We start from the raw sequence: 57,671 nt of genomic DNA, 5'->3' as shown, positions 1-57,671 counted from the left end.
ACGCGCAACAAGGACGAATTGTCCGCCTCGATACGCCCCTTGGCGAAGACTGGTTGGTCCCGCTTTATGTCCGGGGGCGCGCGTGCCTTGGGAGAGACTTCGAATTCACGATCGACGCAACGTCGACGCGGCTCGAAGCGATTCCGGCGAAGGCGTTAATCCGGCAATCCGTGACGCTGTGGATTCGGCAAACGGACGGCAGCGAAATGCCGATTCACGGTTATGTGACTGCGTTCAGTCGCTTGGGCGGGGACGGAGCCAATACGTACTACCAACTCCGCTTCAATTCGTTCCTCGCGCTGCTGCGCCTAGGCAGTGACCGGCGCGACTGGATCGAGACCCCTGCGCAACAAACCGTGTCCGATGTGCTCGGGAAGTATCCGCAGGCGGCCGGTAACTTTACTTGGCAACTGCGTCAATCGTTGCGCTCGTATTCTCAGCGGATGCAATGGGAATCCGACTGGAATTACGTCCACCGTACCTTTGAAGAACTCGGCCTTTTTCCGCGTTTCGATATAGCGCAGGACGGCAAGTCGCACAAGGTCGTCATCATGGACGATCTTTTCTCGGTTCCCGAGTTGAAGCACAAGACCATTTTGTTTAGCCGCTCGGTGCAGAACGAAGAATTCGATGGTCTTAGCGAGTGGATCGACTCGCAAGAAATTCAGTCGGCCGAACTCGACACGGGCACGTTCGACTACAAGCGTCCGGATCTTTCGAAGCACGTCACGATGCCCGCGTTCGATCTTGACGATGTACCGGGGGTGGGCGAGCAGTACGAATACACGGGATCGCATACGTGGTCCGATCGCGACATGGGCGAGACTCAAGCGAACTTTATTGCTGAAGAGTGGCGCTCGCGTGCGCAGCGTTTCTATGGGGTAGGGGCACTGCGTTGCGCATGGCCTGGTCGCTATGGCGTGCTGACCGGGCACCCTGTGCACGATACGCAGTCGGAACAGGATCGCGAGATGGCGATTCTTTCCGTGAACTGGCTCATCCAGAATAACGTGCTGGGTCTTGAAAACCTGATGCGTTTTCGCAAGAGCGTGCGCGCAGAGGTCGAGCAAGCGCGTGCGAACGGTGCAGGCTCGGCAGTGCGCCATGACGACGGCGGTGTCGGATTCTTCCACGTCGAAATCGAAGCGCAACGGCGTCGCGTCGCGTTTCGCAGCCCGTTCGAACACAAGAAGCCCGTCATGCAGCTTCAGACGGGCATCATCGGCGGGCCGGAGAACGAAGAAATCTATACGGATGCGATGCTGCGAGCGAAGGTTCGGCTGACGTCCAATCGACTCAATGACGGCGACCAGAACGTGTCGGCGTGGATACGTGCGGCGATGCCCGACGCCGGCCACAAGCGCGGCGGCATGTTTCCGCTGCGCAAGAACGACGAAGTTTTGATCGGCTTCATCAACGGTGATTGCGATCGCCCCGTGATCCTGTCCAGAATGCACGGCGGCGACAGTATGCCGGAATGGCACACGCACGGCCTGACTTCGGGCTTGCGGTCGCGCGAATACGGCGGCGAAGGCTACAACCAGCTGATGATGGACGACGCAAGCGGGCAGAACCGCGTGCACTTGTACTCGACGAGTTATAGCTCACATTTGCATCTGGGCTATCTGATCCAGCACTCGGGCAACACTCGCGGTGCGTTCATCGGGCAGGGTTTTGACCTCAAGTCATTGGGCTATGGTGCGGTGCGGGCCGAACAAGGGCTCTATGTTTCGACGCAACCCGCCGCGACCCAACCGCTGAGTGTGACGGCTGCGTCCGAACAGCTTACCCGTGCCGAAGCGATGTTGGCGACGACATCGAAGGCAAGCCAGACGAATCGGGCGCAGAGTCAGCAAGATGGCCACGATGCACTCAAAACTTTCACGGACGCAACGCAGCACCCGGTGGCTGGCACAACCAAGGGCGGCCGCACGGCAGGCGGCGGCACGGGCAATGCCAACGGCTTCGCGAAGCCAATCATGCTGCTGTCGAGTCCGGAAGGCATTGCCGCGTCGACGCAAGGGTCTGCACATATCACGGCAAACAAGCAAACCAACATGGTTGCCGGGGAAGACATCAACCTTGCAGCCGGTCGGGCGTTGCTCGCCAGTGTGTTGGAGCAAATCAGCCTGTTTGCGGAAAAACTCGGTGTCAAGATCTACGCGGCGAGCGGCCCGATAGACCTTCAGGCCCAGAACGATTCGATGAGTTTGGCCGCCTCGCAAGATGTGAAGATTACGGCGGGCAAGAAGATGTATCTGTCGGCCGAAGAAATCTGGATCGGCGCGAACGGTTCGTATATCAAATTGACGGCGAACATGATCGAGAACGCAACGTCGGGCCAGATTGTAGAAAAGTGCGCGAATTGGGAGAAAGCGGGAGCGGCAAGCGGCATGCTGAAGAACCCGCTGCATTCGTCGCCGGTATCGGCCGACGGCGGTCGTTTCACAGTGTTCTCCGGTTAAACCGCGCGGCGGGACCGTTCCAATACAAGAAATCCTGAAACCGAATCCGAGTCCGAGTCGGGAATCATGAGCAAGACAACGCCTAAAAAGAAGCACCATCCACCGGCCGCCCCAAAACCGGCCCCCAAACCTGCCGAACCGGCGGATACACCACTGAGCTGGGCCTACCCCTTTACGCCGGTAGGCAAGGACGACGCGGCCGACCCGATGACCTATTTCAGGGCGCTGGCCAAGTGCGAAAACGGCTTTTATCCACTCGGTGTCAGCGGCATGTGGCACGGTGGCGTGCATTTTGCCGACGGCAGCGCGGAAATGCTGAAGCAGGACAGCGGCGTGCGTGCGATTGCAGACGGCAAAATCGTGGCGTACCGGTTGAACACGAAATACGAGGAAACGACGTACCCGAACAACGTTGGTCTGGCGCACTACTCGACCGGCTTTGTACTGATCCGCCACGAACTGAAATTACCGCCGAAACCGGCCCCGAAAGAACCAGCGAAACCGGCTCCGGCATCGGCCCCTGCATCGGCTCCCGCGCCTGCATCGACTAACACCGCGCCCCCGACACCCGCACCAGCCGATAAGCCGTCATCCAACAGCAAAGACAAATCCCTCGTGTTCTTCAGCCTGTACATGCACACGATGGATTGGGCCAGCTATCAGAAGGCGATTGAACAGGCGAAATCGAACCCGAAGCCTGACCCGGCGCTTCCAGTGCCGATGTCGTATTGGGAAGGCGATCGCTACTATCGAGTGGGCAGCAAGGCGAAGGACAAGCAAACCGTTCCGAAGCCGAAAGCGCCTGCGCAGCCGCCTGCGACGGGAAGCGATGGGGCCGACGATCTGCCAATTAACAACACCAATCAGGACGCACCGCTGCCTGCGGATAGCGATCAAGATGCCGCCCCGCCGGCTCCCGAGACAGGATTGCACATTCGAGAATTGCCGAACGGCAAGAGCAAGATTATCGGGATATTACCGTCCGGGGCCGAAATCATTGCAGGCGAAGGCGATCCTGCGCATCCGGACTGGATCAAGATCAAGTCCATTAAATCGGGCACGGTTTTGTCTGCAGAAGTGGGTAAACCGGTTTCCCCTCAAGCACAGTGGAGCTACGTGTTCAAAGGGGAACTTGACGCCGTTGTCGATCCGAAACCGCTTGATGCGGTCGTGATCTTGAAGGAGCCGCAGCGCGTCAAAGCAGGCGAAGTCGTCGCGCATGTCGGCCAGTATCAATGGCCGATGAAAGCCAGTCCGATACCGCCGAAGCCGAACTATCCCCTGTTGCATCTCGAAGTGTTCGCGGGGCCAGACCTGAAGGACTTCATCGATCAAAGCCGTGCGCGTGCGAAAGAACTGAACGAGAAAAACAAACCGCTGCTGGAAATCGAGCCGGGGGCCAAGCTGGTGCGGGAAGTGCCCGCGCCGGATCAGAAACTGACCCAAGCCGGATTGAAGCTTGTGCCGATGGGTGATGCGAAGGGTTCGCGTTGGATCAAGGTGCAGCCCAAGAGCGTGACCAATGTGCCCGCGAAAGGCAAGCAGAAGGCCAAGCAAACGTTCGCGGACGTTGGCAAACCGATGTGGGTCGAAAGCAGTCTGGCGAACACGATCAGCACGGCGAATGTCGCGGGATGGCAGAACTTTCCGCTGGACGTTTCCAAGGCAAGCGGGCCGGGAGCGGATTTCCGGGACGTGTTGCGTCGTCCCGAACTTGACAAGCTCGGCGAGGGTAATGTTGCGGTCGATGACAAGGGCCATCATTGGTGGAACATCACGATTGGTTCGAAAGACGGCTCCGACCTGACTGGCTGGGTGTGCGATACCGATCACCCACGCGCACAGCTTCGTAGTCCTTGGGAGTGGCCGGGTTTCGAATTGGTCGACAACGGCAGCGTCAGTCCTGCCGACATGTTCAAACGCCATATCCATACGACCGAACAATATCTGGCGGACGAGGAAGGTACCGAGTTTATGGGGACGGCAGCGAAGGTCAACGCTGGTGAACTCATCTCGAAACTTGAAAAGGCGATCGACACGAACCAAGACGGGAAGGTAACGGCGCAGGAACTGAAGCACGCACTGGAAACGCGTTGGATGGCAGAAGCGGTTTCGCACCTTGTGGTGCGCAATGAAACCGAATGGGGTGGCGGTCTGGGCAAGTGGGAAGAGCTCAACCCGCTTATGCAGAAGCAGACCGAGATGTGGAAGACGGAGCTTGATCGGCTCGCGAAGCTTCAGTGGTGGGAGGAAATCAAGGATGTAGATGGTTTCCCCACGGACCTTTCACCTTGGCACCTCCATCCGATTGGGTTGATCGGGAATTTCACGGCGAAAGAGGCGACCATTGGTCAGTCACTTTCTGACGATGGGTTATGGTTTATATTTTCACACGAGGCGCAAGCTGGCACGACCAACCGATTGCATTGGCCCGGCGGAGCAAGCGGTGTCACGTTGGGGGCTGGATATGATATGAAGGGGCGTAGCGAGGCAGGGATTATTGCAGATATGAAAGCTATTGGCCTATCAGACGAGACCGCAGCAGGTATCGCGAAGGCCGCGGGAAAAGAGGATTCTGACGCCAATGATTTCGCGAAAAATAATCGAAATTTAGTCGATCTTACCCATGAGCAAGAGGTCGGGTTGCTGCGTCATACCGTCAAGCCATATGAGAAAATGGTCAGAAATTCAATAAAAATAAAACTCTCTCAGAATCAATTTGATGCGCTTGTTAGCTTTGCTTACAACCCCGCCGCACGCTGGGATAGCGTGACGAATTTAATTAACACTGGGAAAGTTGATGCTGCCATGAGCAAGATCAAAGAAGGTGTTAAATCAAAGGGAACGGTGCTTCCTGGTCTCGTGCACAGGCGAGATGATGAAGTGAATTTGTATCAAGAGGGACGGTATGAGATGAATGGTGTACCGATTAATCATGAATGATCGATTTTGTAAGTCCCTAGGGGGTGGAATGTCGATAAGATTGCAAGAAATTTTTAAATTGCTGGGGGTTGGATTATTTATTTTTCTCCAATCGTTACAGGCAACCGCTGTCGAATGGAATCCAGTCATTGAAGGCCAATGGGAAGTAGAGTCAGTACACTTGAACGCTGATGCGGAATGGACTCCAAGCTATGGATGGAATGATCCAAGGCTAGTGGGAAGGCTATTCGTTTTTAAAGAAAATAAGATCTGGACTGACGCCCCTGAAAGCCTACCTTGCACCGAGATCAATATCCAGACATCACAAACCAGATTGCGTGATCTGATTTCGTCGAGCATGTCTGGATTTGGAAATCCGGCAACGAATGCTACCGAAAAAAATTACAAAATTGATATCCTCGGATCAACGAAGGTTGATGTTATTAGGATATTTTGTGGAGCTCAACCTTGGCAAGGCAGTTTGGGGGCATCAGATAAAATAAGTGGTGCATGGATAATTTCACCTGGTCCCGGGCGGCTTCTGCTGCGATGGTATGGGGAAACAATTCTCACTCTAAAACGGGTTCGTGAAAACGCGAAGCCAAATCCATCTTTCAACTGCGACAAGGCAAAGAGAGAGGTGGAGATGGAGATATGTGGCTCATATGAGCTTTCATCGTTTGATAAAAGTATTGCCACATCGTTTTCTCAATTAATCAAGCAAAGAAAATCGGCCGGAGATGCGGTCGGCGACGCAATTCGCGAGCAAAGAGAATGGCTTTCGAAACGAGATTTATGCGGCAAAGATGCCGCATGCATTCTGGATGCAATGAAGGCGCAGCTTATAAAGCTTGACGACATGAGCCGAAATTAGCGGGAACTATCTGGATCAATTTATGATGAACTTGATTCGCGTCGGCGACGACACGGACCACGACGGCAAAGTCGAAACGGGCTCATTGACCATGAAATTCGATGGCCGCTACGCCGCGCGTAAAGGCGACCGTGTGTCGTGTTCGCAGCATCCCGACGTGTCACCGAACATCATCGAGGAAGGAGACGAATCGATGAAGGACAGCGGCATTCCGATTGCGCGACACGGTCATCGAGCGACATGCGGCTGTCACTTGATTTCGAGCCTCATGTAACGCTACAACAGCGGCGCGAGGCCCGGCGCATCGGGCACCGCACGATCGGAGAGCCGTCGTTCTTCGACAGAACGACGAGCTGCGTAAAGCTGTTGGCGGGCGCTTAGCGCGATAGATATAGGTCGAGCTGAAGGATCAGCGGGCCCATGATGCCTTCGCGCATCGCAATCTGACCGGCGTCGTGCATCAGAACCCGCACGCCTCAGTCGTCGTCAACGTCGCGAACGGCCCGCCAAGCGTCGCATTGTGATGCGCGACGATCCGCTCGGCCGGCAGTTCGGGCGTATCCATGCAGGTGTGCGCATCGGTCACGAGCACCGCGCGAAAACCGAGATCGCCGGCCGCGCGACACGTCGTATCGACGCAGTACTGCGTCTTCATTCCAGCAATCACGATCTCGCCGATGCCGGCCGCATGCAGCTATGCGGCGAGCGGCGTGCCGGTGAAGCAGCTCGACTGCGTCTTGGCGAACACGGTATCGCGTGCGGCATCGATTGCGAGTTCAGGCAGCAGTGCGGTCAGTGGCGAGTCGGGCGCGATCGGCGAGCCGGCGGGGCCGGTGTGCCGCACCGCGAATACCGGTGCACCGGCTTCATGCGCGCGGCCGATCAACCGGTTGATGTTCGCGAGCACACGTTCGCCGTCGTACGGCCGCTCGGGGCCGTGATACAGGCCGACCTGCATGTCGACGACGAGCAGGGAGCGTTTCGGGGAAGAGACTTCGGGCATGGCGTTTCTCCTGAGTGACCGATACGGACGGAGAAACGACAAGACCCCGTCCGGAACCGGCGGGGCCTGTGAGGAATCGTGGCGCTACGACCTTGCGCGCACTCGCCGCACGAGCCCGCCGAAGGCGGTCGTGCGTGTCGTGGTCGAGGAGGTGGTCGTGGTGTGGCGCATGGAGCGATCATGCCCGATACGCACGCACTGCGTCAATCGCGCATCCGGCATCGCCCACCGGTCAGTCGAGTGCCTTTCCGGCTTTTTCGTCCATGCAGCGGATGGCGAGCAGCGTGAACGCACCGCAACCAATCGCATACCACGCCGGCGCATTCGGATTCCCGGTTGCCGCGATCAGCCACGTGACGAAAAACTGCGCGAAGCCGCCGAAGATCGCGACGCCCACGCTGTACACGAGTGCGCCGCCCGTCGCACGTACCGCACGCGGGAACAGCTCGCCGAGCATCGCACCCGTCGCGCCGATGTTGATCGCGTGCACGATCGACAGCGCGGCGATGATCGACAGCAGCGATGCGGCGCCCGGCCAGCGGTTCAGCGCGATGAACGCCGGGTAGATCGCGGCCATCAGCGCGATGCGCGTCCACCAGACGATCCGGTTGCGCCCGTACACGTCGGACAGGTGGCCGCCGATCGGCGTCACGAGCATCAGGATCGCGCCCGCGACGCAGCCGGCCGTCATCGACAGCCAGGTCGGCAGATGCAACACCTGCACGCCGTAGATCGCCATGTAGAACACGATGATGTAGTGGATCGACGTGCCGCCGATCGTTACGCCGAGGCCCGCGAATACGGCCTTGCCGTGATGGCGCAGCACGTCGGCGAGCGGCAGCGATGCGACCGGCTCGTCGTGCGTGGCGGCGGGCGCGGCGGCCGGCACTTCCTCGACGGTGCGGCGCAGCCAGTAGCCGAGCGGCACGAACAGCGTGCCGATGATGAACGGGACGCGCCAGCCCCAGCTTTCGAGCTGCGCGGCATTGAGCGTCGACGTCAGCGCGACGCCGGTCAGCGCACCGGCGAGCGCGGCGAGTCCCTGGCTCGAGAACTGGAACGATGCGTAGAAGCCGCGGCGGTGCTGCGGCGCCTGTTCGAGCAGCAGCGTGGTCGACGCGCCGACTTCGCCGCCCGACGCGAACCCTTGCAGCAGGCGCGCGAGCACGAGCAGCAGCGGGGCGGCGAGGCCGATCTGCGCGAAGGTCGGCGCGACGGCGATTGTCGCGGTGCCGAGCGCCATCAGCAGCAGCGTGAGGATCATCGCCTTCTTGCGGCCGGCGCGGTCGGCATACATGCCGATCACGAGCCCGCCGAGCGGGCGCGTGACGAAGCCGACACCGAAGCTCGCGACCGCGAGCATCAATTGCCCGAACGACGAATGCACGGGAAAGAACAGCTTGCCGATCAGGATCGCGAAGAAGCTGTAGACCGTGAAGTCGTAGAACTCGAGCGCGTTGCCGACGGCGGCGGCCGCGATCAGCCGGCGTTTCTTCGCGGCGGCGCGAGCATCGACCGGCGTGCCGGCGAGCGAAAGGGCGGACGTTTCCATGTGGGGTTCCCCCGGTTGGCGCGAAACGATGGGATGAAGGGCCGTCAGGCCGCGAGCCAGGCTTCGGCGATGCGAACCCAGTAGCTCGCGCCGATCGCGAGAATGTCGTCGTTGAAGTCGTAGCCGGGGTTGTGCACCATGCAGCCGCCCTTGCTGCCGATCCCGTTGCCGATGAATGCGTAGCAGCCGGGGCGCGCTTCGAGCATGAACGCGAAATCCTCGCTGCCCATCAGCGGCGCGGCGTCGGTTTCGACACGCTCGGCGCCGAGCATCTGGCGCGCGATGTCGGCCGCGAATGCAGTCGGCTCCGCGTGATTGACGAGCACCGGGTAGCCGTAGTCGTAGTCGACTTCCGCCGTGACGCCGAAGCTCTCCGCCTGGCCTTTCGCGAGCCCTTCGATGCGGCGCGCGAGCAGTGCGCGCACGTCGGCGTTCAGTGCGCGCACCGACAGCTTCATCACGACGGTTTCGGGAATGATGTTGAAGGTCTCGCCGGCCTGCACGCTGCCGACCGTGATCACGGCCGCATGCTGCGCATCGACCTCGCGCGCGACGATCGTCTGCAGCGCGACCATGATGCTGCCCGCGGCCGACATCGGATCGCGCGCGAAATGCGGCATCGCGCCGTGGCCGCCGACACCGCGCAGCGTGATCGTCACACGGTCGGCTGACGCCATCGCGGCGCCGGTGCGGAAGGCCATGTCGCCGGCCGCGCGGCCCGGCATGTTGTGGATCGCGAAGATCGCGTCGCACGGGAAACGGTCGAACAGGCCGTCGTCCATCATCGCCTTCGCGCCGCCGAAGTTTTCCTCGGCCGGCTGGAAGATCAGGTTCAGCGTGCCGGAGAACTGGCGCGTTGCCGCGAGGTGGCGCGCCGCGCACAGCAGCATCGCGGTGTGGCCGTCGTGGCCGCACGCATGCATCTTGTTCGCATGGCGGCTCGCGTACGGCAGGCCGGTGGCTTCCGCGAGCGGCAGTGCATCCATGTCGGCACGCAGCCCGACCGTGCGTGTGCCTTGCCCTTCGCGCAGCACGCCGACCACGCCCGTCTTGCCGATGCCGCGATGCACGTCGTAACCCCAGCCGGCGAGCAGCTCGGCGACGAGGTCGCTCGTGAGCGTTTCCTCGAATGCGAGTTCGGGGTGAGCGTGGATGCGGCGGCGCACCTCGACCAGCTCGGGCGCGATCGCGGCGATACCGGGGATGACGGGGTTCACGGCTTGCAGCATGGTCTCTCCTGTGGGGCGGCTGGGGCGTTTGACGCACATATGACGAGCAAGCATATAAATTTCTTTTGCGTACCAGAAGCTGATAAATTGCTTTGGTGCTCACCACCGGTTGCCGCTCGGGAATACCCTGAGCCGGTGTGTGCCGTGCAGCACAGGGTTTCCACGGATCACGCGTCGCCGCCATGAAATACCATCAGCTGAAAGCGTTCGTCACCGTCGCGGAAGAGGGGAGCATTCGCGCGGCCGCGCGGCGCCTGAACGTGTCGCCGGCGGCACTGACGAAGGCGGTCAAGGAGCTGGAGATCGCGCTCGGCGTGTCGCTCGTCGTACGCACCGCGCGCGGTGTTCAGCTCACCGCGTTCGGCCAGCAGTTGCAGGTGCGCGCGCGGCTGATCGTCGCCGAAATGCAGCGCGCCCGCGACGACATCGAGCAGGCGCAAGGGGCGATGACGGGCTCCGTCGCGGCGGCGGTCACGCCGGCCGCCGCGGTGACGATCCTGCCCGATGCGTTTCGCGCGTTCCGGCGGCGTTTTCCGGTGGCGCGCGTCAGTATCGTCGAAGGGTTTCCGGGCGTCGCGCTGCCGCGGCTGCACGACGGCTCGCTCGATTTCGCGGTGGCCGTCGTCGTGCCCGAACTGTTGGCCGCCGAGTTCGATCACGCCGAACTGTATTCGAGCCGTTCGCTGATCGTCGCGCGCAAGGGGCATCCGCTCGCATCGGCCACGTCGCTCGCCGATCTCGTCGAAGCCGACTGGCTGATGAATCCGTCGCCCGAAAGTTCGACGCAGGTGCTGTTCAATTCATTCGTCGCCTACGGGTTGCCGGTGCCGGCGCGCGTCGTCGAATGCCCGAGCTTCGGGCTCGCGCGCAGCCTGATGATGGGCTGCGACCTGATTGCCTCGATGCCCGAGCAGCTGCTGCAGGGCGAGTGGGCGCGCGACCAGTTCGCGGTCCTGCCGATCCGCGAGCGGTTGCCGGCCGTCTCGGTGCAGGTCATCACGCGTCGCGACAGCCCGCTGACGCCGGCAGCGGCCATGCTGCTCGATTGCCTGCGCGATTCCGCGAGGCGCAAGGGGCTGCTGTGAACCTGCGCCCGCGGGCAGCGACCGTCGTTGCGTCGTTATCCTGACGATCGGGCGTGCGGCGTTGCCGTCGCCCGGCGGGCACGTGGCTTGCGCAGCGGCCACGTCATTGCGGCGTCTGCCGCGCGAGCCGGTATCATAGCGGCCGGCCCGCCGCTCCGGCCGGCCTCCAACCACATCGCCATCCGGCATCCAGCAATCAGAGGCATTTCATGACCAGTGCAACCCAATTCGACAACGTATCGGTCGTCAAGCGCGCGAACGTCTATTTCGACGGCAAGTGCGTGTCGCATACCGTGCTCTTCCCGGACGGCACGCGCAAGACGCTCGGCGTGATCCTGCCGTGCGCGCTCAACTTCGGCACCGATGCGCCCGAATTGATGGAAGTGCAGGCCGGCAAGTGCCGCGTGAAGCTCGACGGCGGCAGCGAATGGCAGACCTACGGCGCCGGCGAATCGTTCTCGGTGCCGGGCAAGAGCCGTTTCGACATCGAAGTGCTCGAGACGCTCGATTACGTCTGCAGCTACCTGTAAGACGCGCGCAGTAAAAGAAAAGCCCCGCCGAAGCGGGGCTTGTCACAAGCGGATGGCGCAAGGCCATCCGGAGCGCCTGTTCTCTTACAGGCAGGCGTTGATGTCGCCGGCCGACGATGCGTCGCCGCCGCGGAAACCGACCCACGTCTTTGCATTCGCGGCGTTGGCCGGGCGCACGACGGCCGCGGCGCCGTTCGGCGGCTGCTGGCCCGGCGCATACACGGCCATGGCGAGGCCGTTCGCGAGTTCATACTGCGACGTCACTTGTTGCTGCGACTTGTCGGCCCAGGTCTTGGCGATGCATTGCGCGACCTGATCGGCGGGTTTCTGGCTTTGTCCCACGTTTTGGAGGGCAGAATCGGCTGCATGAGCAGAAAATGCCACGGTCAATGCGATGAGCGGTAAGTATTTCGCGTTCACGTTATCTCCCTCGAGTCGTGATTGATTGAGTGGGATGCGCAGCAGGACTGCGTGCAAGTGAGATCGCATCGAACAAGCACGGTTCCGGCTATTCCGAAACAAGTTGTTAACGCGCTTGCCAAATGGCGACTCCGATGCTGTGCACTTTGCTGCGGCACGGCATGCATCGTGTGCGGTTCGACGTCATGCGCGACGTGGTCCGCGCGCTGCCCGGTCGTGTGGTGAAGTGATGGTCGCGGCGAGCGGCATGCATGTGCATGCCGTGCCGCAACTCTTTATTTGATCGCGCAGTGGAATGGCTGATTGATGGCCCCGTCGCATGAGCACCATGATGACAAACTTTCGGCCGTCGAATTGTTAACCAACTTTAAACAGGGAAAGCGACGGAATGCGAGGCGGCACGCGACGGGCGTGCCGCGTCGTGCGCAGAGGTGACGCGAGCGGGGCGTGCGCGGCGAGGGTGCCGCGCGGCACGGTGGGTCAGCCGGCCTTGCGCGTGCCGATGTCGCGCAGGTTGGCCGGGACGATCGGGCGGAAGCGCTCGCGTTTCTGTTCGTCGTCGAAGTGCTGCAACGCGGGCTTGATGAGGTCGCTGCGCGATACGATGCCCGTGATGCGCATCGATTGCTCGTCGGCGACGACGGGCAGGCGCTCGAGCCCGAGCATCGCGAGTCGCGATGCGACGACGCGGCACGATTCGTGCGCTTGGGCAACCGCCGGCGCACGATTGGCGAACGCGTGCGAGATCGGCGTGTCGGGTGCAGCCTGTGCGCGCTGCGCATCGAGCGTCGCGCGATCGACGAGACCGAGCAGGCGCCCGTTCTGCACGACCGGGTACGCACGGTGCGTCTGCTTCGCGCCGAAGTACCGCGATTCGACGGCATCGAGTGTCGACGCGCCGTCGATCGCGACGAGCAGGTCGGCGGACGTCATCACTTCGCCGATGTCGTGCCGCTCGAGCGGATCGACGCCGTATTCGCGATAGATGTGATAGCCGCGGCGTGCGATCTTTTCCGTCATGATCGAGCGTTTCATCACGATGGTTGCGAAGCCGTGCGCGACGAGCGTCGCCGCGAGCAGCGGCAGTAGCGCGTTCGCGTCATGCGTGAGGCCGAACGCGAACACGATCGCGGTGAGCGGGGCGCCGAGCGTTGCGCCGAGGGTCGCGGCCATGCACACGAGCGGCCACAGTGTCTGGTCGCCGCCCGGCAGCATCGGCGACAGCACCGTGCCGAGGCCGGCGCCGAGCATCAGCAGCGGAGCGAGCACGCCGCCCGACGTGCCCGAGCCGAGCGCGATCACCCACATCACGGCTTTCACGAGCAGCAGCGCGAGCGCGATCTTCAAGGCGATGTGCTGGTGCAGCAGGTCGCCGATCACGTCGTAGCCGACGCCGAGCGCGCGCGGCTCGAGCCAGCCGCCGATGCCGATCACGATCGCGCCGAGCGCGGGCCACCACATCCAGTGCACCGGCAGCTTCGCGAAGGTGTCCTCGACGCGGTACAGCGCGGCCGACAGCCCGCATGCGAGCAAGCCCGACAGCAGGCCCGCGACGATGCACGACAGCAGCGCGACGGGCGTCGGCGCGGCCGTCGTCAGCGGAAACAGCGGATCGACGCCGAAGAACACGGCGCGGGCGAAACCCGCCACCGCGCATGCCAGTGCGACCGGCAGGAAACTGCGCGGACGCCATTCGAACAGCAGCAGTTCGACCGCGAGCAGCACGGCGGCGACCGGCGTGCCGAACACGGCCGTCATGCCGGCGGCCGCACCGGCGACGAGCAGCGTCTTGCGCTCGGCGGCAGTGACGTGCACGCACTGCGCGATCAGCGAGCCGAGCGCGCCGCCCGTCATGATGATCGGGCCTTCGGCGCCGAACGGGCCGCCGCTGCCGATCACGACGCCGGACGACAGCGGCTTGAGGATCGCGACCTTCGGCGACATGCGGCTCTTGCCGAACAGGATCGCCTCGATCGCTTCCGGAATGCCGTGGCCGCGGATCTTTTCCGAACCGAAGCGCGCCATCAACCCCACGATCAGCCCGCCGATCACCGGCACCACGATCACCCACGCGCCCAGCGTGTTGTTCGCGGGCGAGCGGTCGACGAACGAGAACTGCTGGAAGAAGAACAGGTTCGTGAACAGATGGATCAGGCTCAACAGCACGAACGCGGCAAGCGTGCCGAGCAGGCCGATCCCGGCGGCAAGCAACGCGATCCCGGGCAGGCGTTCGTTGGTCGAGAAATCGCGTTTGTGTGGTGCGTTCATCGGCGTGGAAAAGGCATGGGTCAGTAATCGATCTGCGGAACCTGGAACGCGTCCTTGAGCGACTTCAGCTCGGCGCGATGCATGGCCGCGAGGCGGGCGAGCAGCGTCTCGCCGGCCGGCTCGAGGTGAACCTCGACCTGCCGGCGATCCGCTTCGCTCGTCTTGCGCTTCACGAGGCCGAGCGCTTCGCAGCGCGTGACCAGCGCGACGACTCCGTGATGCTGCGCCTGCAGGCGTTCCGCGAGTTCGCCGATGGTCGCCCATTCGCGATGCGGGTAGCCCTTGATGTGCAGCAACAGCAGGTATTGCAGCGGCGTCACGCCCTCGCTTTGCGCGGCGCGCTCGGAGAAGCGCTCGAAGCGGCGCATCTGGTAGCGGAACTCGGACAGTTGCTGGAAATCGCTTTTCGTCAGCGCGCGTCGGGTATCGTTCATCGGGGGCGGTCGATCAGTCGGTTACGGTAGCGTGAAATATATCACAACATGACATAAATGGCCGAATTCGTGCAGATAGGATGCACTCCGCGTTGCACCGGCCGCTACATGGCGTTACGAGCGCGGCATACGTCAGGCAGCCTCGAGCATTTGCGTCTGCCGATAAAGGCCCGTGACGAGATCCGTCTGGGTAATGATCCCGACGAGCCGGTGCGATTCATCGACGACCGGAATGTGGTGGTGGCCCGAATGCGTCAACAGCGGGACGAGTGCGGTGATCGGCATCGTTTCCGGCACGCACGCGACGTCGCGTGTCATCACCGAGGCGACGCTCGCCGGCTGGCCGCCGAACGATTGCGGCAGCCGCGCGGACAGGCGTTGCCACAGCGGGGTCGGGCGGCGCAGCGGGCGCGTGAGGTCGGCGCGCGTGACGATGCCGGTCAGGCGGCCTTCGCCGTCGACGACGGGCAGCGCCTTCACGCGATGGCGGTCGAGCAGCGTGAGCGCGGCCATTACCGATGTCGACGGCGCGACTTCGATCGCATCCTTCGTCATCAGGTCGGCGCACGAGAGCTGGCCGAACGTGCGTGTGTAGGCCTGCATCTCGGTTTCGCGCAGCAGCGCTTCCAGGTCGTCCGGATCGACGTCGAGCCATTCGCTGCGGCGCTTGAGCACCGCGTCGAGGTCGCCGCGTGTGAAGCGGCCGCGCGCCGGTGCGGCGCCGCCCGCCTGCGGTTTCGCTTCGGGGCGCACGCCGCCGTGCGGGTAGCGGTGCCCGGTCAGCGTGTGATAGGCGAGTGCGGCGGACAGCAGGATGGCCGATTGCAGCGCGATCGGCTCCAGCACGAAGCTGAACCCGAGCGAATGGATCGCGGGGCCGCCGACCACGGCCGTGAGCGCGACGGCGCCCGACGGCGGGTGCACGCAGCGCAGCGCGAACATGCCGCCGATCGCGCACGCGATCGCGACCGCGGCGGCCGTGATCGGATCGGCGATCCATTGTGCGCAGGCGACACCGACCGTCGCCGCGACCAGATTGCCGCCGATGATCGACCACGGCTGCGCGAGCGGACTCGCCGGCACCGCGAACAGCAGCACGGCCGACGCGCCCATCGGCGCGACGAGCAGCGGCACGAGGCCCGGTACGCCAGGCAGCACGCGCATGGTCACGCCGACTGTCGCGATGCCGACGAGCGCGCCCGTGCACGAACGCAGGCGCTCGCGCCAGCCCAGCGACATCGGCTGGGGAATGAAGCTGTGCAGCCATTGCCGCAACGTGCGGCGCGACGAAGGGGAGCCTGACGACATGGACGGTAAGCGGTAAAGATGACAGCGCGGGCGCGCGCAGCGACGAGCCGCGAATTATATCGCGTTGTGATATAAATTGTCGCGTCGCATCAAGGCGGTGCATGTGCGTGACACGCATGTCTTGCAAAAACCTTTCATCCGATGAAAGTTTGCGGGCCTGGCAATAGCGCAAATTTGTCTGTAGCGGCGTACAATTCGGGCGACTGAATCCCCCCCTTCATGCCAGAACCACGTACGCGATGCCCGCTCTCCCGCCTTTCTCCCGGCACGGTGATCGATTCGACGTGGTTCGCGGCTGCGTTCCGTTCCCCACCTGACGCGAGCGCTGCCGACGCCTCCCCACTGACTCTCCCCAAGCTAATTCAATGGACATGCTCGAAAACATGCGCCTGTTCGTGCGCGTTGTCGAAGCCGGCAGTTTTACTGCGGTCGCGAAGGAAATCGACGCGACCACCGCGCAGGTGTCGCGCGCGGTTTCGAACCTCGAAGCGCACGTACAGACGCGCCTGCTGCATCGCACGACGCGCCACCTCGGCCTCACCGAAAGCGGCGAACGCTATTTCGAGCGCGCGAAATCGATCCTCGCGGAAATCGACTACGCGAATGCCGAGGCGCGCAACGCACTGCTGCGGCCGAGCGGCAAGATGCGCATCCACGCGATGACGGGGCTCGGGCAGAGTCATGTCGTGTCATCGATCGTCCGCTACCAGGAGGACAACCCCGACGTGTCGGTCGAGCTGACGCTCGCGCAGCGGATGCCGAATCTCGTCGAGGAGGGCTATGACGTATCGATCGTGACGGCGTCGCAACTGCCCGATTCGGGCTACGTCGCGCAGACCTGCGGCACGAGCTGCAGCGTGCTCGTCGCGTCGCGCGAATACCTGGCGCGCCACGGCACGCCGCAGACGCCCGACGAATTGCCGAACCACGTGTGCCTGCGCCTCGACACGCCCGCATCGCCGGCCGGCGAATGGCGGCTCGAGCGCAGCGATGGCGAGGAGGCCATCTACGAGCTGCAGCCCGCGCCGTTCCAGGTCAACGTGCCGGACGCGCTGTGTGTCGCGGTGCGCGCCGGGCGAGGGATCGCGTGCGTCGCGCTGTATACGGTGCTCGACGACATCCGCGAAGGGCGGCTGATCCGCGTGCTGCCCGAGTATCGGCTGCAGACGGTGAGCGTGTACGCCGTCTACGCGACGCGTCGTTATCTCGATGCGAAGATCCGCACGTTCCTCGACCACCTGCGCACGACGCTCACGCCCGCGCTGGAGGACGACCTGCGCGAACTCGACCGGCTGACCACCGAACAGTCGCCCGGCGGCCGCAAGCGCGCTTGACGTCCTGCTAGGCCCGGGCCGTGCATCGGGTGCAATCGAGTATGGAAATCGTATCGATATCGGTCTAACGTCCAGAGACTATCGATCGATTCAAGAATTGCATGATTGAACTGCACCAGCTTCGCTGCTTCGTCGCGGTCGCCGAGGAGCTGCATTTCGGTCGCGCGGCCCGGCGGCTCTTCATGACCCAGCCGCCGCTCAGCCGGCAGATCCAGCTGCTCGAGCATGCGCTCGGCATCGCGCTGCTCGAACGCAGCAGCCGGCAGGTCAGCCTGACCGCGGCCGGCGAGCGGTTCCTGCGCGACGCGCGGCACATTCTCGAATTCTCCGCACGGGCCGAGCAGGCCGCGCAGCGCGTCGCGCATGGCGGCGCCGGCCGCATCACGCTCGGCTTCACGGCGGTCAGCGCGTACCGGATGATCCCGATGCTGCTGGCGCATGCTGCGCACGCGCTGCCGGACGTCGACGTCGAATTGCGCGAGATGGTGTCGACCGTGCAGATCGATGCGCTGGCGTCACGGATGCTCGACGCGGGCTTCGTGCGCCAGCGGGCCGCCCGCCAGCCGCTCGAATACCGGCTCGTGCAGCGCGAACCGATGCTGGTCGCGGTCGCGGAGGGGGCGCCGCTCGCCGCGTGCGAGCGCATCGGCCCCGACGATCTCGACCGGCAGCCGTTCATCGCGTATTCGCCGAACGAGGGGAAATACTTCCACGACCTGATCTCGGGCCTGTTCGCGAACGCGGGGCGGCTGCCGAACTACCTGCATTACGTCGGGCAGACGCATACGATCCTGGGCCTCGTGCGCGCGGGCCTGGGCGCCGCACTCGTGCCGGCGTCGGCGCGCGAACTGCATGTCGACGGCGTGGTGTTCCGGCCGCTGGCGGGCACCGACGTGGCGGCCGAGCTGTATCTCGCATGGCGCACGGACAACGACAATCCTGCGTTGCCGGTGTTCAACGCGATGGTCGAGCGGTTTCTCGCGCAGGAGCAGGGCGGCGCGGTGACGTGATGCGCCGGGGAATCCGCCCGGGCGATGTGACAAGCTTTCAGTCCGGAAGGGGGCGCATGCGATGACAAGCAATCCTGACCGAGCACGACGGGTCGCAGTCCTGCGAATCCTTACCGTACTGAAAGCCGTTTCGCTGCCGGTGTTCCAGCGGAGGAACGCAGCGCTTCGCTGCACTGCGACAACTGCTTGACGCTGCATGCCGGTCGGCGCAGGATACGTCCGTGCATTTGGAGCGGGACGCGCCGGCCGCGCGGTTCCTGCACCCGCGATATGCAGAAGAACAACGATGAGCCTTTACGCACTCGTACCGGAATACCGGCCCCGCGTCTGTCGGCCCGCCGGAACCACGCTTCTCCCGACGCCCGCCGCGTCACGTATCCGTCATCCCGTTTCGTACCGTGCCTCGGTACGCTTTCCCGTTCGCGCGCGAACAGCGACGATGAACGGCGCCCGTCCGGCGCGCCGCATCGCGGCACCGTCCGCCATCCTTCATTACCGCATCCTGAACGGCGCCTACACCGGCGTCTCGTGACGCCCGTCGCGCCCGTCCTTGTATTGCGCCGCCGGCTTTGCCTGGCTGCCCGGCGGCACCGAAGTCCGAAGCATTTCGATTGAGCTTGAAAGAGCACACGCAAGCAGTTCGGTTCGAGGTTCAAGGAGAAAAACTCATGTCGCAGCTTTCGAATGAAGAAGCAAACGGCAGTTCGGGGAGTGGCAAGGTCAAGCTGGTCAAGTGGGCGATCATCATCGCCGGCGTCGCGATCGCGGCACCGGCCGCGCTGTTCATCCTGAAGGGGGTGATCGCGCTGGTCACGGCGGGCGTGATCGGTCTCGGCGCGATCTACTTGGCGCCGGTCGTCGCGATGAAGTTCGCGAACCAGAAGGTGAAGATGATCGTCGAGGAGGCGCAGGCGAATCCGATCGAGACGCTGATCAACCAGCTCGCGGAAAAGCGCCAGGCGGCACAGAAATTCGCGGACAGCATCACCGCGTTCCGTACCGAGGTGAAGAACTTCGAGAACAAGACGGAACTGTTCGAGAAGCAGTATCCGGACGACGCGCCGCGCTTCAGGCAGCAGCTCGACACGATGAAGCAACTGCTCTCGTTCCGCGAGGGGCGCTACAAGCAGGTGCAGGCCGAGCTGAAGAACTTCGCGTCGGCGATCGACCGCGCGAAGGCGATGTGGGACATGTCGCAGGCGGCGCAGCAGATGAACAAGCTCGCGGGCCGGCAGGCGTCCGACACGTTCGAGCAGATCAAGACCGACGTGGCCGTCGATTCGGTGATGCGCTCGGTCAACAAGGCGTTCTCCGAAATGGAGACGTCGCTGATGGATAACCCCGAGGTCAAGCAGGCGCAGCAGCAGGCGGTGGCGAACGCCCCGCACGCGCCCGGGCTCGACGCGGCGAACCCCGCGCAGCTGCCGTCGAAACAACAATAACTTCCTGCAGGCACGCAACCATGAAAAAACTGCTTGGCGCCATCGCGTTTCTGGTAGTGCTCGTCGGCGTATGGATCGTTCATCAGGGCGGCCTGTCGACGCTGATTCCCGCGCATGACGCGGCCCCGGCCTCGACATCCGCGCAAAACGGCGACAGCGGCCAGTCGGCGCAGACGCCGCCGTCGGCCAGCGTGCTGCCGGCCGGTTTCACGCCGCAGGCCAGCACGCTGAAATCGATCGCCGAAAACGGCATCGTGCGGATCTCGGTGCAGAACCCGAGCGAACCGTTCTTCGGCGAGGACAAGGGCTCGCCGCACGGCTTCAACGTCGAGTTCGCGCGGCTGCTGTTCGCGGACCCGTCGTTCTCGCACGGCGGCAAGCCGGTCGTCGTCGATACGCGCCACGAGGTCGACACGTACCCCGGCGTGCCGAAACAACTGCTCGATACCGACGCGAAGGGGAACCACGTGGTCGACGTGGCGATGGACGGGCTGACGTTCCCGGACAACACGCCGGCAGGCGTCGTCTATTCGGTGCCGTACGTCGACGATTTCGGCTATTCGCTGATCGTGCGGCAAGGCTCCGCCATCCGCTCGACCGACGATCTCACGGGCAAGACGGTCGGCATCCTGAAGGGCGACCCGGACGTGCGTGCGTTCGTCACGCGCCAGTATCCGAACGTGAAGTTCGTCGAAGTCGACGATTCCGATCCGGCGTTCATCGCGAAGAGCATCGACGGCCACACGGTCGATGCGTTCATCTACGACTATCCGTTCGCGGTCAGTTCGATCAAGGGCACCGACCTGAAATTCGCGGTGACCAAGCTCGACGGCTCGAACATCGCGTACAAGATCGGCGTGCGCGCGGATGACCAGGATCTGCTGATCTACCTGAACGCCGCGATCGCGAAGCTCAAGCAGTCGCCGCAGTATCTCGAACTGCTGCGCAAGTACTTCGTCAGCGACCAGGCGGTGACGACCGCGGCCGCGTCAGGCGAACACACGTACGTGGTGAAGGCGGGCGACACGCTGAACATGATCGCGGCGAGCAAGCTCGGCAGCGGCCAGCGCTATCGCGAGATTCAACGCCGCAACAACCTCGCGAACCCGAACCTGATCCTGGCGGGCCAGCATCTCGTGATTCCGGTGCGCTGACGGCGGCGTGAAGTGAACGAAAAGGAAGGGACGTGAAGGACGGCGCGCGGCCCGGCGGAGGTGATTCGCCGGGCCGCGCGCAGGTGGGCGTCAGTGGGTGATCGACAGGAACAGGTAGGCGGCGAACAGCGACAGGTGCACGACGCCGTGCAGCACCGTCGTGCGGCCCTGGCTGAGCGTCAGCGTGCTGACGAGCAGCGTCAGTGCCAGCAGCACGGTTTCCATCGGGCCGATGCCGAGCGTGAGCGGCTGGCCGACCCAGATGAACACGGCCGCGACGGTCGGGATCGTGAGCCCGATACTCGCGAGCGCCGACCCGAGCGCAAGGTTCATGCTGGTCTGCAGGCGATTCGCGCGTGCGGCGGTGACGGCCGCGAGCCCTTCCGGCAGCAGCACGAGCGCGGCGATCACGATACCGACCGCGGCTTCGGGCGCACCGAGCCGCAATACGGCATGCTCGACGGCCGGCGACAGCAGCTTCGCGAGCAGCACGACCGCGACGAGGCTCGCGAACAGCAGCAGCAGGCTGATCAGCGCGGTGCGGCTGCTCGGCGGCGCCGCGTGAACCGATTCGTTCGCGCTGTCGTGCGCGGTGAGGAAGTAATCGCGGTGACGCACGGTCTGCACGAACACGAATGCGCCGTACAGCACGAGCGACGACACGCCGGCGAACGCGAGCTGCGATTTCGAAAAGAACGGGCCCGGTGCGGCGTTCAGGTAGTTCGGCATCACGAGCGACAGCACGGACAGGGAAGCCAGCACCGCGAGCGCCTTGCTCGCGCCGCGCCCCTGGAAGTCCTGCTCGCCGTGCTTCCATGCGCCGACCAGCAGGCAGATGCCGACGATACCGTTGCAGATGATCATCACGGCGGCGAACACGGTGTCGCGTGCGAGGCCCGATTTCTCGGGGCCGGCGCCGAGCATCACCGACACGATCAGCGCGACTTCGATGACGGTCACGGCGACCGCGAGCACGAGCGTGCCGAACGGTTCGCCGACCCGATGGGCGACGACTTCGGCGTGGTGGACGGCGGCGAACACGGCGCCGGCGAGTGCGGCGGCGAACACCGCGATGACGAGGCCTTCGGCCGGCACGACGCGCGACAGCGCGAGGACCAGCCATGCGGCAAGCGGGGCCACGAGGGTCCAGCGCGGGAGCTGGTTGGACGAGAGCGGCATGGAGGGTTTCCTTATGCGAGTGGCGGCGCGCGACGTGCCGTCACGGGTTGACGAAGCCCGGCCGTACTATCCGCCGAACGAGGATGATGAAACCGAAAGATGGCAGCACGCAACGGTGCTGCCCTGGGTTCGCCGCCGTGAGGCAGCGAGGGGCGCGGGCGGGCCGGAGCCCGTCGCGGGATGAAACGATTCGATGCGCCCGCCGCAAACCGCGAGGCGGGCGCGTGAGACGACGCGCGTGCCGGAGGCTCGGTTCCGACCCCGGAAGGGCGGCCGGCAATGGACGGCAGTGGCGGCGTGACACGCGGTTTCCCCCTGAAATCCGGTGGTTTGCCGGATTTTATCAGGCGTTCGGGGGGCGCTATCTCATATTCGAACGCTTTCATTGACCTTTCGGTTTGCAAAAAGTGCCCCGAACGTTCGAATTTTTTGTCTTTGCAGTTTCCGTAACGGTCTCTTGCACGACAAATTCGGGCACGCCCTGACATAAATCTACCGACCGGTCGGTTTATAATCGCTCGCACTTCCACTTCATGACGGATCGCAAGCGATGGCTGTTTCTTCTGCACATTCGGTGAACCCGGGCGCGCTGGCGCCGTCGGCAGTCGTCGGCGTGATCGGCGCCGGCGCGATGGGCGCGGGCATTGCGCAGGTCGCGGCGGCGGCCGGCCATACGGTGCTGCTGTACGACCTGAACGAAGCCGCTTGCGACAAGGCGCTGGCCGGCATCCGCGCGCAGTTCGCGCGGCTCGCGGAGAAGGGCCGGCTCGAACCGGCACAGGCTGATGCGGCAGGCAGCCGGCTCCGCGCGGTGCGTGCGCTGGCCGATTTCGCAGGTGCAGCGCTGATCGTCGAGGCGGCCGCCGAGCGGCTCGACGTGAAGCGCGAGATCTTCGCGACGCTCGAGCGCCATGTCGACGACGCGTGCCTGCTGGCGACCAACACGTCGTCGATCTCGATCACGTCGATCGCGGCCGGGCTGCGCGCGCCGCAGCGCGTCGCCGGCCTGCATTTCTTCAACCCGGCGCCGCTGATGGCGCTCGTCGAGGTGGTCAGCGGGCTCGCGACCGCGCCCGAAGTCGCACAGGTGCTGGTTGCGACCGCCGCCGCGTGGGGCAAGCAGCCCGTGATGGCCAAATCGACGCCGGGCTTCATCGTGAACCGCGTCGCACGGCCGTATTACGCGGAGGCGCTGCGCGTGCTGAACGAACAGGGGGGTGCGCCGGCGTCGATCGACGCGGTGATGCGTGAGGCCGGCGGCTTCCGGATGGGGCCGTTCGAGCTGATGGACCTGATCGGCCACGACGTGAACTTCGCGGTGACCGAATCGGTGTTCCGCGCGTACTTCAACGACCCGCGCTACACGCCGTCGCTGATCCAGCAGGAACTCGTGAACGCGGGTTTCCTCGGGCGCAAGTCGGGGCGCGGTTTCTACTCGTATGCGGACGGCGCGACGCCGCCCGCGCCCGATCTCGAAGCCCCGCGCGCCGCGCCGGCCGACGTCGCACTGTTTGCGCAGGACGGCCCGGCCGCCGCGCTGCATACGCGCTTCACCGAACGCATCGCGGGCGCCCGGCAGGCCGGCACGCATGCCGACGACCTGCTCGCGACGGCCGGCCGCGCGTCGATCGCGCTGACCGACGGCCGCACCGCGACCGCGCGCGCCGCGCAGACGGGCGTGGCCGATCTCGTGCTGGTCGACCTCGCGCGCGATTACACGCAGGCCGGGCTCGTCGCGCTGACGCGTGCGCTCCAGTGCAGCGACGCGGCCTATGCGGACGCGGTCGGCCTGTTCCAGCAGGCGGGTTTTCGCGTCGTCGGCATCGCCGACGTGCCGGGCATGGTCGCGATGCGCACCGTCGCGATGCTCGCGAACGAGGCGGCCGACACGGTGAACCAGGGCGTGTGCTCGCCCGCCGATCTCGATCTCGCGATGGAGAAGGGCGTGAACTACCCGTGCGGCCCGCTCGCGTGGGCCGATGCGATCGGCATCGGCCGCGTGTTTCGCGTGCTGTCGAACCTGGCGGCGAGCTACGGCGAGGACCGCTATCGCGTGTCGCCGCGCATCGCCGCACTGCATGCGGCCGGCCGCACGTTCCGGTCGTAACGCCGGCTTCGTCACCTCGAACACGATAACGACATCACTCCATTGGAGGAGCACCCCGATGACCCACCCGACGCATCCCGCCGCCGCCCTCGAGCCGATCGAGACCGCCAGCCGCGACGAACTGCAGGCACTGCAGCTCGAGCGCATGAAGTGGTCGCTGCGCCACGCGTACGACAACGTCCCGCACTATCGCCGCACGTTCGATGCGGCCGGCGTGCACCCGGACGACCTGAAGTCGCTCGCCGATCTCGCGAAATTCCCGTTCTCGACCAAGAACGATTTGCGCGACAACTATCCGTTCGGGCTGTTCGCGGTGCCGCGCGAGCAGGTCGTGCGCGTGCACGCGTCGAGCGGCACGACGGGCAAGCCGACGGTGGTCGGCTACACCGCGCGCGACATCGATACCTGGGCGAACGTGACCGCGCGCTCGATCCGCGCGGCCGGCGGCCGCCCGGGCGACACGCTGCACAACGCGTTCGGCTATGGCCTCTTCACGGGCGGCCTCGGGATTCACTATGGTGCGGAACGGCTCGGCTGCATGGTCGTGCCGATGTCGGGCGGGCAGACCGAGAAGCAGGTGCAACTGATCCGCGACTTCGAACCGAAGATCATCCTCGTCACGCCGTCGTACATGCTGAACCTGATCGACGAGATGGTGCGACAGGGGATGGACCCGGCCGAGTCGTCGCTGAAGATCGGCATCTTCGGCGCCGAGCCGTGGACGCAGGCGCTGCGCGAGGAAGTGGAGACGCGCGTGGGCATCGACGCGCTGGACATCTACGGGCTGTCGGAAGTGATGGGCCCGGGCGTCGCGTGCGAATGCGTCGAGACGAAGGACGGCCCGGTAATCTGGGAAGACCATTTCTATCCGGAGATCATCGATCCCGTCACGGGCGAAGTGCTGCCCGACGGCAGCCAGGGCGAGCTCGTGTTTACGTCGCTGACGAAGGAAGCGATGCCGGTGATCCGCTACCGCACGCGCGACCTCACCGCGCTGCTGCCGCCGACCGCGCGCGCGATGCGCCGGCTCGCGAAGATCACCGGCCGCTCCGACGACATGCTGATCGTGCGCGGCGTGAACGTGTTCCCGAGCCAGATCGAGGAGATCGTCGTCGCGCTGCCGCAGCTGTCGGGCCAGTTCCAGATCACGCTGTCGCGCGACGGTCACATGGACCGGCTCGACCTCGCGGTCGAACTGCGCTCCGAAGCGGCCGCGTCCGTCACCGAAAGCGATCGCGCGGCGCTCGCGCGCGAGCTGCAGCACCGGATCAAGACGATGATCGGCGTGTCGTCCGGCGTGACGGTGCTGGCGGCGGGCGGCATTCCCGCGACCGCGACCGGCAAGGCCCGGCGCGTGATCGACCGCCGCCAGGCCGCGTAATTCCGATGTTTGCCGTTCTACCCGAGGAAACCTGTTCGATGGATGGATTGAAGACCCTGGCCGTCACGGTCGATGCGCGCGGCATCGCAACCGTCGCGTTGCAGCGCGGCGACGTGCTCAACGCGTTCGACGAGACGATGATCGCCGAACTGACCGGCGCGTTCACCACGCTCGGCTCACGCGACGACGTGCGCGCGATCGTGCTGCGTTCGGACGGCCGTGCGTTCTGCGCCGGCGCCGACCTGCAGTGGATGCAGCGCGCGAGCGCGAACGACGCGGCCGCGAACCTGCGCGATGCGGAGCGGTTCGCCGCGATGATGCGCGCGATCCGGCAATGCCCGAAGCCGACGGTGGCGCGCGTGCAAGGTCACGCGTTCGGCGGCGGCGTCGGCCTGTGCGCGGCGTGCGACATCGTGATTGCGAGCGATCACGCACGCTTCTCGGTCAGCGAGGCACGCTTCGGGATCCTGCCGGCCGTGATCGGGCCGTATCTGGTCGAGGCGGTCGGCCAGCGCCAGGCGCGGCGGCTCGCGCTCACCGCGACGCAGCTCGCCGCCGGCGAGGCGGTCGCGATCGGCCTGATCCACCAGGCCGTGCCGCTCGAGTCGCTCGACGAAGCGCTCGACCGGACGCTCGCCGAACTCGGCCGGAACGGCCCGAACGCGCTGATGGAGATCAAGCGCTTCTTCGACACGATCGGCGAGTATCCGTCGTCCGACGAGCGAGCGGCGTTCACCGCGCAGACGATCTCCCGCGTGCGGGCGACGCCGGAAGCGAAGGAAGGCTTCGCCGCGTTTTTCGCGAAGCGGCCTCCGGCATGGGAGGCGGGCGCCGAATAAGCGCAAGCGGAGACGATCGGCGGCGCAACGGGCGAGCCCGCATTTTGCGCCGCGGGCGCTTGCTCTACAATGCGTGACCCCCGGCGCCCCGCCGGCCCAGCCCCGACCGATTCTTCATCCGATGATCGTCAACCGCCTTATCTCCGAGATCCTGTTCGGCTTCACCGGCCTGATCGGCATCATCAACCCGATCGGCATCGCGTTCCTGTTTCTCGAACGGACCGAGGCGCTCACCGAACACGAGCGGGACCTGCTCGCCCGGAAGGTCGCGTTCAACTCGTTCATCGTGCTGCTGGTCGCGTTTTTCGCCGGCACGCCGGTGCTGCATTTCTTCGGGATTTCGATGGAAGCGCTGCGGATCGGCGGCGGCTTCGCGGTTGCCGTGGCCGGCTGGCAGATGCTGAACGAACCCGACGGGCCGGGCGGCGGCGACACGCCGGTCAAGCCGATCGACGCGAACGCGATCATGACGCGCGCGTTCTTCCCGCTGACCGTGCCGCTGACGGTCGGCCCCGGCTCGATCGCGACCGCGATCGCGCTGAACGCGAACCGCACGCACAAGCTGTCGGAGTTCATGCTGTCGAGCATCGTGTCGATCGCCGTGTCCGTGCTGGTCGCGGTCGTGATCTGGCAGGTCTACAGCCGCTCCGCGCTGCTGTCGCGCTACCTCGGCAGCGAAGGCACGAAGGTCGCGAAGCGCGTGTCGGCGTTCCTGCTGCTGTGCATCGGCGTGCAGATCATGCTGACCGGCTTTTCCGCGTTCCTGCAGCCAATCGCCGACCAGGCCAAGTAAGCGGCCCGCGCCGCAGCGCACGTCCCGCGCAGCCGGCGCCCTGCGCGGCCTCGCGACCTCGCGACCTCGCGCCGGCGAACGCCCCTTCGTCCGATGCGGCGACGCCGCACGTCTTTTTGCCGCCCGGGATACCATGCGACGGTCCGGCCGATGCGCGGCGCGCATCCGGCCGTCAGCTCAACTTCAATCGCGAGGCGTGCAATGGAATACGTGAAATTCGGATCGACAGGGCTGGAAGTGTCCAGCCTGGTGCTGGGTTGCATGACGTTCGGCGAACCGTCGCGCGGCTCGCACCCGTGGACGCTGCCGGAAGCGGAGAGCCGCCCGATCATCCAGCGGGCGGTCGAAGCCGGCATCAACTTCTTCGATACCGCGAACATCTATTCGGACGGCACGTCGGAGGAGATCGTCGGCCGCGCGCTGCGCGATTTCGCGAAACGCGACGAGATCGTGATCGCGACCAAGGTGTTCTACCGGATGCGGCCGGGGCCGAACGGCGCGGGGTTGTCGCGCAAGGCGATCATGACCGACATCGACCAGAGCCTGAAGCGGCTCGGCACCGATTACGTCGATCTCTACCAGATTCACCGCTGGGATTACGGCACGCCGATCGAGGAGACGCTCGAGGCGCTGCACGACGTCGTGAAGGCCGGCAAGGCGCGTTATATCGGCGCGTCGTCGATGTCCGCGTGGCAGTTCGCGAAGGCGCTGCATACGTCGAAGCAGCACGGCTGGACCCGCTTCGTCAGCATGCAGAACCACCTGAACCTGCTGTATCGGGAAGAAGAGCGGGAAATGCTGCCGCTGTGCGCAGACGAGGGGATCGCGGTGATTCCATGGAGCCCGCTCGCGCGCGGCCGCCTGACGCGCAACTGGGACGAGTCGACCGAGCGGCAGCAGAGCGACGCGGTCGGCCAGCGGCTTTACGACGCGACGGCCGAGTCGGACAGGGCGGTCGTCGACGCCGTTGCGACGATCGCGGCCGCACGAAACGTGCCGCGTGCGCAGGTGGCACTCGCGTGGGTCGCGCAGAAGGCCGGGGTCACCGCGCCGATCGTCGGTATTTCGAAGCCGCGGCAACTGGACGACGCACTGGCCGCGCTCGAGCTGAAGCTGACCGACGACGAGATCGCCACGCTCGAGCGCCCGTACGTGCCGCACGCGGTCGCCGGGTTCGACTGAGCGGTGCCGCCGCGCGGCCGTCAGCGCGCGGCGGCGAGCATCGGGTAGGTGAACAGTCCGAAGTGGACGACGTTGAGCCCCGCATGCGCGAGCGCGGACGCGAGCAGTCCGCCGCGCCGCCATGCGAGGCCGTAGCCGACGCCGGCCACCGTGCCGAGCACGATCCATGACCAGCCGCCGGCCGCGTGCGCGGCGCCGAACAGCACCGCGCCGATCGCCAGCGCGGCCCATGGCCCCCACGCGAACGCACCGAACGCGCGCGTCAGCCCGCCCTGCACGTAGCCGCGGAACAGCGCCTCCTCGGCGAGCGTCACGAGCAGCAGGTTATTGACGAGCCACAGCCAGCCCGACGCCGGCCACTTGGGCGCCCAGCCGACCATGCCGAACGCGAGCGCGCCGGCCAGGCACGCGGCCGCGGTGGCGACGGCCGCCACCGCGCCGGTGCGCAGCGCGCGCGACAGCGGGACGTCGGGGGCGACCCACGGCAGTACCCACACCAGCCACAGGCCGACGAGCGGCTTGTCCAGGTTCAGGTACATCGTGAACGGGACGGCATCCGGCGTGAAGCGCGTCGGGGCGATCACGAGGGGATTGTGGAAGCCGGGAAGTAGGTGCAGGCTGAGCGCGATCGCGAGTGCGGCGAAGACGGCGTGCGCGGCGATGCGCACCGCGCGCGGGCGCCCGGGCATCACGCCCCAGGCGGCCGCGGCCAGCAACGCGAGCGGCGCCAGCGCGAGCGGCGCGAGCTTGCCGAACGCCAGCGCGCACGCATAACCGAGCGCGGCAAGGCCGACGCTCAGCCCGTGCTGCGGGCGATGCCACGCAAACGCGGCGGCCGCGAACAGGGCGAGCCAGATCGTGGCGGATGGAAGGAGCGAGAGGGACATGACAGGAGCGGCATTCGTCGGACGAGACGCCGCGCATCATACAGCAGCCTTCCGGTCATGCCGGCCGGGAGCCGTCAGCGGCCGGCGGTTTCGGTGACGCCGTCGCGGCCCGGGATGTGGACGCTGTTGCGCACGCGCATCCGCCGCCGGTACCAGAACGTCCACGTCAGCAGACAGCCGAACACGGTATAGCCGATGATCGGCGACACGACCAGCACGCGTTCGACCGGCCAGGTCACGACCATCCAGCAGCGCAGCAGCATTTCCAGCGTCATGAACCCGCCCCAGACGAAGGTCATGCGCCGGAGCATCTGCCGCAGCCCCGGCTGCGCGTTCCAGACCGCTTCGAAATGCGCGGCACCGCCATCCATCTCGCGGGCGATGGTGGCGCGCGCGAGATAGAAGATCAGCGGGCGTTCGCGGAACAGCGACAGCAGGAACACGACGCCGATCGTGCCCGACGCGAGCGATTCGCGCATCAGCAGCGTGCGTGCGCTGCCGCCGAACGCCATCCCGATGATCGACAGCGCGATGCCGAGCAGCACGATGGCCGCCACCGCATCGACGCGGCGCGAGCGGATGAATTCGACGATCGACCAGATGACCGGCGGGACCGCCGACGCGTACAGCGCGCCGGTTTCGCCGAAATACGGCTGCGCGGCCCGGTAGGCAACCCAGGGCAGCACCAGGTTGACGAAGAGTTCGAGAATCAGTCCGGCTCGCGGTTTCACGGTGAGCAATTCCACGCAGGTTGGGGCGAACGCGCAATGGGTGTGGTGGCCACCGGTTGCCCCGAAAAGGGTTCGGTCCAGTATATCGAAGAATCGCGCGGGGTTGCGGCACGGCTTCGGCCGCTTTCCGCCGGCCGCGGCGGCACCATCGTCATGGCGCCGCCGCGGCCGGCAGCGTGATCGTGATGGTGGTGCCCTGCAGCACGACGCTGTGCACGTGGATGTGGCCTCCGTGCCGTTCGACGACGGCCTTGACGAATGCCATGCCGAGCCCGACGCCGCTGGTTTCCGGCTGGCCGGCGGTGCGGAAGCGCCGGTAGCGCTCGAACAGCCGCGTCTGGTCCGCGCTGCTGATTCCGCACCCGCTGTCGCGGATCGTGCAGCGCACGGTCTTGCCGTCGGCGCCCGGCTCGACCTTGCATTCGACGCTCGTCAGCGGCGCGCTGTACTTGACGGCGTTGTCCAGCAGGTTGATCAGCGCGCGCGACAGCAGCGCTGGGTCGCCCGGCACGATCGTGTCGTCGCGCCGCGGCACGTCGTCGATCGACATGGATTTCCGGTGCGCGAGCGGCCACACCGCATCGCGTGCCTCGTTCATCAGGTCGGCGAGGTTGACCGGCACGCGTTCGTATTCGCTCGCCTCCGCACGCGACAGCTGCGCGAAACCGTCGGCCATCGCCAGCGTGTGCCGCGCCAGCCTGGCGATTCTCGCGAACTGCTGCTTCATCTGCGCGTCGCCCGCCCGCTGCGCCTGCGTGTCGATCAGGATGATCAGCGACGTCAGCGGGGCGCGCATGTCGTGCGAAAACAGCGTCAGCATGTCGTTGCGCTGGCGCTCGAGCATGTCGCGGCGGACGGTCGCGTTGCGCAACGTTTCCAGCGAGTCGTGGATCCGCGCGATCTCGGGCCCGACGCCGCGCGGCAGCGCGACGTGCGACGTATCGCCTTCGCTGAGCGCGACGATCCGGCGGCCGAGCACATCGAGCGGCTTCGACAGCAGCCGCTGCATGCCGCGCGCGAGCGAGGCCAGGATCGCGATGCACAGCGTCGTGGCGAACGCCGACACCCCGACCCTGATCCGGGCGGCGTTCCGGTCGCCGATCGCGCGATGCCGGGCAAGGTCGATCACGCGGTCGCGCAGCAGCTCGCTCGGCCGGAAATGCGGCACGATCGCGCGGGAAAAATCGGCGGCGTTCATGGCATACGCGCCGTCCCGGCCGCCGGCGACGGTCGCGTCGACGAGCGGCAGGATGTGCGCGTCGAAGGCCGCGTTGAGCTGCGCATATTCGCGTGCGACGTCGGGGTCGTCGAGCTGCGTGCCGATCGCGCCGTCGATCAGCGCGCGCAATTGCTCGATGCGGCCGCGCATCCGCATGATGTCCGCGAGCTGCGCGCGATCGAGCGCCTGCCGCGCGAACATCGGCGCGATCAGCAGCGAACCCGTGCGCCCCGCGTATTCCCGGAGATCGCCGAGGAGCCGCGCGAGCAGGATCGCACCGGACGTGCGCGGATCGCGCATCGCCGTGTCGGTCATCGCGCCGTCGATCAGCAGCGACAGCGTGTCGACGATCCGGAACAGGCGCGCCTGCGCGTGCTGGATATCGTGAACGGTGCGTGACGCGAGCGGCCGCGCGTCGAGCGCATCGACTTCGGCACGCGCATCGGCAAGCGTCATCCGGACGGAGTCGAGTGCATGCAGCAGGTTGCCGCGTTCGCGCTCGTCGAGCACGGCCGCCTGCGCGATGCCGGCGCGAAAACGTTCGAGCGCGTTGTCGGAACGCGCGCGCGCGGCGAGCAGGTTGCGGATCTCGGCGGCGCCGTCGTCCTGCAGGCGCACCAGCAGGTCGTTCGTCGGGCCGCGTTCGGCCGAGATCACGTTGGCGGCGCTCATCGCGCCGCGGACGAATTCGAAGCTCTGCAGGTCGGCGTTTTCCTGCCGGTATTGCCGGAAACTCCCCCAGATGATCGTGCCGCAGAGCAAGGCCAGCAGCGTGGTGACGAGAGCGAAGCCGATATGCGTCTTCTGCAGGATCGTCAGCGATCGAATGTTGTATGCGTGTTCCCGGCTAAACGAGAATGAACGATTCATGACACACCATGTTTGCAAGCTGTCCCGGGTGGGCCCGTATTCTCGGCCTGTCGGCGCCGTGACGCCGTAAGGTTTTGTGGGGGGGGCGGCCGCGATCCCGGCCGGGAGGCCGGATCTCGCGTTGCACAGGATCGCCTTGCATCAGTGCCCTGTCGACATCGGGCGAATCGCGCTTGATCCGGAGAAACCCTGATCGCGCATCGAACCCGTGGCGCGCTACGGCAGATGGTTTGGATTGCGAATATTCTTGATCTGCGCGTCTGTCGTGGGGTGCGGCATCAGGTCCGCTTCGGACGACGGCGGCAAGGAGGGGGCTGGACGGGAATGGAAGGCAGGTGCGCCGCCCGTATACGGGCGACGCTTCAGGGCGATGCTGCAGCAGGCGTGCCGCGGCACGAATCGGTGCCGCGGCCGCGCGAGCGGTCAGGCGATGGCGGGCTGAACGATGATCTTCACGTTACGGTCCTTGTGATTGACCAGTTCCTCGAAGCCGTGCGAGACGATGTCGCCGAGCGCGATGCGCCCGGTGATGAGCGGCTGCACGTCGATGCGGCCGTCCGCGATGAAGCGGATCACGTCCGCGAACTCGCCGTTGTACGCGAGCGAGCCGATCACCTCCTTTTCGGTCGACACGATGTCGAAGAAGTTGAACGATGCCGGCTCCTCGAAGATGCCGACCATCACCGACTTGCCGGCCTTGCGGATCACGTCGATCGCGAGCTTCGCCGTAGCCGTGTGCCCGATGCACTCGAACGACACGTCGGCGCCGTAGCCGTCGGTCAGCGCCTTGACTTCGGCGATCGCGTCGGACGTCTTCGGATCGATGACGACGCTCGCGCCGACCTCAAGCGCCTTCTGCTTGCGCGCGGCCGACATCTCCAGCGCGATCACGCGCCCGGCGCCCGCGGCCTTCGCGCACATGATCGTGCACAGGCCGATCGTGCCCGCGCCGACCACGACGATGGTCTGCCCGACAATGTTGCCGGCCTTCTTGACCGCATGCAGCCCGACCGCGAGCGGCTCGATCAGCGCGCCGGCCTCGGTCGGGAAACCGTCGGGCAGCTTGTACAGCAACTCGGCCGGCACGTTCACGTATTCGGCGAACGCGCCGTTGTTCATCAGCCCGGTGAACGCGAGGTTTTCGCAGATGTTGTACAGCCCGTGCCGGCAATACCAGCAGGTGCCGCAATGCTGGCATGCGTCGGCCGTCACGCGGTCGCCGACCGCGAAGCCGGTCACGCCCGCGCCGAGCTCGGCGATCTCGCCGCTGAACTCGTGGCCGAGGATGCACTGGCCCTTCAGGCCCGTCAGCGGATGCGGCGCGTCGACCGGGATGAAGACGGGGCCGGCGACGTATTCGTGCAGGTCGGAGCCGCAGATCCCGCACCAGTGCACGCGAATCGTGACCCAGCCGGCCGGCGGGCGCGCCGGAACGGGAACCTGTTCGACGCGGATGTCGTGGCGGCCGTGCCAGACGGCGGCCTTCATGCTGGGGGCGGTGGTCGATGCCGGTGTACTCACGTTGCTGTCTCCGTCAGGTTGTCGTCGGGCACGCGGCATGGTTGGCCGGTGTGCCCGTTGCGCGATTGCGCGATCGACCGGTATGCAGGAACGGGGCCAGCTCGAGCGGGTACGCCGGATGGCGATTCAACGGAACGTGCGTGATGCGATGCACCATTCGCTTGTTCCGTTGACAGGAAAAGATTCGGCGGGGGAGACGCGCGAAATTTGCTGCAACTGCTGAACGGCACGCCGGTGAGACGCTGGGACGTTCGTCTCAGTGCAATGAGACGAATCCCGAGACGCGCGGCGCCGTTCGACGCGCGGTCAGGCGACGATTTCGTCGACGGCGACCGGTGCGAGCCGCGTGAATCCGGCGGCGCGGTACAGCGGCAGGCCGGCCTCGGTGGACACGAGCCACACGCGCTGCGCGCCGCGTTGCCGTGCGTGCGCGACGATCGCGGCGAGCGACTGCATCGCGAGCCCCCGGCGGCGGTACGCATCTGCCGTCGCGACGCGGTCGACGACGATGTCGTGCGCCGACGCAAATCCGTAGCGTGCGGTGGCGGCGATCTGCCCGTCCAGGCGATGCGCGAACAGGAACGCGGCCGGATTCGGCTGGAATGGCGGGAACGGGGCGTCCGCATTGAACGCTTCGATGTCGCGCGGCGTGTGGCATCCGAGCGCCTGCGCGAGTGCATCGTCGCCGGACAGCGTGTCGATATCGGCGGCCATGAAATGCTCGTCCGACAACCGGCGTGTCCTGCCTTCCAGTGCGGGCGGCAGCGGCGCGGCGCCGTAGCGCGTGATCCACGCGCCGACGGTGAACGGGCCGTCGCCATACGCGGGCGCGCCCTCGATCACGAAGTGCTCGAAAGGCCGCCCCATGCCGGCGTCGAACCGCACGACCTGGCCGTCCGGGCTGTCGTGCAGCGGCGCATCGCGCCGGTCGCGTGCGGCGCAGTAGCCGGCGACGAAGATGCGCACGGCGGCCTTGCGGCGGGGGAAGGTCGACCAGGCTGCGTCGAGCGGAAGCGGGGCGTCGGGAGCGGGATAGGCGGTCGGCATGTGGGCGCAACGTGGTCGGGGCGAAGCCGACAGCTTAAATCAGGCGGCCGCTCGCCGCCGCGCGGGGCCATTGCCGCGATCGGCGAAACGGATCGTTGCGCGCGATACCCCTTTACTTGAAGTTAACTTCAATTTGTATCATGTGCGCCAGTCCGATCGCGGACGCGTGACGCACCCCGTTGCACGCGGCCGCTCCAACGGAGGTGGAGATGACCGAATCGCCTGTCGCGGCCGATGCCGCGACGCTGCCGTCGCGCAGCTACCGGGCCGCCGTCGCGAACGTCGTGCTGGCGAGCATCGTGTCCGCGCTACACGTCGGCAAGGCGACGATCGCGTTGCCGTCGCTGCAGCACGAGTTCGGCGGCTCGCTCGCTTCGCTGAGCGGGATCATGTCGGTGTTTCCGTTCGTCGGCGTGTTCGGCGGCATCGCGGCCGGCCTGCTGGTACGGCGCTGGGGCGACCGGCGGATGCTGATCGCGGGCCTGGTGATTCTCGGCCTGTCGAGTGTCGCCGGCGCATCGGCCGGCAGTTTCGCGCTGCTGCTCGCCACGCGCTTCGCCGAGGGGCTCGGTTTCGTGATCGTGGTGGTCGCCGCGCCGGCCGTGCTGAATCGCGTGACGCCGCCCGAGCGGCGCAATCTCGCGTTCGGGCTGTGGAGCACGTTCATGCCGGCCGGCATGGCGCTGTCGATGCTGGTCGGGCCGCTGCTCGGCGGCTGGCGCAACGGCTGGCTCGCGGCTTCGGCGCTGACGCTCGCCGCGGCCGTCGCGGTGCCCGTCACGACGTCCGCCGGTGCGCCGGCCCGGCAGGCCGCGGCGCCGCGCATCGGGCCCGCGCTGCGTGACGTGCTCGCGTCGCGGTCGACCACGCTGCTCGCGCTGGGTTTCGCCACCTACAACGTGCAGTTCTTCGCGGCGATGACGTTCCTGCCGGTTTTCCTGATGCAGCGCCTCGGCGTCGCGGTCGGCGCGGCGGGGCTGATCAGCGCGGCGATCGTCGCCGCATGCGTGATCGGCAACCTGACGGCCGGCTGGTTGCTGTCGCGCGGCGCACGGCCGGGAATCGTCATGGCTGCGACGTCGGTCGCGATCGGCGCGGCGGGCGCGGGGCTCTTCAGCGCGGCCACGCCGGCACCGCTCGCGGTCGCGCTGGGTTTCGCATTCTCGGCGATCGCGGGGATGCTGCCGGCGACGATCCTCGCGTGCGCGCCGGGCTCCGCGCCGACGCCGTCGCTGGCGCCGCTGAGCATCGGCTGGGTCGTGCAGGGCAACTATCTCGGACAGGTGATCGGGCCGCTGGCGATCGGCGCGATCGTCGGTGCATTCGGCTGGTCGGGCGGCATCGGACTGATGCTCGCGGCCGCCGTCACCGGCGCGGCGATCGGCCTGTCGCTGCTGCGCGAACCGATGGGCCGGCGCTGAGCGCGGCGCCGTTCAACCTGCACGGAAATCCGTCAAGCATGCTCAACACCATGGAAAGCCTGATTTGCGAAGAAGACGTGCCGTGCGATGCGCCGGCACGGGTCGAACACGATGCGATGCCGCCGCGCGGCGGCGCCGCGCGTCCGCTCGCGACGCTCGGCGGAGCGCCTGCTCCCGAGCATGCCGCTGCGGCCGTCTCGCCGTTGCGCCCGCAACTGTTCGTCACGGTGCTGGAGGCCGGCGACGACGCGCTGCTGGTTCGCTGGGTCGAGAGCGGCCGTTGCCATTACGGCGAACAGCGCTGGCGCTTGCGCGTCGCGTTGCAGCCGGGCCGTTGCGCGATCTCGGGGCAGCCGATCGAGCCCGGCGAGCCGGTGTTCCGGCCGGTGCGGCGGCCCGTGCCGGCCAATGGCGACGAGATGATCCGCCCGGCGTCGGTGCCCGGTGCAACCGGCGCGGCGTGTGGCGTCACGGCGGACGGTGACGACGCATACGTTCCGGCCGACGTTCGCGGCTGAACGCCGGCCGGCCGCGGCATCACGTCATTTCTTCACGTCGTGCCGGTACTGGATGAACCCGGCGTTGTTCGCGAGCTTGTCGTACAGCGCGCGCGCGGTCGTGTTGGTTTCGTGCGTGAGCCAGTACACGCGGCTCGCGCCGGCTTCGCGGGCATGGTCGTACACGGCCTCGATCAGCGCACCGCCTGCGCCTTGCCCGCGTGCGTCGGGCGCGGTGTACAGGTCCTGCAGGTAGCAGTACGGCCCTTCGGTCCAGCACGAGCGGTGGTAGATCGAATGCACGATCCCGATCAGCGCCCCCGATGCGTCGAATGCGCCGAGCACGAACATCGGCTCGGCAGGATCCATCAGGCGGGCCCACGTCGTCGCGAACACCGCGTCGCTCAGCGCGGTGTCGTAAAACTTCTGGTAACCCTGCCACAGCGGGCGCCACGCGGCTTCGTCGGCGGCGACGAGCGGGCGCACCGTGACGCGCGTCGCGTCGTGCGCGCGGCCGGCCGCATCGCGCGCGCTCGCCTGCGCGTGGCGGATCGCGGTGAGCGACTGGCGCTGCTGACCCTGCGCGTCGAAGTTTTCCGGTGCGAGCCACGCGTCGAACGCGGCGCGGACATCCGGCCATTCGCCGTCGATGATCGAGAACCACGCGGTGTCGCGATTGCGGCCGCGGTAGATGATCGCCTGCCGGAACGTGCCTTCGTAGCGGAAGCCGAGCCGTGCGGCGGCCTTGCGCGACGGCACGTTCAGGTCGTCGCATTTCCATTCGTAGCGCCGGTAGCCGAGCGTGTCGAACGCGTACTTCATCAGCAGGAACTGCGCCTCGGTCGAGACGGGCGTGCGCTTGAGCAGCGGCGAGAACGTGACGGAGCCGACCTCGATCACGCCGTTGGCCGGATCGATGCGCATCAGCGCGAGCGTGCCGACCGCGCGGCCCGTGGCACGGTCGATCACCGTGTAGTGCAGCGGATCCGCGCTCGCCTGCGCGCCGCGCGCGTAGTCGCGGTAGCTCGACTCGTCGGTGTACGGGCCGTGTGCGAGATAGGTCCAGTCGCTGCCGTCCGGCGCCTGGGCGTAGGCGGCGTACAGGTCGGCCGCGTGGCGCTCGGCGTCGAGCGGTTCGAGCCGGCAGTAGCGGCCTTCGAGCACGATGCGCTCCGGGCGCGGGCGCGGGGACCAGTCGGGGACGGGGTGGCCGATGGATTGCTGGAAAGCGTTGGTGAGCGTGGACAAGGTCGATCTCGCTTCGGTTGGCGGCCGGCGACATGCCGGCATGCAGACGATCGTAGTCGTGGCGAGGTACCATGAGAAGCGCCAGAGATCGGCAAATTTATGGTGCCACGAGCCGTGCGCCGCTGGCCGTGCGCAACTAGCCGTCCACCACGTTCCGACATTTTCACGCTGCGATGTTCCGATGACGACAATCCTGCCTTCCGGCGACGCGCCGTTGCTGCCGCTCGACGCGCCGCTGGCGCGCACGCCGGGCGCGCCTTCGCTGCAGCGCCAGTTGCTGCGCCGCGTGCGCGACGCGATTCTCGGCGGCGCGATGCCGGCCGGCACGCGGCTGCCCGGCACGCGTGCGCTGGCCGAGATGCTCGGCGTGTCGCGCAATACGACGGCCGCCGTCTACGAGCAGCTCGTCGCCGAAGGCTTCCTGCAGTCCGACCGCCGCGGCACGCGTGTCGTCGGGTTGTCGCGGCCGGCGCCGCCGCGCCGGCGTGCCGCGCCGCCGGCCGTCGCGCAGCGGCTCGGCCGCATTCGCCCGAGCCGCATCGGCACCGGCGAAACGGAGGGTTTCCGGCCGGGCGTGCCCGCGCTGACGCATTTCCCGGTGGACGCGTGGCGCCACGCGATCGACCGAGCGCTGCGCCGCAGCGGCCGCGACCTGCTCGGCTACGGCGATCCGCTCGGCGAGCGCGCGCTGCGCGAATCGATCGCGCGCCACCTGGCCGTGACGCGCGGCGTGCGCTGCGATCCCGAGCAGATCGTGATCACGGAGGGCGCGCAGGGCGCGATCTCGTTGTGTGCGCAGCTGCTGACGAACCCGGGCGATACGGTGTGGGTCGAGGAGCCCGGCTATCGCGGCGCGCGCACCGCGATGCAGGCGGCCGACCTCGACGTCGTGCCGATGCCGGTCGACGCGGAAGGGATGCGCGCCGAAGCGGACGACTGGCGCGAGCGGACGCCGCGCCTCGTCTATACGACGCCGTCGAACCAGTTCCCGACCGGCGCCGTGCTGTCGATCTCGCGCCGGCTCGCGCTGATCGATGCCGCGCGCCGGCATCGCGCGTGGATCATCGAGGACGACTACGACAGCGAATTCCGTCACACCGGCGAGCCGATCGGCGCGATGCACGGGCTCGCGCCCGATTCGCCCGTCGTCTATCTCGGCTCGTTCAGCAAGACGATGTTTCCGGCGCTGCGCATCGGTTTTCTCGTGCTGCCCGACGCGCTGCTGGCCGCGGTGCGGCCGGTGCTGCCGGAGATGCTGCGCGGCGGCACGCGCCACGTGCAGCTCGCGCTGGCGGATTTCATCGAGACGGGCGAGTACGGCCGGCATCTCGGCCGCATGCGCCGGCTGTACCGCGACCGGCGGCGGTTGCTGCTCGCCGCGCTCGACGGCAGCCTGAGCGTGCCGCACCAGATCGAGGGCGGGCCGTGCGGGCTGCATCTCGCGCTGCGGATGCCTGCGCGCTACCGCGATCGCGCGATCGTCGACGCGGCGCGCGCCCACGGCATCGGGCCGTTCCCGCTGTCGGGCTTTTCGATCGATGCGGCATCGGCAGGCAACGGGCTGGTGCTCGGTTTCGGCAATACGTCGGCCGACGCGTTCGAGCCAATGTTGCGGATGCTGTCGGCGATCGCGGAGCGGGTGGGTGGGGCGTGACGTGCGTACGCGTTGCCTGAGCCGGCGGCGCGGCGATCAGGTGAAGGAAGCCGCCAACCTTTGACTCGATACCGCTTCTCGGCGGTCGGTAGCAGCAAGTTCACCGCTGCCAGCGGGCGGTTTTTCGTATATCGACCGCATGCAGCCGCCGGGTTCGGCTCCGCATACCGGCACAAGCCGCCCACCGCCGCACACGACAATCGGACTTGTGCGGATTGACGAATTGCCGACTTTGTTCGAAACGACCGCCATCGCGGCTCCGCACTTGCCGGCCACCCCGGCATACGGGTTTCGATTCGTATGTTCGAACAGGCCGCGTGGACTATAAATGGATGCGTGTACCGGTGCTTGTCAGGCGCCTGCGCGTCTCGCGCATGTCGGCGCCGCGACTCCCGGGGGAGGTGCACCGTGGTTCGCCAGACGCTTGCTCGCGCCGTGCTTCGCACCGCGTTGATCGGGGGCGTGTTTGCCGGCTGTTTGCTGCCTTCGCCGGCCGCCGTTTCCGGAACCCTGTCGCCATCCGCCACGCCACCCGCGACGAAGCAAAGGACGGGTGCGATGCCTTATGCGATGCCGGTCGATTTTCCGGCGATCGTCGACCGCTACGGCCCGGCGGTCGTGACCATCACGACCGCCGCACCCGACCAGCAGGCCGGTGTCCAGTCGTTCACGATCCTCGATCCCGACGATCCGCTCGCCGCATTCTTCCGGCGCGGCGCGCCGCCTCCCGCGCCGGGCCCGCAGACGCCGGCGCCCGACACGGCGCCGCGTGCGGTATCGGGCACCGGCTCGGGTTTCATCGTCAGCGCCGACGGCCTGATCCTCACCTCCGCGCACGTGGTCGACGATGCGACCGACGTGACCGTGCGGCTCACGGACCGCCGCGAATTCAAGGCGACCGTGCTGGCCGTCGATCCGCAAAGCGACGTCGCCGTGCTGCGCGTTACCGCGACGAAACTGCCGTTCGTGCGCATCGGCGATTCGGCGAAGGTACGCGCGGGCGAACCGGTGATGACGATCGGCGCGCCGGACGGATCGGGCAACACGGTCACGGCCGGCATCGTCAGCGCGACGTCGCACCGGCTGCCGGACGGCAGCGCGTTTCCGTTCTTCGAAACCGACATTGCCCCGAACCCCGACAACTCGGGCGGCCCCGTATTCAATCGCGCGGGCGACGTGATCGGCATCGCGGTGCAGGTGTATACGGGCACCGACCGCTACGCGAGCATGACGTTCGCGATTCCGATCGCGTTTGCCGCAAAGGTGCGTGCACAACTGCAGAAGCAGATGCAGGCGCAGGCGCAGCAGTCCCAGGAGCCGGGCGAGCCGTCGTCCGGCAACGCGCTTGGCGTCGACGTGCAGGATGTCGGCATCGGGCTGGCCGCCGCGTTCGGGCTGCCGCGTCCGGCGGGCGCGCTCGTCAACGGCGTGGCGCCCGGCTCGCCGGCCGCCGCGGCCGGCGTGAGGCCCGGCGACGTGATCGTGAAGCTGGGCGACAAGACGATCGGCCGTTCGGCCGAGCTGAACGACCTGGCCGCCGCGCTGCCGCCCGGCCAGAAGACGCCGCTGCGCGTGATCCGCAATCGTGCGCCGGTGAGGCTGACGATCACGGGCGCCGACGAGGCCGCCGGCAACGCGGGCACGACCGTCGGCATGGCCGCGCCGAAGGCGGCCGCACGACCGGGGCCGGGGGCGGGAGCGAGTGCGGGCGCGGGCGCGGGCGACGGCGGCGACCGCCTCGGGCTGACGATGCACGCGCTGAGCGACGACGAGCGCCGCTCGACCGGGCTCGCGGTCGGGATGATGGTGGACGCGGTGCACGGCCCGGCGGCGAACGCGGGCATCCGGCCGGGCGACGTCGTGCTGGAGCTCAACGATACGCTGCTCGAGACGCCGGACGACGTGCAGTCGCTCGAAGCGAATGGCGGCAGCGTGATCGCGGTGCTGATCCAGCGCAACAACGCGCGGAAGTTCGTGTCGGTGCGTGCGCGCTAGGGCGTTGACGCGGTCGGTATCGTCCGCCTACCATCGTCCGGTATCGTCCGACATCGCACCAAGCCAGCCAGGCAACCAGGAGCCATCCGGCATGAAAGCAGCAACCTTCATCGTAGTCGTACACAGGCGCAGGGTCCGGTAGCGGCACCGCGCCGGCATCCCTGCGCCCCCGACTCGTTCGGGGGCTTTTTTTTGCATTGCGCACGGCCGTGCGGCACGTGCGCGGAGGACATCCGCTTGCAACCGAACCTGCCGATCGCTTCCGAACGGGCGTCGCCGAGGCACGCGACGCTGATCCTGCTGTGCGCGTGCTCGGTGCTGCCGCTGAGCCTGTTCCTGCCGTCGCTGCCGGCAATCGCACGCGACCTGCGCGCCGACTATGCGCTCGTCGCGCTTTCACTCGGCGGCTACGCGGCGGTGGCCGCGTCGCTGGAGTTCGTAATGGGGCCGCTGTCGGACCGGTTCGGGCGGCGGCCGGTCGTGCTGGCGAGCGTCGGCATCTTCGCGCTCGGCTCGCTCGGCTGTGCGATGGCGACCGATATCCGGGTGTTTCTGGCATGCCGGCTGATGCAGGCGGCGATCACGTCGGTCTATCCGGTGTCGATGGCGACGATCCGGGATACCGGCGGCGGTGCGCGCGCGGCGAGCCGGATCGGCTATGCGGCGATGGCGGCCGCGTTCGCGCCGATGCTCGGTCCGACGCTCGGCGGCGCGCTCGACCAGACGGCGGGGTGGCGCGCGAGCTTCTGGCTGCTCGGCGCGGCGGGCGTCGCGCTGTTCGTCTGGTGCGGGTTCGATTTCGTCGAAACCCATGCGAACCGTTCGTCGAGCCTCGGGCAGCAGCTTCGCGCGTATCCGGCGCTGCTGCGCGCGCGCCGTTTCTGGGCCTACGCGCTGTGCATGGCGTTTTCGACCGGCTCGTTCTACGCGTTCCTGGCCGGCGCGCCGCTGGCCGCGCAAACGGTGTTCGGCATCGCGCCCGCGGAGATCGGCTTCTACATGGGGACCATCACGGCCGGCTTCGTGTGCGGCAGCTTCCTGGCCGCGCGTTACGCGCGCCGCTTCGCGCTGGCCACGACGATCCTGTGCGGGCGGATCGTTGCTTGCGCGGGACCGTTGATCGGCCTCGCGTCGATGTTCGGCGGCGCGACCCATGCGATCGCGTGGGTCGGGCCGTGCGTGCTGGTCGGCATCGGCAACGGGCTGACGAATCCCGGTGCCCATGCCGGCGCGGTGTCGGTGCGTCCGGCGCTGGCCGGGAGCGCGTCGGGGCTGGCCGGTGCGATGACGATCGCCGGCGGCGCCGCGCTTTCGTCGCTGACGGGGGCGGTACTGACGCCCGGCAACGCGGGTTATGCGCCGCTGGCGATGATGCTGCTGTCGGCCGCGATCGCGCTGGCGGCGGCCGTCTGCGTGCGGGTGTTCGACGCGCGGGACGCCGGGCGGTGAACGCGAGTACGCGGTATCGCCGCGCCGAGTCGGGCACCGGTGCGGGCATGGATGCGGGCACCGCTACCGTGCCGCGGGCGATTGGCGGACAATCGATCGAATATCGGGAGACGACGAACCCGCCGCGCGCCGAGCATGCTCCGGCGCGCGAAGGGCGGTTGGACGAGGGAGCGATGAGCGACTTTTCTGATTTCCAGCGAGACATTGCCGACGCCGCGAGAGCGACATTCAGGGCGCTGCGGGCGCTGCACCCGGACGAGCATTTCTACGCGTTCGCGCTGTACACCGACAGCGGCGCGATGACGGTGGTGCCGGCAGCCAATTCGGTCGAGGGGCTGCGCCGGATCCGCGAGCAGCAGGCCGTCGCGGACGACGACCCGTGGTATGCGTGGGGCTTTTCGGAATGGGCATATGCGGCGGCGGAAGCGTCGCCGTTCAATGCGATCTGCGGCAAGCTCGCCGATGACGTGCTGAGCCCGCAGTTTGTCCGGTCGAGATTCCCGGAATTTTCGCGGCAACTGCACGCCGACATGATCGGTGCGCTGCGCCTGCTCGACCGCGAGGGCCTGTTCGGCACCGGCGACGAACGGGCGGCGATCACGCTGTTCGTGTCGATCAGCGACGACGACGCGGCCGAAGCGCTGGAAAACGAATCGGCGAAAGCGCTGAATCCGCCGGCCGTCGCCGACGCATTCCTGCGCCGCTACGACTGACCGAAATCGGGATATCGCACGGCGGCCCCGCGCGGGCGGCCGCCGTGCTTGCTGCGTCACGGCTTATGGCTTACGGCTTCGCGCCCACGACGAACTCGAACGTCGCGACGCCGTCGACGCCGCCCGTCACGCGGTCGCCCGGTTGCAGCGCGCCGACGCCGGCCGGCGTGCCCGTGAAGATCAAATCGCCGGCCTTCAATTCGACCGAGCGCGACACGTACGCGATGACATCGGGCACGGCCCAGATCATGTCGGCCAGGTCGCCTTGCTGGCGCGTGTCGCCGTTGACCGCGAGCCAGATGCGGCCCTTGGCCGGATGACCGGTGGCCGACGCCGCCCGCAGCGCGGTCACGGGGCCCGACGCGTCGAAGCCTTTCGCCCAGTCCCACGGACGGCTCAGTTTTTTCGCTTCGGCCTGCAGGTCGCGGCGCGTGAGGTCGACGCCGACGCCGTAGCCCCATACGTGCGACAGCGCGTCGGCCGGGTCGATCGACCGCCCGTCCTTGCCGATCGCGACGACCAGCTCGATTTCGTGATGGAGGTCGTTCGTCAGCGGCGGATAGGGGACGGTGCCGCTGGCCGGGACGATCGCGTCGGCAGGCTTCGTGAAGAAGAACGGCGGTTCGCGGTCGGGATCGGCGCCCATTTCGCGCGCGTGGTCGGCGTAGTTGCGGCCGACGCAGAAGACGCGGCGCACCGGAAAGCGCGCGGACGACTGGTCGACTTCGACGGAAGGACGCTCGGCAGCGTCGATGACATAGGCGGACATCGGATGGCCTCGTTCGGTGGGAAGACGGATGCCGCGCCCGTGCGGCGCACGGGCCGGCATGCGTGCAACGATACCCGACGCCCGTGCGGCCGGATGCGACGCAACTGCGTTTTACCGGGACAAAACTACGCGTCGGGCGCTGCCGGCGTGTCGTCGCCGTCCGGCAGCGCGGCGTTCGCGTCGCGGTACGCCTTCGGCGACACGCCGACCCGCGCGCGGAAGCGCCGCGCGAAATACCCTTCGTCGCGGAAGCCGACCGAGCGGGCGATGTCCGCGATGCGCCGGCTCGTGTGGGCCAGCAGCGACTGCGCGAGCGCGATCCGGCGCTCCGTCACGAGATCGGTGAAGGTGCTGCCGGTTTCCTTGCGAACCAGGTGCGCGAGGTAGTTGGGCGACAGGAACGCCGCCTCGGCGGTCGCGGCGAGCGTCAGGTCCTCGCGGGTGAGGTTGGCGCGGACGTGCCGCAGCACGCGCGCGAGCGCATCGCGCCGGCCGGCGCGCTGGGCGCCGCGCTGCGCGAGCTTGTCGAGCGCGCCCGCGTACTGCGTGCAGACGAGCCCGATCAGCTGCAGCAGGTAGCCGCGCAGCAACGTGGTCGAGCCGAATGTGCGCACGCGATCGGTGTCGAGCATGCACAGCGCGAGGCGGCGCGCTTCGTCGTAGGTGTCGCCGGTCAGGATGAAGTCGAGGTGTTCCTGGAAGCGGAACGGCGTCAGCTCGGGAAAGCGGTGGGCGGGCACGTCCTCCAGGTCGAGCGGGTCGACGTCGAGATCGGCGCGCAGGAACGCCTGGCTGAAGTTGATCACGATGAAGTGCGCGCCTTCCGGATGCGGAATCAGGTGCTCGCGGTGCGGCAGCACGAACGCGAGCGCGCCGCGCGGAAACGGCCGCGTGACGCCGCCGATCCGCTGCTCGGTGTCGCCGCCGAGATTGAACTGGATCTGGAAATACGCGTGCCGGTGCGGCTCGGTGATCGCCTGGCGCGACGCCTGGTCGCGGATGTAGAAGTCGAGCCGGTCGCTGCGTTCGGGCATCCCGTACAGGCGCGGCGGGGCGGTGGAGGGCATGAAGGATTCTGCTGGTCGTGACGCGGTTGAGCCGCGATGGTACAGCGAACCGGGCGCGACGGCGATCCGTGCCACCTTGCGGCCTGGCCCGGAACCGCTCGCGGCGTGCCGCGCGGCGGTCATTCGTCCGGGTGGAAGCCGAGGTAGCGGGCGTGCGGGCTGTCGCCGCCGGCGCGCCGGCTTGCCCCGCCGACCGATGCGAGCGCGTCCACCGTCGTCGCGCGGTTCGAGATCAGCGTCCACGCGATGGTGTCGTCGGCGCCGGCCGGTGCGGACGCGCGCAGATCCGTCAGCGCGGCAAGCAGCGTGGCGGCCGGCGGCGCGTGGATCGCGAACCCTTCGTTGGCCACGGCCGCCGTCTCGATCCCCAGCCTCTCGCACAACCGTGCCCGCAGCGGCGTTTCGGCTTCGCTCGCCGCGCGCGAGCGCGCGATGTTCTCGTGGGTGGCCGCGTCGACGATCGTGCCGCCGCGGACGAACGGCGTTTGCTGCCACGCGTCGGGCGAGCATTGCTTGCCGGCCGGTGCCAGCGGCACGAACGGATTCACTTCGGCCGGGTAGATCCGGCACACGAGCGGTCGCTCGTCGTAGATCGCGCACCGCAGGTCGTCGCGCAGGTTCGGGCACGGCCCCGCGTGGGACGCCGTGAGCATGACCGTCACGCGGACGGGCAGCGAGCCGCTGAGCGCGGCGGTCGAGCGTGCGCGTTTGTACGCGGCGAACGCGTTGTCGGGCTCGGGCTCGACGAGCCATGGCATCGCGTCGCACAGCAGCTCCACGTGGCCGCCGCGTTGCAGCCACGCGGTGGCCTCGTCGATCGTCAGCGGAATGCGCAGGTCGCGGCAGCATCCGCCGCAGCCGTTGCAGGCAAAGTCGAGGTCGGTAGGGGTGTCGTTCATGCTTGATTCGATACGGATGACGGGGTGTCGCGAAGCGGCGCGACACGGCGGTGATTTCGTTTACCGGGCGACCAGCGGCGCGACCCGGCGCCGCAGCTCGGGCACGACGTCGGCGTCGAACCAGGGGTGGTGCTTGAACCACGCCTGGTTGCGCGGCGACGGATGCGGCAGCGGCAGCACGTGGGGGCCATAGTCGCGCCACGCGTGTACGGTGTCCGTCAGCGTGGCCTTGCGCGCGTCGCGCAGGAAATGCCGCTGCGCATACTGGCCGATCAGCAGCGTGAGCCGGATCGACGGCAACCCGGCGAGCAGCCGGTCGATCCACAGCGGCGCGCATTCGGGGCGCGGCGGGTTGTCGCCGCTCGTGCCGCGGCCCGGGTAGCAGAAGCCCATCGGCACGATCGCGAAGCGGGTTTCGTCGTAGAACGTGTCGGCGTCGACGTCGAGCCAGCCGCGCAGCCGCTTGCCGCTCGCATCGTCCCACGGGATGCCGCTCGCATGGACGCGTGCGCCCGGCGCCTGCCCGACGATCAGGACGCGCGCGTCGCGATGGGCACGCACGACCGGGCGCGGGCCGAGCGGCAGGTCGGCTTCGCAGGCACGGCACGCGCGGATTTCAGTGAGCAGCACGTCGAGCGGCGCGCGCGTGGGTTTTGGCATCGAATCGGATCGGGGACGGAGGGGTCGTGCGGCGCCCCGGGGGCGCGTGCCGGGCGCCGACAGGCGGCCCGGGCAGGCGTGGCGCGGGAGCGCGCGGCGCCTGCATCACGCGGCGCGCCTCACGCCCGCGACGGGCCCGGTGCGCCGCTTTCGGCGACGGCAGCATCATACAACGCGGTTTGCGCGATCGCGCGGGCGATCGCCGCGTCGTCGTGCGAACCGTCGAGCATGCCCCAGCGCCGGTATTGGGACAGGAACCACTCGCCTTCGCGCGGATCGGGGCGGTTCACGGCGCCGCCGTCGTGAAAGCGGATCGGCAGCGGCGGCACGGCGAACGGCCCCGATCCGTAGTCGCCGAGCAGGCGCGGCGCGATCAGCCGGGCCGGCACGCCGAGCGCGTCGGGCGACGCGAGCCAGCCGGCCGCCTCGCGACGGTGCGTGGCGCTGTCGAGCCACGCGCAGGCATCGACGAGCGTGCGGATCAGCGCGCGCGCGGTGGCCGGATACAGCGCGACGAAATCGCGCCGGGCCGCGAGCACCTTCTCCGGATGATCGGGCCAGATCTCGCTCGTGACGGCGACGGTCCGCCCCGCGTCGCAGGCCTCGGCCACGGCATGCCACGGTTCGCCCGCGCAGAAGCCGTCGAGTTCGCCGCCGGCGAGCGCGGCCACCATCTCGGGCGGCGGGATCACGACGCTGCGCACGTCGCGCAGCGGATCGACACCGTGCGACGCGAGCCAGTGGTTCAGCCACATCGCGTGCGTGCCGGTCGGGAACGTCTGCGCGAGGAGCGGCTTGCGGCCGAGCGTCGCGAACGCGTCGCGCACGCTGCCGCTGGCGCGGTACGCGTCGGCGAGGCCGCGCGACAACGAGATCGCCTGGCCGTTGCGGTTCAGCACCATCAGCGCGGCCATGTCGGTCTGCGGGCCGCCGATCCCGAGCTGCAGCCCGCAGACCAGCCCGTACAACGCATGCGCGGCGTCGAGCTCGCCGCTCAGCAGCTTGTCGCGGACGGCGGCCCACGACGGCTGGCGGCTGAGTTCGAGCGTGAGGCCGTGCCGCGCACCGAGGTTCAGGTGCTGTGCGACGATCAGCGGGGCCGCGTCGCTCAGCGCGACGAACCCGAGGCGAAGATGCGCGCGTTCCGGCGCGACGGGAGAGGTGGTGTCCATGGCGCTCATGACTGGGGTGATGCGTCGAGCAACTGCCGCGCGACGTCGACGATGCGCAGGCCCTGATCCATCGCGCGCTTGCGCAGCGCCGCATACGCGTCGTGTTCGGACAGCCTGCGCTGGTCCATCAGCATCCGCTTCGCGCGGTCGATCAGCTTGCGTTCGGCGAGTTCGCGCTCGACATCGGCGAGCCGGCGGCGCAGCGCATCGTCGTGCGAGAAGCGCGCGAGCGCGACTTCGAGAATCGGTGCAAGGCGTTCGGCCGACAGCCCTTCGACGAGATACGCGCTGACGCCCGCGCCGACCGCCGCGCGGATCAGCGACTGGTTGGCGTCGTGGCTGAACATCAGCACGGGGCGCGGCGCGGTCGCATGCATGACCGCGAGCTGCTCGAGCGTGTCGCGCGACGGCGAATCGGTATCGATGATCACGACGTCGGGATGCTGCTCCTCGACGGCGGCCGGCAGGCGCGCGGGCGTCGCGACGTCGTTCAGCATGTCGTAGCCGAGCTGCGCGAGCGCGTCGCCGAGCTCGCCGATCGGCTTGTCGGTATCGGTGACGAGCAGCACGCGCAGGCGGGGGGAGGAAGCGGGCGCACTCATGATGCGAACGGCGGCGTCGAAATCGTGGCGCGATGCGCGGATCGGAGGCGGCCCCGCGCGCACGTCGTGCCGGTGCCGCGCGCGGCGACCCGGCAGCCAGTGCGAACGGCGCCGCTGTTTTCATGACAGGTGGGCGGCCGGTGCCGCGTGGTGTCGCGCATGCTACGCGGCCCGGGAGAAGGCCGTGTCGATCGCGGCCCCGGCTGTGCCCGCGTCCGGCACCTCCGCCCCGGCCGTTTCGCCGATCGCGCCGCCGACGAGGATCACGGCCGGACTGCCGAGCCGTGCTGCGTCGATGCCGTGCGCGAGATCGCCGAGCGTGCCGGTCCAGCGGCGTTCGTCGGGCGTGCCGGCCCATTGCACGGCCGCGGCCGGCGTCGATGCCGGCAGCACGGCGAGCAGGCCGGCGGCGATGCTGTCGACGCGGCTCATGCCCATGTAGATCGCGAGCGTGGTGCCGGTCGCGGCGAGACGCGCCCAGTCGGGTTCGCCGTGGTCCTGGCGATGGGCGGTGACGAACGTGACGCCGTGGCAATGCGCGCGGTGCGTGAGCGAGATGCCGAGGCTCGCGGCGGCGGCGAACCCCGACGAGATGCCGTTGACGATCTCGACCGGAATCGCGGCGGCGCGCAGCGTCGCGAGTTCTTCGCCGGCGCGCCCGAACAGCAGCACCTCGCCGCCTTTCACGCGCACCACGTGCGCGCCGCGCAGCGCGTAACGGCGCATCAGCTTCTCGATGAATGCCTGCGGCGTGGGGCGGCAACCGCCGCGCTTGCCGACACGGATGACGCGCGCCTGCGGCGCGAGTTCGACGATGCCGGGCGCGACGAGATCGTCGAGCAGCAGCACGTCGGCAGCGGCCAGCGCTTTCACGGCCTTGAGCGTGAGGAGATCGGGATCGCCGGGGCCGGCGCCCAGCAGGGTGACTTTGCCTGTCGTCATGTCGTGTTCCAGTGCCGCCTGCATGCGGCGGCCGATAGCGCGTTGTTGCGCGGCGGCGGCGGGCGGTCGACGTATCGGCATCCGGCCGTGCCGCGCACGGGGGGACGCCGTTGTCCTGGGCGGCCCGCCTGCACGACGGGCCCGGTTTTGAGGGGACTGCCCACCGGCGCCGTTGCCGGTGTCATGCAGCGGGTTCAGCAATATCCGGGCCAACCGGCATCGCCCGTCGCGCCCGCGCGGCGGGAACGGCGCGCACCGCGCCGCGCGATGGCCACGTGCGGGCGAAATGCGGGCCGAGTATGGGCCGAATACGGGCCAATTGCGGGCCAAGTACGGCCCCCGTGCCTGCCTGAGGCCGCCGCGCGCCGGCACCCGCAATGCCGCATCGGCGTGCATCGTGCCCCGCCCGTGCGCACCGCGATGTCGCACGGCGACAGTGCTGCATCGCACCACATCTGTGCCTCGCTGCATCACCACGCATCGTGTGCCGGCTGTCGCCGCGCGCCGCACGACGCCGGACGAGCCTTGCGCGGCGGGGCTGCGGGCCCGATTCGCGGCGACATGGCATGGCGTTTGCGTAAGCCGGTTCGGGCGAATCAATGGCGATTCGTCCGGCAGTACCGATTACAGACGCGCCCGGCAACGGGCTTCATGGGCAACGGCGTCCTACGCATCGGGTCTCGACGAGACCGGGTGCGCAGGACGCCGTTTTTCGTTTGGCGGATGACATGACCGACAAAGCTACCCGTATCGATCTCTTCAGCCTCCGCACCGCGCCGATGCGCGCGTTCCACCTGACGTGGATGGCGTTTTTCGTGTGCTTCTTCGCGTGGTTCGCGTGCGCGCCGCTGATGCCGCTGATCGCACGCGAATTCCACCTGAGCGCGGCGCAGGTCGCCAACATCAACATCGCGGCCGTGGCCGCGACGATCGCCGTGCGGCTGCTGGTCGGCCCGCTGTGCGACCGCTTCGGCCCGCGCCGCGTGTACGTGGGCCTGCTGCTGCTCGGCGCGATCCCCGTGTTCGCGGTGTCGTTCACGCACGACTACCTGTCGTTCCTGATCTGCCGGCTCGGCATCGGCGCGATCGGCGCGGGCTTCGTGATCACGCAGTACCACACGTCGGTGATGTTCGCGCCGAACGTCGTCGGCACCGCGAACGCGACGACGGCCGGCTGGGGCAATGCCGGCGCGGGCGCGACGCAGGCGCTGATGCCGCTGCTCGTCGCCGCCGGCCTGATGCTCGGCTTCGGCGAGGATTCGTCGTGGCGTATCGCGCTGGTCGTGCCGGGCGTCGCGATGCTCGCGATGGCCTGGGCGTACTGGCGCTTCACGCAGGATTGCCCGCAAGGCGACTTCGTCGCGCTGCGCAAGGAAGGCGTGACGGTCGACAGCGGCAAGAAGGGCGGCTGGGCGAGCTTCTTCGCGGCCTGCGGCAACTATCGCGTGTGGATGCTGTTCATCACGTACGGCGCGTGCTTCGGCGTCGAGGTGTTCATCCACAACATCGCCGCGCTGTACTACGTCGATCACTTCAGCCTGTCGCTGAAGGACGCCGGCTTCGCGGTCGGCATGTTCGGGCTGCTCGCCCTGTTTGCCCGTGCGCTCGGCGGCTGGCTGTCCGACAAGGTCGCCGCGCGCCGCAGCCTCGACGTGCGCGCGATGCTGCTGTGCGCGCTGATCGTCGGCGAAGGGCTCGGGCTGATCTGGTTCTCGCATGCGCAAAGCGTCGGCATCGCACTCGTCGCGATGCTCGCGTTCGGCCTCTTCACGCACATGGCGTGCGGCGCGACCTACGCGCTGGTGCCCTTCATCGACCGCAAGGCACTCGGCGGCGTCGCGGGGATCGTCGGCGCGGGCGGCAACGTCGGCGCGGTCGCCGCGAGCTTCCTGCTCAAAGGCGTCGGCGACGTGCAGCACACGCTCGGCCTGCTCGGCCTTGCCGTCACCGCGACCGCGCTGTGCGCGATGGCCGTGCGCTTCAGCGAAGAACACAAGGCGCGCGAAGCCGAGCTGCGCGACCGCGCGCTGGCTGCCGGCAGCGTCGCGAACTGATCGACCGAGGGAAACGTCATCATGAAACTCATCGTCATCGGCCACGGCATGGTCGGCCACAAGCTGCTCGAGTGCGTCGCGGCGGAAGCGGGCGCGTCGGCGGCGCTGCAGGTCACCGTGCTCGGCGAGGAGCCGCGCCCGGCCTACGACCGCGTGCACCTGTCCGAATTCTTCGCGGGCAAGTCGGCGGACGACCTGTCGCTCGTCGAACCCGGCTTCTTCGAGCGTCATCCGCAGTTCGACCTGCGCCTGAACGCGCGCGTCGCGTCGATCGACCGCGCCGCGCATACGGTCACGCTCGCGTCCGGGGAAACGCTCGCGTACGACAAGCTGGTGCTGGCGACGGGTTCGCGCCCGTTCGTGCCGCCGATGCCGGGGCACGATCGCGCGGGCTGCTTCGTGTACCGGACGATCGAGGATCTCGAGGCGATGCAGGCGTGCGGCACGCACGCGAAGCGCGGCGTCGTGATCGGCGGCGGGCTGCTCGGCCTCGAATGCGCGAAGGCGCTGCGCGACATGGGGCTCGACACGCACGTCGTCGAATTCGCGCCGCGGCTGATGGCCGTGCAGGTCGACGACGGCGGCGGCCGGATGCTGCGCGCGAAGATCGAGGCGCTCGGCGTGACCGTGCATACGGGCAAGAACACGCTCGAGATCGTCGACGGCGAAGAGGGCACGCACCGGATGGCGTTCGCCGACGGCTCCCATCTCGATGCCGACATGATCGTGTTTTCGGCCGGCATTCGCGCACGCGACGAGCTGGCGCGTGCGTGCGGCCTGGAAATCGGCCCGCGCGGCGGCGTCGCGATCGATGACGCGTGCCGCACGAGCGACGCCGACATCTACGCGATCGGCGAATGCGCGGCCTGGAACGGCATGGTGTACGGCCTCGTCGCCCCCGGCTACGACATGGCGCGCGTGGTGGCGAAGCAGCTGGGCGGCGATGCGGACGGCGAGGCCGGGGCTACGTTCGCGGGCGCCGACATGAGCACGAAGCTGAAGCTGATGGGCGTCGACGTCGCGAGCATCGGCGATGCGCACGGCACGACGGCCGGCAGCCGCACCTACCAGTACGCGGACGAGCGCCGCCAGGTCTACAAGAAGCTCGTCGTGTCCGACTGCGGCAAGTTCCTGCACGGCGCGGTGATGGTCGGCGACGCGGCCGAATACGGCACGCTGCTGCAGATGATGCTCAACCGCATCGAGCTGCCCGAGTCGCCGGAATTCCTGATCCTGCCGTCGTCGGACGGCGTCGCGAAGCCGGCGCTCGGCGTCGACGCGCTGCCTGACGGCGCACAGATCTGCTCGTGCAACAACGTGTCGAAGTCGCAGATCTGCACGGCGGTCGCCGACGGCGCGACGAGCCTCGGCGCGCTGAAGTCGTGCACGGGCGCCGGCACGTCGTGCGGCGGCTGCGTGCCGCTCGTCACGCAGATCATGAAGGCCGAGATGAAGAAGCAGGGCCTCGCGGTCAACAACCATATCTGCGAGCACTTCTCGTATTCGCGCCAGGAGCTGTTCCACCTGATCCGCGTCGAGCGCATCACGACCTTCGACGCGCTGCTCGCGAAGCACGGCCATGGCCTCGGCTGCGACGTGTGCAAGCCGGCGGTGGCGGGCATCCTCGCGTCGTGCTTCAACGAATTCGTGCTGAAGAAGGAACACGCGGGGCTGCAGGATTCGAACGACTACTACCTCGCGAACATCCAGCGCGACGGCACGTATTCGGTCGTGCCGCGCATGCCGGGCGGCGAGGTCACGCCGGAAGGGCTGATCGCGGTCGGCCAGGTCGCGAAGAAGTACGGGCTCTACACGAAGATCACCGGCGGCCAGCGCGTCGACCTGTTCGGTGCGCGCGTCGAGCAGCTGCCGTCGATCTGGGAGGAACTGATCGCGGCCGGTTTCGAATCGGGCCACGCATACGGCAAGGCGCTGCGCACCGTGAAGTCGTGTGTCGGCTCGACGTGGTGCCGTTACGGCGTCGACGATTCGGTCGGCCTCGCGATCGACCTCGAGAATCGCTACAAGGGGCTGCGCGCGCCGCACAAGATCAAGTTCGGCGTGTCCGGCTGCACGCGCGAGTGCGCGGAAGCGCAGGGCAAGGACGTCGGCATCATCGCGACCGAGAAGGGCTGGAACCTGTATGTATGCGGCAACGGCGGGATGAAGCCGCGCCACGCGGAACTGCTCGCGTCCGACCTCGACCGCGCGACGCTGGTCCGCTACATCGACCGGTTGCTGATGTTCTACGTGCGCACGGCCGACCGGCTGCAGCGCACGAGCGTATGGCGCGACAACCTCGAAGGCGGCCTCGACTACCTGATCGACGTCGTCGTGCACGACCGGCTCGGGATCGGCGCCGAACTCGAAGCCGACATGCAGCACGTGGTCGACACCTACGAGTGCGAGTGGAAGCGGGCCGTCACCGATCCCGACACGCGCAGGCGCTTCCGTCACTTCGTGAACAGCGATGCGCCGGACACGACCATCGAATTCGTCGAGACGCGCGGCCAGATCCGGCCCGCGACGCCCGGCGAACGGGCGGGCGGCAAGCCCGTTTCGATTCCCGTCGTCGCCGAAGGCATGACGCAGGCCGCAACCGAACCCGCCACCGTTTGACCCCGACCGACACCCGTGTCTTTTCCAAGGAGCCCATCATGAACGATCGTCTGCCGCCGTCCTGGACCCGCGTGTGCCCGCTCGACGACATCGTGCCGAACACCGGCGTGTGCGCGCTCGTCAACGGCGAGCAGGTCGCGGTCTTTCACGTCGCGCATGCCGAGGAAGGCGGCGTGTTCGCGATCGGCAACGTCGATCCCGTGTCGCAGGCGGCCGTGATGTCGCGCGGGCTGATCGGCAGCCTCGGCGAGCGCATCGTCGTCGCGTCGCCGCTGTACAAGCAGCATTTCGACCTGCGCACCGGCGAATGCCTGGAGGCACCCGAGCAGTCGGTGAGCACGTATCCGTCGCGGGTCGAGGACGGCTTCGTGTGGATCGCGGCCTGACCGCCCCGGAGCGCGCATGACCGCCACCCCCGTCAAGAGCGTGTGCCCATACTGCGGCGTCGGTTGCGGGATGGTGCTGCATGTCGAGGAAGGCGAAGTCGTCAAGGTGTCCGGCGACGCCGACCATCCGGCCAACTTCGGGCGGCTGTGTACGAAGGGCTCGTCGGCGCACGTCGCGCTGCGCCGCTCGGGGCGGCTGGACCGCGCGTTCGTGCGCCGCGCGCGCGAGGACGACCTCGTGCCGCTGCCGGCGCGCGACGCGATCGCCGACACCGCGCGCCGCCTGCGCGCGGTGCTCGATGCGCACGGGCCGGACGCGCTGTCGTTCTACGTGTCGGGGCAGATGTCGATCGAGGCGCAATACCTCGTCAACAAGCTCGCGAAGGGTTTCGTCGGCACCCACAACATCGAGTCGAACTCGCGCCTCTGCATGGCGAGCGCGAGCACCGGCTACAAGCAGTCGCTCGGCGCGGACGGCCCGCCCGGGTCGTACCAGGACTTCGATCGCGCGAACCTGTTCTTCGTGATCGGCGCGAACATGGCCGACTGCCATCCGATCCTGTTCCTGCGGATGATGGACCGCGTGAAGGCCGGCGCGAAGCTGATCGTCGTCGATCCGCGCCGCACCGGCACCGCCGACAAGGCCGATCTGTTCCTGCAGATCCGGCCGGGCACCGATCTCGCGCTGACCAACGGGCTGCTGCACCTGCTGCATGCGAACGGCCGCACCGACGGCGCGTTCATCGACGCGTACACCGAAGGCTGGGACGCGATGCCCGCGTTCCTCGCCGACTACACACCGGGGCGCGTGGCTGAAATCACGGGGCTCGCGGAAGCCGACCTGCGCACGGCCGCGCAATGGATCGGCGACGCGCAGGAATGGATGAGCTGCTGGACGATGGGGCTCAACCAGAGCACGCACGGTGTGTGGAACACCAACGCGATCTGCAACCTGCATCTCGCGACGGGCAGGATCTGCCGCGCCGGCAGCGGGCCGTTCTCGCTGACGGGCCAGCCGAACGCGATGGGCGGGCGCGAGATGGGCTACATGGGCCCCGGCCTGCCGGGCCAGCGCTCGGTGGCGTCCGACGACGATCGCCGTTTCGTCGAGCAGCTGTGGCGCGTGCCGGCCGGCACGCTGCGCAAGGAAACCGGCAACGGCACCGTCGACCTGTTCGAACGGATGGCGGCCGGCGACATCAAGGCATGCTGGATCATCTGCACGAACCCGGTCGCGACCGTGCCGAACCGGCAGAACGTGATCGCCGGATTGCAGGCCGCGGAACTCGTGATCGCGCAGGACGCGTTCCTCGATACCGAAACCAACCGCTACGCGGACATCCTGCTGCCCGGTGCACTGTGGGCCGAGGGCGACGGCGTGATGATCAACTCCGAGCGCAACATGACGCTGATGCGCGCGGCGGTCGCGCCGCCGGGCGACGCGCTGCCCGACTGGCGCATCGTCGCGGAAGTCGCGCGTGCGATGGGGTTCGGCGATGCGTTCGACTATGCGTCGGCGGCCGACGTGTTCGACGAGATCGTCCGCTTCTCGAATCCGGCGACGGGCTACGACCTGCGCGGCGCGAGCCATGCGGCGCTGCGCGACGGGCCCGTGCAGTGGCCGGTCGCGCCGGGCACCGCGCGCGAGCGGCACCCGATCCGCTACCTGAACGACGGCGTGAGCCAGCCGCTGCGCCCGGCCGCCGACGGCGACGACGCGCCGCGCATCGCGTTCCCGACGCCGTCGGGCAAGGCGCGCTTCTTCGCCCGGCCGCACGTCGATCCGGCCGAATTGCCCGACGACACGTTCCCGATCGTGCTGAACACGGGGCGGCTGCAGCATCAGTGGCACACGATGACGAAGACGGGCAAGGTCGCGATGCTGAACAAGCTGAACCCGCGCCCGTTCGTCGAGCTGCATCCGGACGACGCGAGCGCGCTCGGCATCGCCGCGAAGGACAGCGTCGAGATCCGCTCGGCGCGTGGCCGCGCGGTGCTGCCGGCCGTCGTGACCGAGCGCGTGCGCCGCGGCGACTGCTTCGCGCCGATGCACTGGAACGACGTGTACGGCGACGACCTGTGCATCAACGCGGTGACGAACGACGCGATCGATCCCGAATCGCAGCAACCCGAACTGAAATACTGCGCGGTCGCGCTGCGGCGCGTCGAGACCGCTGCGTTCGCGTCCGCCGACGACCGGACGGCGCAACCCGATGCCCGCGCCGACGACGCACGGCCCGCGCCGGCGACGGTGCAGGCGACTGCTTCACAGGAATCCGACATGGCAGACATCGACACTTTCGCGGCCGCGCTCGGCGTTGCCGACTTCGCGCCGCCGCCGTTGACGGACACCGAACGGCTGTATGTGGCCGGGTTCGTCAGCGGGCTGAAGGCAAGCGCCGGCCGGCGCGAGGGCGGCGTGCCGGTGCTGCCGGCCGGCGCGCCGCTCACGCCGCCGGTGCGGTTCTGGCTCGACGGGATGCTCGCGGGGTTGTTCAGCCGCTCGCTGCCGGCGAGCTTGCCGGGTGCCGCGGCCCCCGCGCTGCCGGCCGATGCCGCCGCGTCCGGCGGCGTGCGGATCGTGCGCGCGCGGCCGAAGGTCGTGCTGCTGTGGGCGTCGCAGACCGGCAACATCGAATCGTTGACCGAGGATTACGCGACGCAGCTGATGAACGCGGGCTTCGAGATTCGCACCGCGTGCATGTCCGACTATCCGGTGGCGTCGCTCGCCGGTGCGC

The 57,671-nt window shown here is 67.6% G+C and carries 46 protein-coding genes and 1 pseudogene (2 of these 47 only partly in view); 26 read left to right on the top strand and 21 right to left on the bottom strand.

Annotated features, from left to right (window positions below):
• The 4 genes from ABIC51_RS22520 to ABIC51_RS22505 form a co-directional block, all read left to right on the top strand.
• A protein-coding gene (locus tag ABIC51_RS22520) for a type VI secretion system Vgr family protein (RefSeq protein WP_354006640.1) crosses the window boundary here: on the top strand, positions 1-2,465 show its 3' portion. It extends 40 nt beyond the left edge of the window; only the last 2,465 of its 2,505 coding nucleotides appear in the window; its start codon lies off the left edge, out of view; its stop codon occupies positions 2,463-2,465.
• Between the two features lie 66 nt (positions 2,466-2,531).
• Positions 2,532-5,408: a DUF8812 domain-containing protein gene (locus ABIC51_RS22515; RefSeq protein ID WP_175852980.1), complete on the top strand. Its 2,877-nt coding sequence runs from the start codon at positions 2,532-2,534 to the stop codon at positions 5,406-5,408.
• The gene (locus ABIC51_RS22510) at positions 5,401-6,261 is read left to right on the top strand and encodes a lysozyme inhibitor LprI family protein (protein WP_175852978.1); all 861 of its coding nucleotides are present in this window, start codon (positions 5,401-5,403) and stop codon (positions 6,259-6,261) included. The genes ABIC51_RS22515 and ABIC51_RS22510 overlap by 8 nt, the downstream gene beginning before the upstream one ends.
• Positions 6,262-6,283: 22 nt before the next feature.
• Positions 6,284-6,535 carry a PAAR domain-containing protein gene (locus tag ABIC51_RS22505; protein WP_146253938.1) on the top strand — a complete coding sequence of 84 codons (252 nt, stop codon included), beginning with the start codon at positions 6,284-6,286 and terminating at the stop codon, positions 6,533-6,535.
• Positions 6,536-6,721: 186 nt separating this feature from the next.
• Here ABIC51_RS22505 and ABIC51_RS22500 read toward each other — a convergent pair.
• The 3 genes and pseudogenes from ABIC51_RS22500 to ABIC51_RS22490 all read right to left on the bottom strand — a co-directional run bounded on the left by ABIC51_RS22500 (position 6,722) and on the right by ABIC51_RS22490 (position 10,045).
• Positions 6,722-7,264, bottom strand: a pseudogene (locus ABIC51_RS22500) (cysteine hydrolase family protein).
• A 232-nt stretch (positions 7,265-7,496) separates the two neighbouring features.
• On the bottom strand, positions 7,497-8,816 hold the full coding sequence (locus tag ABIC51_RS22495; protein ID WP_059697395.1) for an MFS transporter: 1,320 nt from the start codon (positions 8,814-8,816) through the stop codon (positions 7,497-7,499).
• 44 nt (positions 8,817-8,860) lie between these two features.
• A complete protein-coding gene (locus ABIC51_RS22490) occupies positions 8,861-10,045 on the bottom strand; it encodes a M20 aminoacylase family protein (protein WP_124672240.1) in 1,185 nt (394 codons plus the stop codon).
• 182 nt (positions 10,046-10,227) lie between these two features.
• Here ABIC51_RS22490 and ABIC51_RS22485 point away from each other — a divergent pair, with 182 nt between their 5' ends.
• Complete coding sequence (locus ABIC51_RS22485) at positions 10,228-11,130, top strand: LysR substrate-binding domain-containing protein (protein WP_027791844.1); 903 nt, start codon at positions 10,228-10,230, stop codon at positions 11,128-11,130.
• A 209-nt stretch (positions 11,131-11,339) separates the two neighbouring features.
• Positions 11,340-11,660 carry a pyrimidine/purine nucleoside phosphorylase gene (gene ppnP, locus ABIC51_RS22480; RefSeq protein ID WP_175852974.1) on the top strand — a complete coding sequence of 107 codons (321 nt, stop codon included), beginning with the start codon at positions 11,340-11,342 and terminating at the stop codon, positions 11,658-11,660.
• Between the two features lie 84 nt (positions 11,661-11,744).
• On the opposite strand, the gene ABIC51_RS22475 is transcribed toward ppnP, so the two are convergent.
• The 4 genes from ABIC51_RS22475 to ABIC51_RS22460 form a co-directional block, all read right to left on the bottom strand.
• A complete protein-coding gene (locus ABIC51_RS22475) occupies positions 11,745-12,080 on the bottom strand; it encodes a hypothetical protein (RefSeq protein ID WP_021162025.1) in 336 nt (111 codons plus the stop codon).
• A gap of 480 nt (positions 12,081-12,560) precedes the next feature.
• Positions 12,561-14,348, bottom strand: coding sequence for a chloride channel protein (locus ABIC51_RS22470; protein ID WP_175852972.1), 1,788 nt, complete (start codon positions 14,346-14,348; stop codon positions 12,561-12,563).
• A gap of 20 nt (positions 14,349-14,368) precedes the next feature.
• Positions 14,369-14,782, bottom strand: coding sequence for a MarR family winged helix-turn-helix transcriptional regulator (locus ABIC51_RS22465; RefSeq protein ID WP_027791842.1), 414 nt, complete (start codon positions 14,780-14,782; stop codon positions 14,369-14,371).
• 132 nt (positions 14,783-14,914) lie between these two features.
• Positions 14,915-16,090 (bottom strand): HPP family protein, encoded by a 1,176-nt coding sequence (locus ABIC51_RS22460; protein ID WP_175897525.1) that lies wholly within the window; start codon positions 16,088-16,090, stop codon positions 14,915-14,917.
• A 365-nt stretch (positions 16,091-16,455) separates the two neighbouring features.
• Here ABIC51_RS22460 and ABIC51_RS22455 point away from each other — a divergent pair, with 365 nt between their 5' ends.
• The 5 genes from ABIC51_RS22455 to ABIC51_RS22435 all read left to right on the top strand — a co-directional run bounded on the left by ABIC51_RS22455 (position 16,456) and on the right by ABIC51_RS22435 (position 21,030).
• Entirely contained in the window at positions 16,456-17,424 is a 969-nt protein-coding gene (locus ABIC51_RS22455; RefSeq protein ID WP_027791840.1) for a LysR family transcriptional regulator, read from the top strand.
• A gap of 101 nt (positions 17,425-17,525) precedes the next feature.
• On the top strand, positions 17,526-18,434 hold the full coding sequence (locus ABIC51_RS22450) for a LysR family transcriptional regulator (protein ID WP_027791839.1): 909 nt from the start codon (positions 17,526-17,528) through the stop codon (positions 18,432-18,434).
• A gap of 286 nt (positions 18,435-18,720) precedes the next feature.
• Complete coding sequence (locus ABIC51_RS22445) at positions 18,721-18,966, top strand: hypothetical protein (RefSeq protein WP_146253943.1); 246 nt, start codon at positions 18,721-18,723, stop codon at positions 18,964-18,966.
• A 136-nt stretch (positions 18,967-19,102) separates the two neighbouring features.
• A complete protein-coding gene (locus ABIC51_RS22440; protein ID WP_027791838.1) occupies positions 19,103-19,876 on the top strand; it encodes a hypothetical protein in 774 nt (257 codons plus the stop codon).
• Positions 19,877-19,896: 20 nt separating this feature from the next.
• On the top strand, positions 19,897-21,030 hold the full coding sequence (locus ABIC51_RS22435) for a transporter substrate-binding and LysM peptidoglycan-binding domain-containing protein (RefSeq protein ID WP_060206724.1): 1,134 nt from the start codon (positions 19,897-19,899) through the stop codon (positions 21,028-21,030).
• Between the two features lie 90 nt (positions 21,031-21,120).
• Here ABIC51_RS22435 and ABIC51_RS22430 read toward each other — a convergent pair whose 3' ends face one another.
• Positions 21,121-22,209 carry a calcium:cation antiporter gene (locus tag ABIC51_RS22430; protein WP_021162015.1) on the bottom strand — a complete coding sequence of 363 codons (1,089 nt, stop codon included), beginning with the start codon at positions 22,207-22,209 and terminating at the stop codon, positions 21,121-21,123.
• A 550-nt stretch (positions 22,210-22,759) separates the two neighbouring features.
• Between ABIC51_RS22430 and ABIC51_RS22425 the strand changes: the two genes are divergently transcribed.
• From ABIC51_RS22425 to ABIC51_RS22405, 5 genes are all read left to right on the top strand, one after another.
• Positions 22,760-24,316 (top strand): 3-hydroxyacyl-CoA dehydrogenase, encoded by a 1,557-nt coding sequence (locus ABIC51_RS22425; protein ID WP_091919266.1) that lies wholly within the window; start codon positions 22,760-22,762, stop codon positions 24,314-24,316.
• Positions 24,317-24,374: 58 nt separating this feature from the next.
• Positions 24,375-25,697: a phenylacetate--CoA ligase PaaK gene (gene paaK, locus ABIC51_RS22420; protein ID WP_060170577.1), complete on the top strand. Its 1,323-nt coding sequence runs from the start codon at positions 24,375-24,377 to the stop codon at positions 25,695-25,697.
• Between the two features lie 38 nt (positions 25,698-25,735).
• Positions 25,736-26,536, top strand: coding sequence for an enoyl-CoA hydratase-related protein (locus ABIC51_RS22415; protein WP_059697388.1), 801 nt, complete (start codon positions 25,736-25,738; stop codon positions 26,534-26,536).
• Between the two features lie 121 nt (positions 26,537-26,657).
• Positions 26,658-27,329, top strand: a complete 672-nt coding sequence (locus tag ABIC51_RS22410; RefSeq protein ID WP_021162011.1) for a MarC family protein — start codon at positions 26,658-26,660, stop codon at positions 27,327-27,329.
• A 201-nt stretch (positions 27,330-27,530) separates the two neighbouring features.
• On the top strand, positions 27,531-28,511 hold the full coding sequence (locus ABIC51_RS22405; RefSeq protein WP_027791832.1) for an aldo/keto reductase: 981 nt from the start codon (positions 27,531-27,533) through the stop codon (positions 28,509-28,511).
• Between the two features lie 20 nt (positions 28,512-28,531).
• Here the strand turns inward: ABIC51_RS22405 and ABIC51_RS22400 are convergent, their stop codons facing one another.
• The 5 genes from ABIC51_RS22400 to ABIC51_RS22380 form a co-directional block, all read right to left on the bottom strand.
• Entirely contained in the window at positions 28,532-29,398 is an 867-nt protein-coding gene (locus tag ABIC51_RS22400) for a CPBP family intramembrane glutamic endopeptidase (RefSeq protein WP_060072584.1), read from the bottom strand.
• Between the two features lie 74 nt (positions 29,399-29,472).
• Positions 29,473-30,129 carry a VC0807 family protein gene (locus tag ABIC51_RS22395; RefSeq protein WP_027791830.1) on the bottom strand — a complete coding sequence of 219 codons (657 nt, stop codon included), beginning with the start codon at positions 30,127-30,129 and terminating at the stop codon, positions 29,473-29,475.
• 151 nt (positions 30,130-30,280) lie between these two features.
• Positions 30,281-32,218 carry a sensor histidine kinase gene (locus tag ABIC51_RS22390; RefSeq protein ID WP_226212346.1) on the bottom strand — a complete coding sequence of 646 codons (1,938 nt, stop codon included), beginning with the start codon at positions 32,216-32,218 and terminating at the stop codon, positions 30,281-30,283.
• Between the two features lie 423 nt (positions 32,219-32,641).
• Positions 32,642-33,706 carry a 2,3-butanediol dehydrogenase gene (locus tag ABIC51_RS22385; RefSeq protein WP_226128447.1) on the bottom strand — a complete coding sequence of 355 codons (1,065 nt, stop codon included), beginning with the start codon at positions 33,704-33,706 and terminating at the stop codon, positions 32,642-32,644.
• Positions 33,707-34,045: 339 nt separating this feature from the next.
• Positions 34,046-34,786 (bottom strand): GNAT family N-acetyltransferase, encoded by a 741-nt coding sequence (locus ABIC51_RS22380; protein WP_226128439.1) that lies wholly within the window; start codon positions 34,784-34,786, stop codon positions 34,046-34,048.
• 209 nt (positions 34,787-34,995) lie between these two features.
• Between ABIC51_RS22380 and ABIC51_RS22375 the strand changes: the two genes are divergently transcribed.
• Positions 34,996-36,207 carry an MFS transporter gene (locus ABIC51_RS22375; RefSeq protein ID WP_226128437.1) on the top strand — a complete coding sequence of 404 codons (1,212 nt, stop codon included), beginning with the start codon at positions 34,996-34,998 and terminating at the stop codon, positions 36,205-36,207.
• Positions 36,208-36,245: 38 nt separating this feature from the next.
• A complete protein-coding gene (locus ABIC51_RS22370) occupies positions 36,246-36,725 on the top strand; it encodes a DUF3331 domain-containing protein (protein WP_175861487.1) in 480 nt (159 codons plus the stop codon).
• 24 nt (positions 36,726-36,749) lie between these two features.
• Here the strand turns inward: ABIC51_RS22370 and ABIC51_RS22365 are convergent, their stop codons facing one another.
• Positions 36,750-37,952 (bottom strand): GNAT family N-acetyltransferase, encoded by a 1,203-nt coding sequence (locus tag ABIC51_RS22365; RefSeq protein WP_226212347.1) that lies wholly within the window; start codon positions 37,950-37,952, stop codon positions 36,750-36,752.
• Positions 37,953-38,133: 181 nt separating this feature from the next.
• Between ABIC51_RS22365 and pdxR the strand changes: the two genes are divergently transcribed.
• From pdxR to ABIC51_RS22345, 4 genes are all read left to right on the top strand, one after another.
• Positions 38,134-39,606, top strand: coding sequence for a MocR-like pyridoxine biosynthesis transcription factor PdxR (gene pdxR / locus ABIC51_RS22360; RefSeq protein ID WP_060206707.1), 1,473 nt, complete (start codon positions 38,134-38,136; stop codon positions 39,604-39,606).
• A gap of 408 nt (positions 39,607-40,014) precedes the next feature.
• Complete coding sequence (locus ABIC51_RS22355) at positions 40,015-41,601, top strand: trypsin-like peptidase domain-containing protein (RefSeq protein ID WP_226128433.1); 1,587 nt, start codon at positions 40,015-40,017, stop codon at positions 41,599-41,601.
• A gap of 237 nt (positions 41,602-41,838) precedes the next feature.
• On the top strand, positions 41,839-43,050 hold the full coding sequence (locus ABIC51_RS22350) for an MFS transporter (RefSeq protein WP_226128431.1): 1,212 nt from the start codon (positions 41,839-41,841) through the stop codon (positions 43,048-43,050).
• 173 nt (positions 43,051-43,223) lie between these two features.
• Positions 43,224-43,763, top strand: coding sequence for a DUF4303 domain-containing protein (locus ABIC51_RS22345; protein ID WP_027791820.1), 540 nt, complete (start codon positions 43,224-43,226; stop codon positions 43,761-43,763).
• A 70-nt stretch (positions 43,764-43,833) separates the two neighbouring features.
• Here the strand turns inward: ABIC51_RS22345 and ABIC51_RS22340 are convergent, their stop codons facing one another.
• The 7 genes from ABIC51_RS22340 to cobA all read right to left on the bottom strand — a co-directional run bounded on the left by ABIC51_RS22340 (position 43,834) and on the right by cobA (position 49,874).
• The gene (locus tag ABIC51_RS22340) at positions 43,834-44,532 is read right to left on the bottom strand and encodes a fumarylacetoacetate hydrolase family protein (RefSeq protein WP_059683801.1); all 699 of its coding nucleotides are present in this window, start codon (positions 44,530-44,532) and stop codon (positions 43,834-43,836) included.
• Between the two features lie 125 nt (positions 44,533-44,657).
• Positions 44,658-45,599, bottom strand: a complete 942-nt coding sequence (locus ABIC51_RS22335) for a helix-turn-helix transcriptional regulator (protein ID WP_027791818.1) — start codon at positions 45,597-45,599, stop codon at positions 44,658-44,660.
• Positions 45,600-45,718: 119 nt separating this feature from the next.
• The gene (locus ABIC51_RS22330; protein ID WP_175897516.1) at positions 45,719-46,498 is read right to left on the bottom strand and encodes a YkgJ family cysteine cluster protein; all 780 of its coding nucleotides are present in this window, start codon (positions 46,496-46,498) and stop codon (positions 45,719-45,721) included.
• A gap of 60 nt (positions 46,499-46,558) precedes the next feature.
• Positions 46,559-47,158: a uracil-DNA glycosylase family protein gene (locus ABIC51_RS22325; RefSeq protein ID WP_226128429.1), complete on the bottom strand. Its 600-nt coding sequence runs from the start codon at positions 47,156-47,158 to the stop codon at positions 46,559-46,561.
• Positions 47,159-47,277: 119 nt separating this feature from the next.
• A complete protein-coding gene (locus tag ABIC51_RS22320) occupies positions 47,278-48,330 on the bottom strand; it encodes a CmpA/NrtA family ABC transporter substrate-binding protein (RefSeq protein ID WP_226128427.1) in 1,053 nt (350 codons plus the stop codon).
• 5 nt (positions 48,331-48,335) lie between these two features.
• Positions 48,336-48,932, bottom strand: coding sequence for an ANTAR domain-containing response regulator (locus ABIC51_RS22315; RefSeq protein ID WP_042977474.1), 597 nt, complete (start codon positions 48,930-48,932; stop codon positions 48,336-48,338).
• A gap of 162 nt (positions 48,933-49,094) precedes the next feature.
• Complete coding sequence (gene cobA, locus ABIC51_RS22310; protein ID WP_226128425.1) at positions 49,095-49,874, bottom strand: uroporphyrinogen-III C-methyltransferase; 780 nt, start codon at positions 49,872-49,874, stop codon at positions 49,095-49,097.
• A 728-nt stretch (positions 49,875-50,602) separates the two neighbouring features.
• Between cobA and ABIC51_RS22305 the strand changes: the two genes are divergently transcribed.
• The 4 genes in view from ABIC51_RS22305 to ABIC51_RS22290 are tightly spaced (at most 38 nt apart) and all read left to right on the top strand, a layout consistent with a single transcriptional unit that may run on beyond the window.
• The gene (locus tag ABIC51_RS22305; RefSeq protein WP_027791812.1) at positions 50,603-51,928 is read left to right on the top strand and encodes an MFS transporter; all 1,326 of its coding nucleotides are present in this window, start codon (positions 50,603-50,605) and stop codon (positions 51,926-51,928) included.
• A 21-nt stretch (positions 51,929-51,949) separates the two neighbouring features.
• Positions 51,950-54,547 (top strand): nitrite reductase large subunit NirB, encoded by a 2,598-nt coding sequence (nirB, locus tag ABIC51_RS22300; RefSeq protein WP_226128423.1) that lies wholly within the window; start codon positions 51,950-51,952, stop codon positions 54,545-54,547.
• A 38-nt stretch (positions 54,548-54,585) separates the two neighbouring features.
• Positions 54,586-54,933: a nitrite reductase small subunit NirD gene (nirD, locus tag ABIC51_RS22295; RefSeq protein ID WP_119338982.1), complete on the top strand. Its 348-nt coding sequence runs from the start codon at positions 54,586-54,588 to the stop codon at positions 54,931-54,933.
• Between the two features lie 16 nt (positions 54,934-54,949).
• Positions 54,950-57,671: the 5' portion of a bifunctional nitrate reductase/sulfite reductase flavoprotein subunit alpha gene (locus ABIC51_RS22290; RefSeq protein WP_226128421.1), read on the top strand. Its footprint extends 1,466 nt past the window's final position; 2,722 of the gene's 4,188 nt are visible here — the first part of the coding sequence; its start codon is at positions 54,950-54,952; the stop codon falls past the right edge of the window.

It is taken from the genome of Burkholderia sp. 572 (assembly GCF_040545135.1).
GTDB lineage: Bacteria > Pseudomonadota > Gammaproteobacteria > Burkholderiales > Burkholderiaceae > Burkholderia > Burkholderia cepacia.
This window is presented reverse-complemented; position numbering and strand designations above follow the sequence as displayed.

What these genes read in the sequence shown, in the direction of transcription:
- ABIC51_RS22440 (WP_027791838.1), top strand. Translation starts at nt 19,103, where the DNA reads ATGTCGCAGCTTTCGAATGAAGAAGCAAACGGCAGTTCGGGGAGTGGC.
- ABIC51_RS22345 (WP_027791820.1), top strand. Translation starts at nt 43,224, where the DNA reads ATGAGCGACTTTTCTGATTTCCAGCGAGACATTGCCGACGCCGCGAGA.
- ABIC51_RS22485 (WP_027791844.1), top strand. Translation starts at nt 10,228, where the DNA reads ATGAAATACCATCAGCTGAAAGCGTTCGTCACCGTCGCGGAAGAGGGG.
- ABIC51_RS22490 (WP_124672240.1), bottom strand. Translation starts at nt 10,045, where the DNA reads ATGCTGCAAGCCGTGAACCCCGTCATCCCCGGTATCGCCGCGATCGCG.
- nirD (WP_119338982.1), top strand. Translation starts at nt 54,586, where the DNA reads ATGAACGATCGTCTGCCGCCGTCCTGGACCCGCGTGTGCCCGCTCGAC.
- ABIC51_RS22390 (WP_226212346.1), bottom strand. Translation starts at nt 32,218, where the DNA reads ATGAATCGTTCATTCTCGTTTAGCCGGGAACACGCATACAACATTCGA.
- ABIC51_RS22425 (WP_091919266.1), top strand. Translation starts at nt 22,760, where the DNA reads ATGGCTGTTTCTTCTGCACATTCGGTGAACCCGGGCGCGCTGGCGCCG.
- ABIC51_RS22430 (WP_021162015.1), bottom strand. Translation starts at nt 22,209, where the DNA reads ATGCCGCTCTCGTCCAACCAGCTCCCGCGCTGGACCCTCGTGGCCCCG.
- nirB (WP_226128423.1), top strand. Translation starts at nt 51,950, where the DNA reads ATGAAACTCATCGTCATCGGCCACGGCATGGTCGGCCACAAGCTGCTC.
- ABIC51_RS22330 (WP_175897516.1), bottom strand. Translation starts at nt 46,498, where the DNA reads ATGAACGACACCCCTACCGACCTCGACTTTGCCTGCAACGGCTGCGGC.
- ABIC51_RS22450 (WP_027791839.1), top strand. Translation starts at nt 17,526, where the DNA reads ATGATTGAACTGCACCAGCTTCGCTGCTTCGTCGCGGTCGCCGAGGAG.
- ABIC51_RS22370 (WP_175861487.1), top strand. Translation starts at nt 36,246, where the DNA reads ATGCTCAACACCATGGAAAGCCTGATTTGCGAAGAAGACGTGCCGTGC.
- ABIC51_RS22305 (WP_027791812.1), top strand. Translation starts at nt 50,603, where the DNA reads ATGACCGACAAAGCTACCCGTATCGATCTCTTCAGCCTCCGCACCGCG.
- ABIC51_RS22470 (WP_175852972.1), bottom strand. Translation starts at nt 14,348, where the DNA reads ATGAACGCACCACACAAACGCGATTTCTCGACCAACGAACGCCTGCCC.
- ABIC51_RS22380 (WP_226128439.1), bottom strand. Translation starts at nt 34,786, where the DNA reads ATGCCGACCGCCTATCCCGCTCCCGACGCCCCGCTTCCGCTCGACGCA.
- ABIC51_RS22375 (WP_226128437.1), top strand. Translation starts at nt 34,996, where the DNA reads ATGACCGAATCGCCTGTCGCGGCCGATGCCGCGACGCTGCCGTCGCGC.
- ABIC51_RS22385 (WP_226128447.1), bottom strand. Translation starts at nt 33,706, where the DNA reads ATGAAGGCCGCCGTCTGGCACGGCCGCCACGACATCCGCGTCGAACAG.
- ABIC51_RS22400 (WP_060072584.1), bottom strand. Translation starts at nt 29,398, where the DNA reads ATGTCCCTCTCGCTCCTTCCATCCGCCACGATCTGGCTCGCCCTGTTC.
- ABIC51_RS22505 (WP_146253938.1), top strand. Translation starts at nt 6,284, where the DNA reads ATGATGAACTTGATTCGCGTCGGCGACGACACGGACCACGACGGCAAA.
- ABIC51_RS22515 (WP_175852980.1), top strand. Translation starts at nt 2,532, where the DNA reads ATGAGCAAGACAACGCCTAAAAAGAAGCACCATCCACCGGCCGCCCCA.
- ABIC51_RS22460 (WP_175897525.1), bottom strand. Translation starts at nt 16,090, where the DNA reads ATGTCGTCAGGCTCCCCTTCGTCGCGCCGCACGTTGCGGCAATGGCTG.
- ABIC51_RS22320 (WP_226128427.1), bottom strand. Translation starts at nt 48,330, where the DNA reads ATGGACACCACCTCTCCCGTCGCGCCGGAACGCGCGCATCTTCGCCTC.
- ABIC51_RS22405 (WP_027791832.1), top strand. Translation starts at nt 27,531, where the DNA reads ATGGAATACGTGAAATTCGGATCGACAGGGCTGGAAGTGTCCAGCCTG.
- ABIC51_RS22465 (WP_027791842.1), bottom strand. Translation starts at nt 14,782, where the DNA reads ATGAACGATACCCGACGCGCGCTGACGAAAAGCGATTTCCAGCAACTG.
- paaK (WP_060170577.1), top strand. Translation starts at nt 24,375, where the DNA reads ATGACCCACCCGACGCATCCCGCCGCCGCCCTCGAGCCGATCGAGACC.
- pdxR (WP_060206707.1), top strand. Translation starts at nt 38,134, where the DNA reads ATGACGACAATCCTGCCTTCCGGCGACGCGCCGTTGCTGCCGCTCGAC.
- ABIC51_RS22315 (WP_042977474.1), bottom strand. Translation starts at nt 48,932, where the DNA reads ATGAGTGCGCCCGCTTCCTCCCCCCGCCTGCGCGTGCTGCTCGTCACC.
- ABIC51_RS22335 (WP_027791818.1), bottom strand. Translation starts at nt 45,599, where the DNA reads ATGCCCTCCACCGCCCCGCCGCGCCTGTACGGGATGCCCGAACGCAGC.
- ABIC51_RS22495 (WP_059697395.1), bottom strand. Translation starts at nt 8,816, where the DNA reads ATGGAAACGTCCGCCCTTTCGCTCGCCGGCACGCCGGTCGATGCTCGC.
- ABIC51_RS22415 (WP_059697388.1), top strand. Translation starts at nt 25,736, where the DNA reads ATGGATGGATTGAAGACCCTGGCCGTCACGGTCGATGCGCGCGGCATC.
- cobA (WP_226128425.1), bottom strand. Translation starts at nt 49,874, where the DNA reads ATGACGACAGGCAAAGTCACCCTGCTGGGCGCCGGCCCCGGCGATCCC.
- ABIC51_RS22410 (WP_021162011.1), top strand. Translation starts at nt 26,658, where the DNA reads ATGATCGTCAACCGCCTTATCTCCGAGATCCTGTTCGGCTTCACCGGC.
- ABIC51_RS22445 (WP_146253943.1), top strand. Translation starts at nt 18,721, where the DNA reads ATGAGCCTTTACGCACTCGTACCGGAATACCGGCCCCGCGTCTGTCGG.
- ppnP (WP_175852974.1), top strand. Translation starts at nt 11,340, where the DNA reads ATGACCAGTGCAACCCAATTCGACAACGTATCGGTCGTCAAGCGCGCG.
- ABIC51_RS22340 (WP_059683801.1), bottom strand. Translation starts at nt 44,532, where the DNA reads ATGTCCGCCTATGTCATCGACGCTGCCGAGCGTCCTTCCGTCGAAGTC.
- ABIC51_RS22510 (WP_175852978.1), top strand. Translation starts at nt 5,401, where the DNA reads ATGAATGATCGATTTTGTAAGTCCCTAGGGGGTGGAATGTCGATAAGA.
- ABIC51_RS22435 (WP_060206724.1), top strand. Translation starts at nt 19,897, where the DNA reads ATGAAAAAACTGCTTGGCGCCATCGCGTTTCTGGTAGTGCTCGTCGGC.
- ABIC51_RS22325 (WP_226128429.1), bottom strand. Translation starts at nt 47,158, where the DNA reads ATGCCAAAACCCACGCGCGCGCCGCTCGACGTGCTGCTCACTGAAATC.
- ABIC51_RS22455 (WP_027791840.1), top strand. Translation starts at nt 16,456, where the DNA reads ATGGACATGCTCGAAAACATGCGCCTGTTCGTGCGCGTTGTCGAAGCC.